This window comes from Deltaproteobacteria bacterium, from assembly GCA_016875395.1.
Taxonomy (GTDB): domain Bacteria; phylum Myxococcota_A; class UBA9160; order UBA9160; family UBA6930; genus VGRF01.
Window position 1 is genome coordinate 54164 of sequence record VGRF01000011.1, and the last position, 54785, is coordinate 108948.

Consider the following 54785-nt stretch of genomic DNA (forward strand, 5'->3'; position numbering starts at 1 on the left):
GGCGCTACGACGTGGCGTTCGCGGGCGAGACGTCGCTCACCTCGCTCTGGATCGCGCGCGGCGACACGCGCTGGATCGTGTTCCGCGCGATGACGGCCGAGTTGTTACGGCGCAGCGCGCTCTCCGATCACCCGCAGCTCGCGAAGCTCGGTCCCGACGTGCTCGCGCCTCGCCTCGACCTCGCCGCAGTCGTCGCACGCGCGCGCGCTGCGCATCGCCCGACGATCGCGGACCTCCTCGTCGATCAGCAGGTGGCGGCCGGCATCGGGAATCGCTGGAAGTGCGAGGCGCTCTTCCACGAGGGCGTGCATCCGCAGACGCAGCCCGAGGCGCTGAGCGACGCGCAGCTGCTCGCGCTCTACCGGCGCGCGCGCGAGCTGATGGCCGACGCCGTCGCGCGCGGCGGGCGCGACGCGCACTTCCCGACGCCGCGCGGCGCGCCGCACGGGCGCAGCTGGGTCTACGGCCGCGACGGGCGCCCGTGTCCCGCGTGCGGCGCGCCGATTCGCGTCGCGCGCATGGGCGACGACGCGCGGGGCGTGTGGTGGTGCGCGCGCTGCCAGCGCGGGTGAGTTACGCCGCCGGCGCGATCAGCGCGTCGAGCGCGGGCCACTCGACCGCGCTCTGCGCCGCGAACGCCTGAATCAACAGCTCGCGATCCTCGGCGCCATCGCCTGCGCGGAACTTCGCGACCGCCTCGGCGAGCCTCTCGCGCGCGGGCTCGGCGGGATTGTCGTTCTTCAAAATCCCGTTCTCGTGCTCGATGCCGAGCGCGTCGAGCCATTCCGTGAGCAGGTCGCGCCGCACTTCGAGGAAGTAGGCCGCGAGCACTTCCTCCGCGATCGGCGAGGCCGCGAAGCGCGCGAGCGCCGAGCGCACGAACTGCGCCTGCTTCTCCTTGCTCTGCTTCATCATGAACTGCGGGCGCGCCTTGAGCGTCACGCACGCCGCGCCGACGGCCTGCGTGTACACACCCGGCAGCTTCGCCTTCACTTGCTGCAGCACGTGGAGCGCACGCTCCTGCGACATGTGGCCGAAGATCTCGTGCGGCTTCATCTCGTCTCCTTCGCGAATGCGACGCGGGTGCAGGACGTGAGCGTGAGCACGAGCGCGCCGGCGAGCGCGGTGTGCAGCGCCGTGATCTCGACGCGCAGCTCGAGCAGCACGTTGGCGACGCCGACTGCGATCTGCACGAACACCAGCACCGCGGCGAGTCGCGCCTTCTTCGAGATCTGCGGAATTGCGCGCGTCGCCCACACCATCGAAAGCACAAACAGCGCGAGCAGGTAGCCGTTCGCGCGGTGGTGGACGTGGAGGCCGACGGGGTCGCTCATGCCCCACACCGGGAACCAGCGCTCGTCGTAACAAGCGGGCCAGCGCCAGCAGGCGAGGCCCGCGTAGCGCGACGAGAGCTGGCTGCCGAGAAACACTTGGAAGAACAGGAAGAGCGCGCTGAGCGCGACGGACCACCTCGCAGCGCGCGCGAGCGGCGCGGGTGCGGGCTCGCCTCGCGCGAACGCGCGCAGCGTGAGACCGAGCCACAGCACCGAGGCGTTCCACACGTTCCCGACGATCAGGTGCGAGGTGACGCTCCACGACGCGAGCAGGTGCCACACGGTGAGCGCGCCGAGCAGGCCCTGGACGGCGAGCAGCGCGAAGCTCACTCCCCAGGTGGCACCGGCGACGCGGCGCAGCGTGGCGTCGCGGAGGATCAGCGCGCCGAGCGTGAGGAACGTCACGCCGAACGCCCAGCCCACGTAACGGTGCGATACCTCCCAAGCGACCTTGAAGTCGAACTGCGGCACCACTTCGCCGAAGCACAGCGGCCAATCCGGGCACGCGAGACCCGCGCCGTGTGCGCGCACGAGCGCGCCGAGCATGATGTTCGCGAGGATGAAGCCGTTGAAGACGAAGCACGCGCGGGCGAGCGCGGCGGCGCGCGTGCGGGCGAGTGCGTCGGCTGCAGACATGGGCGGCGCACGGTAGAGGACGCGCACCTCGCTGCCAGACAGCCGCGCTGCGGTTGCCGCTCGCTCGCGCGTGCGAGAGGCTCGCGCCGGCAGTTCGCTCGGCGGGATCAAGCGCGGTGCGGCGGCCGTCGATACGAGGCGCATGGCGATGGCGCTCCCCTCACCGATCGCGAAGGACGACCCGCGGCAGCTGCGCGTGCTCTTCGAGCGCGCCGTGGTCTGCTCGCGCATTCACGAGGTGCCGTGCACGTTCATCGGCGTCGCGGCGCCGGAAGGCGATTTGCTCGCGCGCGACTTCCTCGACTTCGTCGAGAGCGAGCTGCGCGTGGAGGACCCGATCTTCCGCATGCTGCGCGAGCGCGCGGTGGTGCTGATGACCGACGTCGATGAGCGCATGGCGCGCCGCGTGATCGAGCGCCTTTGCGCAGAGTTCGCGTCGCGCTTCGCGCCGCGCACCGAGCTGCCGCTCACGTTCGGCTTCTGGGAAGTGCGCCCCGGCGCGACGCCGACCTCGAAGGACGTGCTGCCCGCGCTGTTCGGGATGAAGCCCGGCGCCGACTAGCGCGTTACTTCGCGACGATCTCCGAGAGCGCGGCGTCGAGGGTCGGGTAGCGGAACGTGAAGCCCGCGCTCTGCGCCGCGGCGGGAACGATGCGCCGGCTCGCGAGCAGCTCGGTCGAGATGTCGCGTAGGGCGGTGCGCACCGCAAACGCAGGCACGGCAAAGAACGCGGGGCGGTGCAACTGCTTCGCGAGCGCGGCGCTGAACTCTGCATTGCGCACGCTGCCGGGCGCGGTGCAGTTCCAGGCTCCGCTCGCGGCTTCACTCGTCAGCGCGAACTGCATGAGCGCGGCGCAATCTTCGAGGTGGATCCACGGGAACCACTGCCTGCCGTCGCCCAGCTTGCCGCCGAGTCCAGCGCGAAAGATCGGCAGCATCAGACCGAGCGCGCCTCCGCTGCGCGCGAGCACGACGCCGATGCGCAGTGAGCACACGCGCACGCCGAGCGCGCGTGCGCGCGCGGCCTCGGCCTCCCAGTCGCGGCACAGCTCGGAGATGAAGCCGGGGCCGGGCGGATCGCTCTCGCGGATCTCGTCGTCGCCCGAGTCGGCGTAGTAACCCACCGCGGAAGCGCACACGAAGACGCGCGGGCGGCTCGCGTCTGGCAGCGCGGCGAGGGCGTCGACCACGCTGCGCGTCGAGTCGATGCGGCTCGACCAGATGCGCTCGCGCCTCGCCGCAGTCGGGAGCCCGCCGAAGATCGGCTCTCCCGCGAGGTGCACCACCGCGCCCGCACCGTCCAGCCACGCGGTCTCCACCTTCGTCCCGTTCCACGAATAGGCGCGCTCGCTGCCGCGCAGCGCGACGCGCGCGGCGTCGCGCGTGATCCAGCGAAGCGCGCGCCCCTCGGCCCGTAACAACTCGGCGAGACGCGCGCCGATCATCCCCGTGCCGCCGGTGAGGACTACGTCCGTCATTGCGGTGCCCCTCGCGGATGCTCGACCTCGCAGCGCCGGCTTGTCTCGGTCATCGAGGCCACTGTTCGATCTCCGCTCGGCTCTGCCTAAACGCGCGCGCTCAAGAGGCGCTTGCCGACGGCGCGAAGGTCTCGTAAATCCGCAGCGCTTCGTCGCGGCTCGTCGCGAGCGGCGCGATCACGGGCGTCGTCACGCCCGCCTTCACGAAGCCCGCGAGTTGCTCCTTGCACTCCTCGGCGGTGCCGATGATCGCGATGCGATCGACGATCTCGTCCGTAATCGCTGCGGCGACCGCTGCGCGATCCTTCTTCGCGAAGCCCTCGGCGATCGCCTTCGCCTCTTCCTCGAAGCCGCACCACGCGAGGAACGCGTTGTAGACCGGCGCTGAGAGATATCCGCCGAATGCCATGCGCACGAGCCCGCGCGCCTTCGCGCGATCGTTCGTGACGCACACCTGGAAGCGGCACACGACCTCGTCCCGCGTGCCGTCGCGCCCCGCCTTCGCGGCGCCGCGGCGATAGGCGGCGAGGATCTGCGGCATCGCGCTCGCGGGCTGGAAGTTGATGATCAGCCCTTCGCCGACTTCGCCGGCGAGCTCGCACATCTTCTCGCGCAGCGCGGCGAGGTAGATGCGCATCGGCTTCTTCGGCTTCGCACCGAGGCGCAGGCCGTTCGAGCGGAAGTACTTGCCGTTGAAATCGGTCTTGTCCGCGTTCAGTGCTTGCCGGATCACGGCCACCGACTCGCGCACGTGGCCGAGCGGCTCGCGGAAGTCGCAGCCGTTCCAGTCGCGCATGATCGCGTGCGACGACGAGCCGAGGCCGAGGATGAAGCGGTCGTTCGAGAGCTGCGCGAGCGTCGCCGCGCTCATCGCGAGCACCGCGGGCGTGCGGTTGTAGACCGCCACGATCGCCGTGCCGATCTCGATCGTGCTCGTCGAGACGGCCAATGCGCCCGCGAGCGAGAACGAGTCCGGTCCGGCGGTCTCCGCCATCCAAATCGCGGGGTAGCCCCACTCGCGCTCCGCGCGCTGCGCGAGCTCGATCTGCCCGCGCGCGTCGTAGAACGGGGCAGGGATCGTGAGCGCCATCCGGCCCAGGTTCAGCGCCATGTCTCTTCCTTCCCTCGGCACGCAGCCGCGTCAGTTGTTACGGGGCTTCGCTCAGCGCGGCTGCATCCGGATGGCGCCGTCGAGGCGGATCACTTCGCCGTTCAGCATCGGGTTCTCGACGATGTGGCACGCGAGCGCGGCGTACTCCTCGGGGTTGCCGAGGCGCGACGGGAAGGGCACCTGCTTGCCGAGCGAGGCGCGCGCGGGCTCCGGCAGGCCCATCAGCATCGGCGTGAGGAAGAGCCCCGGTGCGATCGTGCACACGCGAATGCCGACGCTCGCGAAGTCGCGCGCGATCGGCAGCGTCATGCCGACGACGCCGCCCTTCGACGCGGAGTAGGCGCACTGCCCGATCTGGCCCTCGAACGCGGCGACCGACGCGGTGTTGATCACCACACCGCGCTCGCCGCCGGCGTTCGGTGCGTTCGTCTGCATCTTCGCCGCGCTGAGGCGGATCACGTTGAACGTGCCGATCAGGTTGACCTCGATCGTCTTGCGGAAGAGATCGAGGTTGAATGGCTTGCCTTCCTTGTCGACGGTCTTGCCCGCTGTGCCGATTCCCGCGCAGTTCACGACGATGTTCACGAGGCCGAACTTCGCGACCGTCGCGTCGACGGCCGCCTGGACCTGCGCTTCGTTCGCGACGTCCGCCTCGCAGAACTGCGCCGCGTCGCCGAGCGACTTCGCCACCTCCGCGCCCTTGCTGCGCCCGAGATCGAGAATCGTGACGCGCCCGCCGCGCGCCACGATCTCGCGCGATGTCGCCTCACCCAGCCCCGAGCCGCCGCCCGTCACGATCGCGGCGCTGCCGTGCAGATCCATCCTGTGCCTCCGAGGAAAACGAAGGGGCGCAACCTAGCTCAGCGCGGACTCGGGCCTGGCCCCGAACCGCGCTCCGTGAACCCCCGGGTTCACGCCGCCGCGCGCAGGATCGCCGCCAGCCGCTCGCACACCGGCCCCGGCGCAGCGACCGCGCCGAGCTTCTCGCCATCGAGCTGCGCGATCGCCTTCGCGCCGCGCACCGAGTTCACCGCGATCACCTCGGCGGCGCGCGCGAGGTCGTCGCGTGTGAGCGCGGCGTCGGCGATCTCGGGCAGCGTCTCGCGCAGCACCGCGAGCGCGAGACCGCGCACACAGCCGAGCGCGGGTGATGGCGTGAGCAGCGCACCGTCTTCGCGTACGACGATCACGTTCGTTCGGGCGCCTTCGACGAGTCGCCCCTTCGAATCGAACATCAGCGCCTCGTCGCAGCCCGCTGCGCTCGCGGCTTCGCGTGCGGCCTCGACGTCGGCGCGCGCGAGCTTCGCGCCGGGTGCGAGCGCGTGCGGGCCGGCGTGCCACGCGGAGACCGCGCGCCACACGTGCGGGTCGGGACCGAGCGCGCGAGTCGTGCCCACCAGCGCGAGCGTGCCGGCTTCGTCGCGGCACGCCTCCAGGCGCACGATGCCGGGCGCGGTGCCGAAGCGATACGCGCCGAGGCGCGCGAGCTCCGCGTGCACGCGCTCCGCGCGCGGCGCGCCGAGCCCGAGCGCCGCGCAGTCGCGCGCGAGCCGCTCCGCCGCGCGCCGCCCGAGCGCCACGCGCGTGCCGGTCCAGCGCGCGGTCGTGTAGCAGCTGCTCGCGTCCATCTCGCGCGCATCGTCGCGCGCGAGGGAGCGTGCCGCGACAGCGCCGGAATCGGCGCGCTCCAAACGACGAACGCGCACCGGGTCACCCTGGTGCGCGTTCGATGGAACGAACCTCGTGCTAGCCGCGCTGATCGATCGGCACCACCGTGCGCTTCGTCGGCCCCTGGTACACCTGCCGCGGCCGCCCGATCTTGTGCTTCTGGTCGTGCATCTCTTGCCACTGTGCGATCCAGCCGGGCAGGCGGCCGATGGCGAAGAGCGCCGTGAAGAGCTTCTCCGGCACGCCGATCGCCGTGTAGATCACGCCCGAGTAGAAGTCGATGTTCGGGTAGAGCTTGCGCGACACGAAGTAGTCGTCCTTGAGCGCAATCTCCTCGAGCTCCATCGCGATCTCGAGCAGCTTGCTCTGCACGCCGAGCCGGTTCAGCACGGCCGAGCACGCCTTCTTGATCACCTTCGCGCGCGGGTCGAAGTTCTTGTAGACGCGATGGCCAAAGCCCATCAGGCGCGAGGTGTCGTCGCGACTCTTGGCGCGCTCGACGAACTGCCTCGCGGTGAGGCCCTCACCCTCGATCTTCTGGAGCATCTCGATCACTTCCTGGTTCGCGCCGCCGTGGCGCGGGCCCCAGAGCGCGCTGATGCCGGCCGAGACCGAGGCGAACAGGTTCGCGTGCGCCGAGCCAACGAGGCGTACGGTCGAGGTCGAGCAGTTCTGCTCGTGGTCGGCGTGCAGGATGAAGAGCAGGTCGAGCGCCTCCTCGACCGTGGGGTCGACGCGGTACGGCTCGCACGGCGTCGCGAACATCAGGTGCAGGAAGTTCCCGACGTACGAGAGCTGGTTGTTGGGGTACATGAACGGCTGCCCGATCGACTGCTTCAGCGCGTAGGCCGCGATCGTGGGCAGCTTCGCGATCAGCCGGTGGATCGAGATGTCCACCTGGCGCGACGAGCGCGGGTCGAGCGAGTCCGTGTAGAAGGACGAGAGCGCCGCGACGCCAGCCGAGCAGGCCGCCATCGGATGCGCGTCTTTCGGCAGCGAGCGATAGAAGAGTCGGAAGTCCTCGTGCAGCATCGTGTGGTAGCGGATCGACCGCGTGAACTCGTCGAGGCGCTTCTTGTTCGGCAGCTCGCCGTCCATCAGCAGCAGCGCCACCTCGAGGAACGTGCACTTCTCGGCGATCTCCTCGATCGGGTAGCCGCGGTAGTGGAGGATGCCCTCCTCGCCGTTGATGAACGTGATCGAGCTCTCGCACGAGCCCGAGTTGCCGTAGCCGGGGTCGAGCGTGATCAGGCCGGTCGAGTCGCGCAGCTTCTGGATGTCGATCGCGCGCTCACCCTCGCTGCCCTCGATGATCGGCAGCGAGATCTTCTTCCCGTCGTAGTGAAGCTCGGCGCTCTTGCTCATTCGCTTCGCCCTCTCGGTGCGCACGCGCAGCTCTGGCAGCTGAGGCGGGCGTGCATTTCGTTCCGTCGCAACCGCTTCTCAAAAATTCGGCGGCACTATAGACGAGCGTTTTCGGCCGGAACTAGTGGATTCCTCACGCAATGTTCTGCGGACGCTCGAAGTTTTTTCGCTCTAGGACCCGACGGCCGGCGCGATCAGCACGATTTGGCGATCCCCGCTGCGGAAGCGCTCCACGATTTCTCCGAGTGGTGGACCCTCGAGCTTGCGCGCGCGCGCAACGACCACGCGGCCGCCGCTCTCGAAGAACTCCGCGACCTCGGCGGGCGTGGCGAGCTCGCGCACCGGCGCGGCGGCGTAGTAGGCGAGGCCGCCCACGAGGTTGTGCTCGTCGTAGAGACCGATCTCGGCGCCGGCGGGCGTGCGCGCAGACGCGGCCAGCGCGACCGGCCGCACGCTGCGCATCGGGTCGATCGCGGGAAAGAGCTGCGCGAACGCGGCGAACAGCGCGGCGTAGGCGAGGCCGATCGGCACGAACACGAAGCGCAGCGCCGACGAGCGCGCGCGCACGAGCGCGATCCACGCGAGCGCGGCCGCGACGATCGCGCCGAACAGCGTGAGCCCGAACGAGCGCAGCAGCGCGAGGTCGATCTCGGCGAGGTCGCTCGGCTTGAGCCAGCGCCCGAGCCAGTCGTTCTTGAAGAGCGCCGGGAGCGGCGCGCCGCTGCCGAGCTGGAGCGCGAGCGCGCCGAGGAGCGCGAACAGCAGCCCGACCAGCAGCGCGACGAACGCGAGGCGCTTCGGTGCTCGCGCGCGGCCCGCGAGCCAGCGCTCGAGGCCACCCGCGCAGAGCAGGGCGATCGCCGGGAAAGCCGGGAGCAAGTAGAGGCCTCGTTTCCCGCTCGCGAGCGAGAAGAACACGAACGTCGCGCCGGCCCACGCCAGCAGGAAGCGCCAGGCGCGCTGCGTCTCGGGCGTCTCGTCCGAGCTGCGCAGCGTGCGCCACGCGGCGATGCCGGCGACGGGGAAGAGCAGCGTCCACGGCAAGAAGTCGAGCGGCAGCTGGTAGAGGAAGTACCACGGCGGGTTGTCGTGCGGCGCGCCGTCGCCGAGCCGGCCGAGCAAGTTCACCCAAACCGCTTCCCACGCGAATCCATCGGGTGCGAGCGCACTCGCTGCCACGATCCACGCGAGGCCGGGCGCGATCGAGAGCAGCAGGCCCCACCACGGAAACACGCGGGCGAGATCGCGCAGCCGCTTCTCCCACGCTAGGAAGGCGACGATGACGAGCACGGGCACGAGGAAGCCGACGGGGCCCTTGGTCAGCACCGCGAGCCCGAGCGCGACGTGCAGCGCGAGCGCGTTCAGCGCGCGGCTGCCCATGCCGCGATCGAGGCGCCAGAAGGCGGCGAGCGCGAGCGTCTCGAGCAGCGCGAGCAGAGGGTCGAGCTGCACGCGGCGCGCGAGTCGCGCGAACTCGTAGGTGGTGAGCAGCAGCGCGGCGCCCGCGAAGCCGACGCGTCCGCCGAGCAGGCGCGAGCCGAGCGCGAGCGTGAGCGCGACGAGCAGCACGCCGGCCGCGGCGGACGGGATGCGCCCCGCGAGCTCGCTCACGCGCCCCTCCCGCACACCTGCGAGCGCGGCGAGCCAGTAATAGAGCGGGGGCTTCTGCGTGTACGGCTCGCCGTTCAGATGCAGCAGCACGAGCCCACGCGGCCCCTGCTCGAGCGCGCGCACCTCTTCGGAAACCTGCAGATAGCGAGGCTCGTCGGGCGCCGAGGCTTCGAGCGCGCCGAGCTTCGTGAAGAGCAGGAGAGCGGCGGCGCCAACGAGCAGCGCGCGCAGCCAAGGCGAGACCGGAGGCGAGGGCGCGTGCATGGACGCAGGGTAAAACGCCGCGCGCCCTCGCGAGGGAGAAACTGCGCTGCGGGGACGTTCCGCAAGAAAGGCAAGCAGCCGGCGCGGCTCCGCAAGCCGCCGCGCGCGTGCCGCGTGGCGAAATCGACGGAATGAGTGGGTTTGGAGTTTCTTTACTTTCTTGCGGAACGTCCCTGGGTCTTCGGGCCCGCGAGCTGCCCCGCCCGCCCTAAAGTGCGATGCCTTGCACCGAGGGTTCGCATGAAGAACGCACGCATCGTCATCACCGGCGCGACGGGGCAGGTCGGCTTGCCGCTGACGCGCGCGCTCGCGCGCGACAACACCGTGTTCGCGCTCGGGCGCTACGCGAAGCCGGCCGACGCCGCGAAGATCGAGGCGCTCGGCGCGAAGCCCGTGCGCGCCGATCTCGCGAGGGGCGAACTCGCCGCGGTGCCCACCGACGCCGACGTCGTGCTCAACCTCGCCGTCGTGCGCAGCAACACGCCCGACTTCGACGGCGATCTCGCGATGAACGCCGAGGGCGCGGGCTTGCTCTTCTCGCACTGCCGCCCGCGCCGCGCCTTCATCCACGGCTCGTCCGCCGCCGTCTACGCGTGGAAGAACGGCGAGCCCGTGAGCGAGGGCGACCCGCTCGGCGATCACCACCGCGTGATGATGCCCACCTACAGCCTCTGCAAGATCGCCGCGGAGTCGGTGGTTCGATACTGCGCGCGCCAGCACGGCATTCCGACGACGATCGCGCGCCTCGGCGTTCCCTACGGCGAGAACGGAGGCTGGCCCTGGTACCACCTGATGATGATGAAGGCGGGCGTGCCGATCCCCGTGCATCCCAGCGGCGCGAATCGCTTCCCGCTGTTTCACGAGGAGGACCAGCTGCGCACTTTCGATGCGCTGGTCGAGATGGCGAGCGTGCCCGCCACGATCGTGAACTGGGCGGGCAGCGAGGACACAAAGGTCGAGGAGTGGTGTGCGGAGCTCGCGTCGCTCACCGGCCTCACGCCGAAGTTCGATCGCACAGAGAAGGCGCTCGCGCCGCTGCCGCTCGACGTGCGCAAGCTCGAGGCGCGCGCCGGCAAGTCGCGCGTCGCATGGCGCGATGGAATCCGGCGCATGGTCGCAGCGCGCAACCCGGAGTTGTTGAAGGCGTGAAGGCTCGGGGCGCAGCGTGAGCCTCGCGCCGTACCTGAGCGTCGTCGTGCCGTTCTTCAATGAGCACGGCAACGCGGAGGCGCTCCACGCCGAGATCGTCGCCGCGCTCGCGAGCGTCGCGGGCGGCTTCGAGTGCGTGTACGTGGACGACGGCAGCCGCGACGGCACTGGCGAGGTGCTCGCGGGGCTCGCGGCGAAAGACGCGCGGGTGCGCGTGATCTCGCTCGCCGCGAACGAGGGGCAGACGGCAGCGCTCGCCGCGGGCTTCGCTGCCTCGCGCGGCGAAGTGATCGCGACGCTCGACGGCGACGGCCAGAACGACCCCGCCGACCTGCCGCGCTTGTTAGGCGCGCTCGACCGCGCCGACTGCGTGAACGGCGTGCGCACGAATCGCCAGGACACGCGCTTGAAGAAGCTCTCGTCGCGCGTCGCCAACGCGTTTCGCAACTGGGCCACGCGCGAGAACGTCACCGACGTCGGCTGCTCGCTGCGCGTGATGCGCGCGAGCTTCGTGAAGCGCGTGAAGCTCTACCGCGGCATGCACCGCTTCCTGCCCACGCTGTTGCGCCTCGAAGGCGCGCGGCTCGCCGAGCTGCCGGTGAGCCACCGGCCGCGGCATTCGGGCGTCTCGAAGTATGGGATCGGGAACCGGCTGTTCGTCGGGATCGCGGACGTGCTGGCGGTGCGCTGGATGGTGAAGCGGGCGCTGCCTCGGGCCCGGAGCCGAAAAACGAGCGACTGAGGCGGCGCTCGCACCAGCACGCCACTCGCTGTGTTCATTTGCCCCGAGATTGGGCGGTGGGCCACAGGCATGCGCGATGCACGAGTGGGCTGCGTGAACCTCGCAGCCCGCGACCTCGCTCGGATCGCCCTCGCTCTTGGGCTGGCGAATGCTTGCGCGCGAGGCGTACAGGCCGAGGACGCGCCCTCTTCGTGGGCAACTCCAGAGCGGCTCACCCTGCGCTGGGCGGTCGAGCGAGCGGCGTCGCACAGCCCAGAGATCTTGGCTGCGTATGCGAGGTGGCTCGCGATGGCCGAGCGCCCCTCGGCCGAGGGCGCGCTGCCCGATCCGATGTTGATGCTCCGTTACCACAACGAAGACGGGCCGATCAGCTTCGGCGAGTCGGACTTCTCGTTCGTCGAGATCGGTGTCGAGCAAGAGGTGCCGCTCGCGGGGAAACGCGGCCTCCGGCGGGCGATCGCTGCGAGCGCCGCGGAGCGCGAGCGCGCGATGCGCGACATGACCGCGCTGATGGTGCTCGAGCGCGTCGCGATGCAGCACGCCGAGCTCGCCGCGCTGGAGGGGACTCGCGCGGCGCTGGAGGAGAGCGCCACCGCGCTCGGCGCGCTGATCGCGCAGAGCGAGGCGCGCTACGCGGTCGGAATGGCCGAGCAGCAGGACGCGCTGCGCGCGCGGCTCGAGCGCGACATGGTGCGCGAGCGCTTGGAGATGGTCGCGCGCGAGCACGCGGCGGCGCGGGCGCAGCTCGCGGCGCTGCTCGGCTTCGCGCGCGCTGACGATCTCGCGTCCAGCGTCGCCCCAGAATCCGAGCGGGCGCTCGCCCCGCTTGCCGAGCTCCGCGCGCGCCGCCGAGCGCTCGCCGGCGCTGCGCGCCGCGCAGCTCGAGTTGCTGCGCAGCGCGGACTCCACGCGCCTCGCGCGCCGCGAGATCGTGCCGGAGTTCGCGCTCACCGCGGCCTACATGAACAAGCAGCAGCTGTTCCCCGAGTGGGAGCTCGGGATGAAGCTCAGCATTCCGCTGTGGGCGCGGCAGAAGCAGCGCCGCATGGCCGCGGAGGCTGCGTTGATGGAGCGGGCCGCCGAGCAGGAGCGCCGCCGCACGGAGCTCGACATCGACGCGCGCCTCGGCGCACTGCACGCATCGGCCGAGGCGTCGCAGCGACTGCTCGCGCTCTATCGCGATGCGCTGATTCCGAGCGCCGCGCGCACGTTCGAGTCCGCGCGCGCTTCCTACGCCGCGGGCCGCATCGAGCTGATGGCGGTGATCAGCGCGTTCACCGCGCTGCGCGACGCGCGCATTCGTGAGGCCGAGGAGCGGGCGCGGTTGCTCGGCGCGCTCGCGGAGATCGGGCCGCTCGTCGGCGAGACGCCGCTCGGCGAAGCGTGGGAGGTGAGGCCATGAGCCAGGGAGCGGCACGCTGGACGCTCGCGCTCGTGCTGGGGTGCGCCGGTTGCGGGGACGAGCGCGCAGCGCACGTCGGGCACGAGCCGCCGCCAGTGGAGGCATCGGCGCCGAAGCGAGGCGACGCCGCGCTGCCGGGGATGGCGCCCGTCAGCATCGCCGAGGATCGCCGGCAGTTGTTAGGGGTGCGCACCGTCGAGCTTTCCGTTCGGCCCCTCCTACGCGAGATCCGCACGGTCGGCGTGGTGGCGGCCGACGAAAGGAGAGTGAGGCGCATCCAGAGCAAGGTCGAAGGCTGGGTCGAGGAGCTCTTCGTCGGATTCACCGGCGAGGCGGTGCGCGTGGGCGCCCCCGTTCTCGCGCTCTACAGCCCGGAGCTGGTCGCGAGTCAGCGCGAATACGTGATCGCGCTGGAGGCGGCCAAGGGCGGGGCCGACGACCGCTCCGGACTCGTCGCCGCCGCGCACGCCCGGCTGCGCGCGTTCGACGTGAGCGATGCACAGATCGCGGCACTCGCGCGCTCGCGCAGCCCGCAGCGCCGCGTGGTGCTGCACTCGCCGATCCGCGGCTTCGTCACGGTGAAGGCCGTCGCGCAGGGCGCCTACGTCATGCCCGAGTCGGAGCTGTTCACGGTGTCGGATCTCTCGCGCGTGTGGGTGTGGGCCGAGCTGAACGAGGACGAGATCCCGCTCGTCGCGCTCGGCCAGCGCGCGCGCATCGAGGTCGCCGCCGCGGAGGCGGATCGCGACGCACAGGTGACGTACGTGCAGCCGACCCTCGATGTCGAGACGCGCACGCTGCGCGTCCGCTTCGATCTCGACAACGCGGATGGCGCGCTGCGCCCCGGCATGTACGCCACGGTCAAGATCGAGCGCCCGCTCGGCGACGTGCTCGCGCTTCCCGAGGAAGCCGTGATCGACACCGGCGAGCGGCGCGTGGTGTTCGTCGAGACCGCGCGCGGCACGTTCACGCCGCGCGAGGTCTCCCTCGGCCGCCACGGTCAGGATCACTACGAGGTGCTCGGCGGGCTCGCGGCCGGCGATCGCGTCGCGGTGAGCGCGCAGTTCCTGCTCGACTCCGAGAGTCGGCTGCGCGGCGCAGGCCACACCGCGCACGGCGCGCACTGACATGCTCGCGCGCTGGATCGAGTTGTGCGCGCGCCGGCGCTGGCTCGTGGTCGCCGCCGTCGTCGCGCTCGCCGCGTGGGGTGTGGTCTCCGCGCGCAACACGCCGCTCGACGCGCTGCCCGATCTTTCCGACACGCAGGTGATCGTCTTCACCGAGTGGATGGGCCGCAGCCCGAACCTCGTCGAGGACCAGATCACGTACCCGATCGTGAGCACGTTCCTCGCCGCGCCGCGCGTCGAGGTCGTGCGCGGCTTCACGATGTTCGGGATGTCGTTCGTGTACGTGATCTTCGAGGAAGGCACGGACCTCTATTGGGCCCGCAGCCGCGTGCTCGAAGCGCTGGTGAAGCTCGCAGGCAAGCTGCCGCCCGGCGTGGCGCCGCAGCTCGGGCCCGACGCGACGGGCGTGGGCTGGGTGTTCGAGTACGCGCTCGTCGACGAGAGCGGCACGCACGACCTCCAGCAGCTGCGCAGCCTGCAGGACTGGCACGTGCGCTACTGGCTGTCGTCGGTGCCGGGCGTCGCCGAAGTCGCCAGCATCGGCGGCTACGAGAAGGAATATCAGGTCGAGATCGACCCGATCCGCCTTCAGGCCCTCGGCCTCTCGATCGCCGAGATCGCGAGTGCAATCCGGATGTCGAACGGCGACGTCGGCGGACGCGTGCTGGAGCTCGCGCAGCACGAATACGCCGTGCGCGGGCGCGGCTATCTGCAGAGTCGCGAGGCGATCGAGCAGATCGTCGTGGCGACCAACGCAGCGGGCACGCCCGTGCAGCTCGGCGACATCGCGCGCGTGCAGATCGGCGGCGCGATCCGGCGCGGCTTCGGCGAGCTCGACGGCGAGGGCGAGGCCGTCGGCGGCATCGTCGTGATGCGCTTCGGCGAGAACGCGCTGCAGGTGATCGAGCGCGTGAAGGCGAAGCTCACCGAGATGGAGCCCGCGCTGCCGCCGGGCGTCCGCATCGTCGCGACCTACGACCGCTCCGAGCTGATCCTCGGCTCGGTGCGCACGCTCGGGACGAACCTCGCGCAGGTGATGGCGATCGTGTGCCTCACGATCGTCGTGTTCTTGTTCCACCTGCGTTCAGCGCTCGTGCCCGCACTGATGCTTCCGATCGCCGTCGCGCTCGCGTTCATCCCGATGTCGGCGATGGGGCTGACGACGAACATCATGTCGCTCGCCGGCATCATCATCGCGATCGGCGACATGGTGGACGCCGCTGTGGTGCTCGTGGAGAACGCGCACCGCCGCCTCGCCGAGGCCGGGCCGAGCGCGGACCGCGTGCGCGTCGTGATCGACTCGGCGAAGGAGCTCGGGCCGCCGATCTTCGGCTCGCTGCTGCTGATCGCGGTCGCGTTCCTGCCCGTGTTCACGCTCGAGGCGCAAGAGGGCCGCCTCTTCAAGCCGCTTGCCTACACGAAGACCCTCGCGATGGCGTTCGCCGCGCTGCTCAGCGTGACGCTCGTGCCCGCGTTGATGGTGTGGCTCGTGCGCGGGCGCATCCGCAGCGAAGCCGAGAACCCCGTCGCGCGCGCACTCGCGGCCGCGTACCGGCCCGTGCTGCGCTGGTGCCTCGTGCATCGCGTCGGTCTGGTCGCGTCGGTGCTCCTCGCGATCGGGCTCAGCGCGGTTCCGTTCGCGCGGCTCGGCTCCGAGTTCATGCCGCCGCTCTACGAGGGCAGCGTGCTGTTCATGCCCGTCAGCGTGCCCGGCATATCGATCGAGGAAGCCAAGCGCGTCGTGCAGGAGCAGGACCGCCGGCTGCGCGCGATCCCGGAGGTGGCGCGCGTGTTCGGCAAGGCTGGGCGCGCCGAGACCGCGACCGATCCCGCGCCACTCTCGATGATCGAGACGGTGATCACGCTGCGCCCGCGCGACGAATGGCGCGAAGGCCTCTCGTACGAGGCATTGATCGCGGAGATGGACCGCGCGGTCGCGACGCCGGGCCTGCAGCCTGCGTGGACGATGCCGATCAAGGCGCGCGTCGACATGCTCACGACGGGCATCCGCACGCCGATCGGCATCAAAGTGTTCGGCGGCGATCTCGAGGAGATCGCGCGCATTGCGGAGTCGCTGGAGCAGATCCTGCGCGACGTGCCGGGGACGCGCAGCGTGTACGCGGAGCGCGAGCTCGGCGGCTACTTCATCGACTTCGTGCCCGATCGAGACGCGATCGCGCGCTACGGGCTGCGCGTGATGGACGTGCTCGAAGTGGTCGAGACGGCGATCGGCGGCCTCGACGTCGACGTCACGATCGAAGGGCGCGAGCGCTACCGCATCAACGTCCGTTACCCGCGCGAGCTGCGCGACACGCCAGAGGATCTCGCGCGCGTGCTCGTGCCAATTCCGCCGCAACGCGGTGTTGGCGCGGCCGACGCCGCAGCGCCGCGTGCGATGTCCGCGGGCATGGGCGCCGGTGCGATGACGAAGGGCGCGGGCCGCACCGCGCAGGTGCGGCTCGGCCAACTCGGCACGATCTCCGCGACGATGGGCGCGCCGATGATCAAGAACGAGGGCGGCCTGCTCACGGGCTGGGTCTACGTCGACACCACGAGCCGCGATCTCGGCGGCTACGTCGAGCGAGCCAAGCGCGCCGTCGCGCTGCAGCTCGCGCTGCCCACGGGCTACTCGCTGCGCTGGACGGGGCAGTACGAGTTTCTCGCGCGCATGCAGGCGCGCATGCGGATTGCCGTGCCGCTCACCGTTGCGCTGATCCTCGCGATCCTGCTGGTGAACTTCGGCGGACTTCCGCAAGCACTGCTCGTGCTCTTCTCGCTCCCGTGCGCGGCGCTCGGCTCGGTGTGGTTGTTATGGGCGCTGGGCTTCAACACCTCGGTAGCCGTCTGGGTCGGACTCATCGGCCTGCTCGGAATCGCCGCCGAGACAGCCTCGATCATGGTGATCTACCTCGACGAGGGCTTCCGGAGCTGGCAGGCGCAGGGCCGGCTGCACAGCACGGCGGACCTGATCGAGATGGCGATCGAGTCCGGCACGCGGCGCGTGCGGCCCCTCGTGATGACCGTGGCGATGAACATCGTCGGGCTCGTGCCCGTGATGCTCGACACCGGCATCGGCTCCGACGTCGCGAAGCGCATCGCCGCACCGCTCTGGGGCGGGCTCGCCTCGCTCACGCTGCTGACCCTCGCAGTGATCCCCGCGCTCTACGTGATGTGGCGCGCGCGCGGGCTTGCTCGGGCCGATGCCGAGCGCTGACTCGTCGCGTTGGCACGCGCGCCCGCTCGCGGACGTCGAGCGCGCGCTGGGCACCGACCGGCGCGCCGGGCTCTCGCGGGACGAAGCTGCGCGGCGGCTCGGGCAGGGCGGCGCGAACGAGTTGCGCGTCGCGCGCGGGCGCTCGGCGGTCGAGATCGCGGCCGACCAGGCGCGCAGCCTCGTCGTGTGGCTGCTCGTCGCGGCTGGGCTCGTGTCGCTCGCGCTGGGAGAGCGCGTCGACGGCGCCGCGATCCTCGCGATCGTCGCCGTGAACGCGCTGATCGGCTTCGCGCAGGAGCTGCGCGCCGAGCGCGCGGTCGCCGCACTGGCGAAGCTGACGGCGCCGCGCGCGCGCGTCGTGCGCGACGGCCGCTCGGAGCTGATCCCCGCGCGTGAAGTCGTCGTCGGCGATCTGCTCGTGCTCGACGCGGGCGACATCGCGGCAGCGGACGCGCGCCTCTGCGAGGCGTCGCGGCTCCAGCTGAACGAAGCGCCGCTCACGGGCGAATCCGAGCCGGTGGCGAAGCACGCGGCCGAGCTCGCGGCGGACACGCCGCTGCCCGATCGCAGGAATCTCGTGTTCCTCGGCACGAGCGTCGCCGCGGGCTCGGGTCGCGCCCTCGTCGTCGCCACCGGCATGACGACGGAAGTCGGCCGCATCGCGCAGCTGCTCGAGAGCGCGCAGACGGAGCCGACGCCGCTACAGCGCCGGCTCGATCGCGTGGGCCGCCAGCTCGTGTGGGCGAGCCTCGCGGTGGTCGCCGTCGTTTCCGCGCTCGGCTGGCTGCGTGGCGCACCGCCGTTCGAGCTCTTCATCGGCGCGGTGAGCCTCGCGGTGGCGGCGGTGCCCGAGGGCCTGCTCGCAGTCGTCACGGTTGCGCTCGCGCTCGGGGTCGAGCGCATGGCGCGCCGCCGCGCGCTCGTGCGTCGGCTCGCATCGGTCGAGACGCTCGGCAGCACGGGCGTGATCTGCACCGACAAGACAGGGACGCTCACGGTCGGCCAGATGACGGTGCGCCGGCTCGCGACTGCCGACGCCACGCTTCGCGTCACTGGCGAGGGCATGCGTGCGGAGGGTGAGATCGCTGGAGCTGGCGCCGACGAGGCGGCGGTTCGCGCGCTGCTGTGGGCAGCGGCCGCCTGCAACGACGCCGAGATCGTGCGCCGCGATGGCACTTATCAGGGAACAGGGGACACCACGGAGATCGCGCTCTTGGTCGCCGCAGCGAAGGGCGGAGTGCAGCGCGCCGAGATCGAGGCGCAGGAGCCGAGGCTGCGCACACTGCCCTTCGACTCCGAGCGCAAGCGCATGTCCATCGTGCGCAAGCGTGCTGGGCGCGAGGTCGCCTACGTGAAGGGTGCCCCCGAAGCGGTACTCGAGTGCTGCACGCACTTCGCGCAAGCGAGCGGCGTGACTGCGTTCGATGCGGCGACTCGCGCGGCACTCGCGCAGAGCGTCGCGGCGCTCGCAGCCGACGCGCTGCGCGTGCTCGCCATTGCCGCGCGGGAGGTGTCCGGCGGCAAGCCCGACGACGAGGTGGAGCGCGGCCTGACGCTGCTCGGCTTCGTGGGGATGCAGGATCCGCCGCGCCCCGAGGCCGCCTCGGCGATCGCGCGCTGTCGCAGTGCGGGCATCCGCGTCGTGATGATCACCGGCGATCACCCTGCGACGGCGCGCGCGATCGCAGCAGAGCTCGGCATCGTGAACGCGAGCGATGAAGTGCTGACCGGCACCGAGCTCGAGCGGCTCTCGCACGACGCGCTGCGCGAGCGCGCGCCGCGCATCTCCGTCTACGCGCGCACCAGCCCGGAGCAGAAGCTGCAGATCGTGCGCGCGTGGAAGGCGCGCGGCGCGATCGTCGCGATGACGGGCGACGGCGTGAACGACGCGCCGGCGCTGCGCGAGGCCTCGATCGGCGTGGCGATGGGCGCCGCCGGGACCGAGGTCGCGAAGCAAGCCGCAGACCTCGTGATCGCCGACGACGATTTCGCCTCGATCGTCGCGGCCGTCGAGGAGGGCCGTGGCATCTTCGACAACGTCTCGAAGACACTCGCCTATCTGCTCGCCGGTAACGTTGGGGAGCTCGGGTTCATGCTCGCGGCCGGCCTGCTCGGCTGGCCGGTGCCGCTGCTGCCCGTGCAGTTGTTGTGGATCAATCTCGTGACGGACGGCTTGCCCGCGCTCGCGCTCGCGAGCGACCCGATCGACCCCGACGTGCTGCAGCGGCCGCCGCGGCCCGCCACCGCGCAGCTCGCGGACGCCGCCGGTTTGCGCACGCTGCTGCTCACCGGCGCGCTCACCGCTGCGGTCGCGCTCGCGGCCTTCGGGTACGAGCTCGCGCGCGGCGCGGAGCTCAGCGTCGCTCGCAACGCCGCGTTCTCGACGCTCGTCTTCGCCGAGCTGCTGCGCGCGTTCGGAGCGCGCAGCGCCACGCGCTCCGTGTTCGAGGTGAGCCTCCGCTCGAACCTGCGACTTCTTGCCGTGGTGGCCGCGAGCTTCGCGCTTCAGCTCGTGATCCATCACGAGCCGCGCGTCGCGAGCGTGTTCGCCACGGCGCCGATCTCGCTCGGGCAATGCGTCGCGCAGATCGCGCTCGCCAGCGTGCCGCTCGCGCTGCTCGAGCTGCGCAAGCTCGCGCTACGGCGCACGCGCCGGAAGGAGGCTTCGTGACTCAGCGGCACGGAGAGATTGGGCAGCCGAGCATCCAGTTCCTCGGCGCGGCGGGCACGGTCACGGGCTCGAAGCACGTCGTGACAGCCAACGGAAGCCGAGTTCTGCTCGACTGCGGGCAGTTTCAAGGCTTGAAGGCGCTGCGGCTGCGCAACTGGGAGCCACTTCCTTTCGAGGCGCGCGAGATCGACGCCGTGGTGCTGAGCCACGCGCACATCGACCACTCCGGCGCGCTGCCCCGACTCGTTCGCGACGGTTTTCGCGGGTCGATCTACTGCACTTCCGGAACCGCAGCCTTGTTACGGGTCATGCTGCTCGATGCGGCGCACATCGAAGAGGAGGACGCTGCTCGCGCGAATCGTCACGGCCACGCGAAGCATCGGCCGGCGTTGCCGCTGTTCACGCGCGAGGACGCCGAAGCCGCGCTGAGCCTGGTGCGTACGGTCCCGTACGGGCGCGATCAAGAAGTGGCGAGCGGCATCGTCACGACGCTGCGCCGCGCCGGGCACATTCTCGGCTCTGCGACCGTCGAGCTCGCGATCGCGGGCGCGCATCCCGTGCGCCTCGTGTATTCGGGCGATCTCGGCCGCTGGGGCCGGCCGATTCTGCGCGACCCGGACCCCGTGCACCGCGCTGACGTGCTGCTCGTGGAATCCACCTACGGCGACCGCGTGCATCCACCCGGTGCGGAAGAGGCGCTGGCGCGCATCGTTCGAGAAACGGCTGCACGGCGAGGTGCGCTCCTGGTTCCGGCCTTCGCGGTGGGGCGAACACAGGAGCTGATCTGGACGCTGCGCAAGCTCGAAGACGCTCGCGCGATTCCAGCACTGCCGGTGTTCCTCGACAGCCCGATGGCGATCGACGTGACGGGCATCTACTGCGAGCACCCCGAGGATCACGACCTCGACATGAAGCTGCTGATGGACGAGAAGCGCTGCCCGCTCTGCTGCACGCAATACCATCTGCTGCGGCGCGTCGAAGAGTCGAAGCGGCTCAACAAGCTGAGCGGTCCGGCGATCATCATCTCCGCGAGCGGGATGGCCACGGGCGGGCGGGTGCTTCACCACTTGCGCGCGCGCCTTCCGGACGAGCGCACGACCGTGCTCCTGCCCGGCTTTCAGGCCGCGGGGACGCGGGGCCGCGCGCTCCAAGAAGGGGCGCGAACGCTGCGCATCCACGGCGAAGACGTTCCCGTGCGCGCTCGCGTCGTCACGCTCGACGGCTTGTCGGCGCACGCGGATCGCTAGGAGCTGCTGCGCTGGCTGAGCGGATTCGCGTCCGCGCCGCGCATGACGTGGATCGTGCATGGAGAGCCGGTCGCGTCGGCTGCGCTTGGTGACGAGATCCGCGCGCGGCTCGGCTGGCGCGCCGAGGTCGCAAGTGACGGTGAGATCGTGGGGCTCGGCGCTACGTGAAGGAGAAAGACGCGATCCTCGTAACTGGCGGCACCGGGACCGTCGGCTCGCGGCTGAGCGAGATGCTCGCACGCCGCTTTCCGGACCGCGTCGTCGTCGCGGCGCGCGACGCACACAGGGCGCGCGCCTTGGCAGCGCGCATCGGTGAGGGCGTGCGCGGCGTCGGCATCGACGTTCACTCGGCCGAGCGGGCGCAGGCCGCCTGCGCGTCCGCCGCCTTGGTCGTGAACTGCGTTCCGCTGAGCGCGCCTTTCCCGCTGCTGCGCAGCGTGGTGGAGCACGGCTGCGCCTACACCGACGTGTCTCCCTCGCTGATTGGCGACACGGTGTTCGCGCTGCACGAGCGCGCGCAGCAAACCGGCGCACGCGTGATTGCGGGAGCTGGTCTTGCGCCGTGCACGAGCAACTTCATCGCGCGGCGATTGTTTCAGGAGCTCGGCGCCCTCGAGCGCGTGGACGTCACGCTCCAGCTTCACTTGGGAGACGAGATCGGCGCAGCGGCGCTGGCGTCGCTGCTCGCCCTCGCTGGGGCGTCGCTTCCCGCGATTCACGGGGGCCAGGCCGAGATGTTTCGTCCGTTCCAACTGCGACGCCGGATCGCGACGAGGAGCGGGAGGCGAACGAGCCTGCGCGCACCGTTCTGCGATCAGCTGTGGATCGCGCGGTCGCTCGGCGTGCCGAGCGCAGCGACCTGGCTCGTGCTGGAGCCGCGCTGGGCAGGTCAAGCGTTCGCGCTGCTCGCCGCGATGGGGGCGCTCCCGCGACTGGCGCGGCGCGGAGCGAGCGGCGCGTCTCTCCGCGCGCTGCGGATCCTGAAGCGCAGCCTACGAGTGCGCGGTGATGACGTCGCGCTCATCGTCGAAGCGACGACCGGCCGCGGTCGGGGCGTGCTCGAGCTGCACACCAACTGCGAGGCGCACGCGACCGCCGCAGCGGCTTCGCTCGTGGCGCGGGCGCTGCTCGGGGAGCAGCCGGTCGCGCCTGGAGTTTGGGTTCCGGATCAGGCGATCTCGACGGATTGGTTCCTCTCCGAGCTGGACCGCCTCGGACTCGCGCCCGAGGCGGCTGTCGCACGCAAGGAAGCGGCGCGGCACCGCTCGATGGCCAAGCATTACGCCGGCGGCAAGCTGATGCAGCGCGACGCGGCGCGCCTCCACTGCGAGCGGCTGGCGAAGCGCGCCGACCAGACTGCCGCCGAGTACGACGGTCTCGCCGCTGCGCACGAGGCGGAAGGCGGACGCTGAGCGTTCGCGCCGGCTCTCAGCCTCCCGCGAGCTTCACCTGATGACCGCGCTGCTGGAGCGCCGCGACGATCTTGTCGCGGTGGTCCCCCTGAATCTCGATCACCCAGTCCTTCACGGTGCCGCCGGTGCCGCACAGGCGCTTCAGCTCGCCCGCGAGCTCCTTCAGCTTGTCCTCGCTCGCGCCGACCCCCGCGATCGTCGTGACGGTCTTGCCGCCGCGGCCTTGGCTCTCGCGGCGCACGCGCACGATGCCGTCGCCGCGCGGTGCGCGCGGGCTCTCGACTTTGGGCGCGATGCGGCCCTTGCCGGTGGAGTAGACGGTGCGGTCGTCGTCGCGGCTCACGAGATGTCTCCCGCGCGGGCTTTCTGGGCGTAGCGTTCGAGCACGCGCTTCATCGTGTCGTCGGGCTGGATGCCGCCGAAGGGCCACGTGCCGAGCATGAACGTGGGCACGCCGGTGACCTGCTCTTCCCGCGCGACTTCGGTCTTCACTTCGAGCTCGCGCCGGCCGCGTGCGAGGTCGTTCGCGGCGAGCGGCAGCGCGATCTCGCGCGCGAGCGCGAGCACGTCGTCGTCGCTCGGCGCGAGCCTGTGCTCCTCGAACATCGCGGTGAAGACGCGCTCGCGCCAGGTCTCGCCGCGGCCCGCGCGCTCGGCCGTGAACGCGGCGGCATTCAGCGCGGCGGAGTCGGGCCAGATGCGCGGCACGTCGAGCGCGACACCGAGCTCTGCGGCGACGCGCCGCGCATTCTCGCGCCGCGCATCGGGCACCTCTTCGCCCGCGACGTACGGCCCGAGCAGGCGGCCGAGGTCGAGCGGCAGCCACGCGAGCGCGATGCCGAGCTCGCCGAGAGTGCCCGCCATGCGCTGCATCGCGCGGTGCGTCACGTAACAGAGGCTCGACGCGAAGTCGTAGTAGAGCGGCACGCGGAGGATGCGTCTGGAGTCGATCACTGACGAGCCCGAGGTTCTGACGAAATCGAGGCCACTGTTCGATCTCCGCTCGGCTTCGGCTCGCTGCGCGCTCAGCTTGCCGATCAATGATCGGGCGCCTCTCGGAACAGCCGTGCGTGCTCGACCATCAGGCAGAGATCTTCCACCACCGCGATGCCCGCGGCTTCGAGCTTCGCGGTCGACCCGTGCGCGATGCCGAGCTGGAGCCACACCGACTTCGGCTTGTGCTTCATCGCGAGGATCTCGTCGACGTGCGCGGGAATGTGCGCGGGCGCGCGGAACACGTTGATCATGTCCACGGGCTCCGCGATCTCGCCGACGCTCGCGACCGCGCGCTCGCCTAACACCTCGGCGAGCTTCGGCGACACGGGCCGGATCGCGAAGCCGTGGCGCTGCATGTAGCGGGGTACGCGGAACGCGTCCTCGTGCTCGCCGGCCTTGATGCCGAGCACCGCGATCGTTCGTGTGCTCACGAGCAGCTCTCTCAGTTCGCGGTCGCCGTGGATCGGCATGGTCTTCCTCGCGCGCGTTTCGTTGCGGGAGATCGAGTGCCGGATAAGGTGCGCCGCCACCCGACGCCGCGAAAGGGGAAACGCGTGCGATTCATCGCTCGAAGTCTGGCCGCAATGGCCGTGACACTTTCGTGTGTCGGCGGACTCGCGGCCGAAAGTGTGCAGCCCGAGTTCGACGATCCCGCCCTTCGCACGCGCATCACGAAGCTCGCGAACGGGCTCGACGTGCTCACGCTCGAAGACCACGCCACGCCGGTCGTCTCGCTGCAGGTGTGGGCGAAGGTGGGATCGGGCGACGAGAGCCGTTTCACCGGAATCGCGCACCTGTTCGAGCACATGATGTTCCTCGGCTCGAAGAATCTCTCGAAGCTCGGCCCCGAGGCCTACACGAAGCTCGTCGAAGAGCGCGGCGGAACGATCAACGCGTACACGTCGCGCGACGTGACCGTGTACTTCGAGAACGTCGCGCCCGAGCATCTGCCGCTCGTGATCGCGCTCGAGGGCGAGCGCTTCGCGAATCTCGAGGTGACCGAGGAAGCGCTGAAGGCGGAGCGTCAGGTGGTGATCGAGGAGCGCCGGCTGCGCAGCGAGAACGACCCCGAGGGCATCGCGTTCGAGAGCGCGATGGCGCTCGCGTATCAGGCGCATCCGTACCGCGTGCCGACCGTGGGCTGGAAGAGCGACCTCGAGAAGGTCACGGCCGCCGACTGCCGGGCGTTCTTCGACACTTATTACGCCGCGAACAACCTCGTGGTCGCGATCGCGGGGAACTTCGACACGGACGAGGCGCTCGCGCTCGTGGAGAAGCACTTCGGCTGGCTGCGCACCGCGCCGTCGATTCCGCGCAATCCGCAGGAGGAGCCCGAGCAGAACGGCGAGCGCCGCGCGATCGAGCACTTCCCCGTGCGCGCGCCGATTCTGCTGAGCGCCTACCAAGGCCCGAGCACGCACAGCCCCGATACGGACGCGCTCGACATCGCGAGCGGCATTCTCGCGGGCGGGCGCACCTCGCGGCTGCATCGCGCGCTCGTGGACGAGGCGCGCCTCGCGCTCGAGCCGAGCGCGTTCTTTTGGGAGCTGCAGCGCGCGGGCGTGTTCATGGCCGGCGCGACGCTCGTGCCCGGCGCCGATGTCGCAGCGGCGGAGAAGATCATTCATGACGAGATCGCGAAGCTCGCCGCGACGCCGCCGAGTGAGAGCGAGCTGCGCCGCGCGCGGCGCGCGCTCGAGGTGCAGTGGATTCGCGGGCAGGGCAGCGCGCACGCGCTCGCGAGCCGCATCGCGCAGGACTACGTCGCGTACGGCCGCATCGAGCCGCTCGCGGAGAAGCTGGCTGCGCTGCGCGCGGTCGCGCCCGCGGACGTGCAGCGCGTCGTGAAGCAGTACCTCGCGCCGCACCGGCGCAACGTGGTGCAGGTCTTCCCGCCCGCGGCGGACGAGGAGGGCCAGCCGTGAGGTGCGCATTCGCCGCGATCGCCATGACGACGGTTCTCGCAGGCTGTGCGAGCGCCACAAAGCCCGACGCGGCGCGCGAGCCGTTCGCGTGGGAGATGCCCGCGGTCGTCGCGGCGGATCGCCCGATCGTCGATGCCGCGAGGCTTCACCGGCGCACGCTCGCGAACGGGTTGCAGGTGATCGTGCTCGAGGATCGCCGGCTGCCCGAGTTCAGCGCAGGCTTCATCGCGCTGCGCGGCGCCGCGATCGAGGCGCCGAGCGAGGCGGGCCTCGCGGTCTTCACCGCGGCGCTGATGGAGCGCGGCGCCGGCGCGCGCGACAAGCTCAACCTCGCCGCAGCGGTCGACGACCTCGGCGCGGATCTCTCCCTCAACGCGGACTGGGACTCGCTGCGCGCGAGCGTCTCCGGGCTCTCTCAGGATTTCGACGCGCTGTTCGCCGTGCTCGCCGACGTGGTGCGCCGGCCGCGCTTCGATCTCGAGGAGGCGAAGCAGCTGGTCGCCGAGCAGCGCGCCGCGATCGCGCAGGCGCAAGACGATCCCGCGCGGCTCGCGACGAAGCACTTCATGCGCGCGCTCTACGGCGCGCACAGGCTCGGGACACCGTCCGCGGGGCTCGACGAGACGGTCGCGCGCTTCGGCCCCGCAGACGCGCGCGCCTTCCACGCGCGAGTTGTTAAGCCGCCGGGAGGAATTCTCTGGGCCGTCGGCGACGTCGATCCCGGTGCGTTGTTCGCGCGCGCCGAGTCCGCCTTCGGCGCGTGGAGCGGAGCGCCGCTTGCGGCGCTGCCGGACGCGGCGCCTGCGCCCGAGAAGCGCCGCGTCGTCATCGTGGATCGCCCGGAGCTCGGGCAGGTGCAGGTGGCGATCGGCCACGAGGGAATCGCGCGCACCGATGAACGCCGCCTCGAGGCGCAGCTCATGAACGCCGCCTTCGGCGCCGGCGGCTTCTCCTCGCGTCTGATGAACCGAATCCGCGCGACCGAGGGCCTCACCTACGGGATCTACGCGCAGTTCGCGCAGTACCGCGTGCCGGGGCCGTTCGTGGTGAGCACGTTCACGCGCGTGTCCGAGGTGGGGAAGCTGCTCGCGAGCACATTCGAGGAGCTGGAGCGCCTGCGCGCGTCCCCGCCCGCAGGGGACGAGCTCGAACGTGCGCGCAGTCAGCGCGTCGGCTCCTTCCCGCTGCAGCTCGAAACCTCCGAGGCCGTGATGCGCGCGCTGCTCGATCTCGAGGTGTACGGCCTCCCGCGCGACACCCTCGACACGTACCGCGCGCGGATGCGCGCGATCACGCCCGAGCAGATCGCTGCGACCGCGAACGCGCTCGTGCACCCCGAGCGCGCCGCAATCGTGCTCGTGGGCCCCGCGGAAGCGCTTGGCGAAGTGGCCGCGCAGTACGGCGAGGTCGAGGTCGTCTCGCCCTGAACCCCGGGGCCCCCAGGGCGACTTGCCGCCCGACCGATCGGTCGCCTAAGGTGCGTACCGCATTCGACCGATTGGTCGTGAGGTCATCCGAGTCCAGCGAGGCCCCCGCAGCGTGCATCTCACCTCACGCGAGAAGATCCTCGACGTCGCCGAGGCGCGCTTCGCGCAGCGTGGCTACGCGGGTGTCGGGCTGCGCGAAGTGGCCGAGGCCGCGGGTCTCGGGAAGTCCTCGCTGTTCCACCACTTCGCCACCAAGGCCGCGCTGTACGGGGCGGTGCTCGACCGCGTGCTCGAGCGCATCGACCTGCGCATACGCCGCGCCCTCGACGCGAGCAGCGATCCGCGCGCCCAGCTTGCCTCGGCCGTCGTCGCGCTGATCGACACGCTCGCCGAGGACCCGCCGGCCGCGCGCTTGTTGTTACGGAGCGTGTTCGAGGACGACGACATCTCCCCGGACTCGCCCGATCTCGCGGCGTCGCAGGCGCGCCTCGACGCGCTGATCGCGCGCATCGCGCAGGCGATCACGGACGGCATCGCCGCCGGCGCGCTGCGGCCGATCTCGGTGCCCGACGCGATCCAGACGCTGATCGGCGCCACGGTCTACCCGTTCGCGAGCGGCGAGTTCGGCGAGAAGCTCGCCGGCGAAATCTTCAGCGCCGAGGCGATCGCTCGCCGCAAGCGCGAAGTGTTGGGTCTGATCGAGCACGGTTGGATGCGCCCGCATTCAAGGAGATGAGTCGTGAACAAGTTCCTCCCCGAGCACCGCAAGCAGCTGGGTCAGTTCGAAGTCGTGGACGTGGCAGACGAGGTCGCCGCGCGCCTGCGCAACAAGGTGAACGACGACGTCGCACTCGCCGTGAACTGGACCTGGGAGTACGGGAGCGAAGTCGCGGAGCTGCGCAACCTCTACGAGAAGGGCAAGACCGCGCAGTGGAACGCCGAGACGGACCTCGACTGGACGATTCCCGTGACGGCGGACGACTGGGTGCTCGCGCCCGAGGGCTCGCTGCTCGCGCAGGCGACGAAGCTGATGGGCAAGGACGAGGCGACGCAGAAACAAGCCGCGTTCGACGAGCTCAACTACCTGCTCTCGCAGCTGCTGCACGGCGAGCAGGCCGCGCTCCAGCTCTGCGGCCAGCTCGTGAACGTGTGCGACAAGATGGATCAGAAGTGGTACGCGGCGTCGCAGGTGATCGACGAGGCGCGCCACGTCGAGGTGCTCTCGAAGTTCCTCACGCGCAAGATGAACGGCATCTACCCCGTCGGCGGCACGCTGAAGTATCTGCTCGACCAGCTGCTCGAGGCGCAGGGCGTGCAGAAGAAGACGCTCGGCATGCAGACGCTCTTCGAAGGCACGGCGGTCGGCATCATGGACCTGATGCGCACGATGAGCCGCAACGCGTTCGTGACGGAGATGATCAAGCGCATCGAGCAGGACGAGGCGCGGCATGCTGCGTTCGGCGTGCTCACGATGCGCCGCGTCGTGAAGGAAGCGAGCGAGGCCGAGAAGCACGAGATGGAGGACTGGGCGTTTGCGCTGCTCGAGACGCTCAACGCGAATCAGCAGCTCGACATGCTGAAGGTGCTCGGCCCGAAGTACGGCATCGACGCGCTGCCGTTCATGCAGATCATCACCTCGATGCCGAACTTCGCGGACCTGAACAGCCCCATCTTCATGCACACCGTCGTGCCGAACCTGCAGCGCCTCGGCCTGATCACCGAGCGCACCGAGGCCGGTTGGCGCAAGGTGGGCATGATGGTCGACTCGCGTGGCGGCGCCGCGACGGGGCTGCTGCCCCTCGTCGCGTGAGCCTCCGACCCGGCGCGCTGCGTCGGCGTCAGAAGATCGAGTAGCCGCCGTCCGCGACGAGCTGCGCGCCGGTGACGAAGATCGACGCGTCGCACGCGAGGAACGCGACGACGGGTGCGATGTCGTTTGCTGCGCCCATGCGTCCGATCGGCATCTTCGCGAGCCAGTACGCGATGGTTTCCTGGAGCGAGAGCGGCGCGCCATCGGCGCCGCGCATCGGCTCGTGCTTCGCGCCGAGGTTCGTCGCGCACGGGCCCGGCAGCACGGCGTTCACTCGGATGCCGCTCGCCGCGAGCTCGAGCGCGACCGCCCGCGAGAGCATCGCGATCGCGCCCTTCGACGCGCTGTAGGCCGCGTAGCGATCGCCCGCGACTTCGCCGTAAACGGACGAGACGTTGATGATCGACGGCTTCACGGCCTTTGCGAGGGCCGTCTCCTTCAGCAGCGGCACGAGCGTGTGCATGCCCAGCCACGGGCCTTCGACGTTCACGCGGTACTGCGCGCGCAGATCCTCGACCGAGGCTTCGAGAAAGCCGCGCGCGAGCATGATGCCGGCGTTGTTCACCAGCACGTCGAGGCGGCCGCAGCGCGTGCGCAGCTCGTCGTGCGCCGCGCGCCAGTCCTCGGCGCTCGTCACGTCGTGGCGCAGCGCGAAGTGCCCCGCGCCCTCGAGCCGCCCCGCGGTGTCCTGCGCGGTGCTCGCGTCGAGATCGCTGCACACGACCCGCGCGCCGAGGCTCGCGAGCGTCTCGCAGCAGGCGCGGCCGATGCCGGAGCCCGCGCCCGTCACGAGCGCGACGCGGCTTTTCAGGTCGAAGAGCGGGTGACTCGGCAAGGGTGATCCTCAGCGCGGCGAGCGCCCGTACACGAGCCCGAATCCCTCGCTCTTGTACGCGAGCAGGGTGAGCAGCGTCTCCGAGGCGGCGTTCACCACGCCGGGGCTCAGGGAGAGGAACCAGTTCTCTTGCGTGCGGTAGGTCGTCGTCGTGTAGAACGGAAACACTGCGGCGCGGCGCTTGTCGCGGGAAGTGTTCGCGCCCGTGCGGTGCCAAACGCGACTCTCGAACGCGATCGCGCTGCCGGCCGGCGCCTCGACCGGGAGCATCCGCACGCTCTCCGCTTCCGCCTCGCTGGGCATCCGATTCCAGCGATGTGAGCCGACCACGACCTCGGTCGCGCCGTTCTCGCGCGTGAAGTCGTCGATGCACCACGCCACGTTCATGCCCTGCGGCGCCGCGGCCCACGGCTCGGGCACGAAGATCTGGTCCGCGTGGAGCACGCCGCGCGCGGCGCCGGGGCCGGTGATGTTGCCCGAGATGTTCGAGAGCAGCGCCGGCCAGCCGAGCGTCGCGCGCACGAGCTCGATCGCGGCGGGATGCTCGGCGAGATCGCTGAACACCGGGTCGCGGTTGAGCAGGTTCCACACCCGCACGTTCTTCTCGTCCACGTCGAGCCCGAAGCCGTGCTGAGCGTGGCCGCGCTTCACGTCGTCGTCGGCCGCGCGGTACATAGCGTCGCGCGCGCGAGAGAGCTGCTCGCGCGTCAGCACGTCGGGGATCACCGCGACGCCGAGCTCCCGCACGTTTCGCAGGGCGTCGGGGATCGCGCGGGTCGGCGCCGGCAGTGGCAGCGAGGCGAGCGGCTCGCGCTGCGAGCGCACGGGCTGCGCGCCTTCCGCGTGCGCGATCTCGCGCGGCGCGAATCCCATTTCGGCGCGCTTGTTCACCGTGCACCGCCGAGCGGGCGCGGGCGCTCGCCGATGATCTCGCCGCCGATGCGCAAGTTGGAATCTGCGCCGAGCTTGAGCCGCGCGAACAGCTCCGGCGAGAGCCGCGCCTGCGTCTCCGCGGAGAGCGTCACGTTGTGATTGACCTGTGGGCGCAGGAAGTCGACGGAGTAGTAGGCGAACAGCAGCGCGCGCTCCGTGTTCTTCGTGACGTTCGCACCCGAGGTGTGCCAGACGCGCCCGTCCATCGCGACGATCGATCCGCACGGCGCCGTGAACGCCTTCATTTGCGCGAGCGGATTGGCAGGGACCTCCGCGCGCCGCGTGAAGCGCTGGCTGCCGGGTAGGTAGAGCGTGCCGCCGTTCTCGGCGTACACGTCGTCGAGGCACCACACGACGTTCATGCTCCACGGCGCGAGCCAAGGCTCGGGCACCACGAGCGATTGGTCCGAGTGCAGCGACATCGAGCCGCTGCCGGGGCGCGCGATGTTCGCGGTGAAGTTCGAGATGGCGAAGTGCTCGCCCAACACGCCGCGCACGAGCGCAGCCGCGAGCGGATGCAGGATCAGCTCGCGGAAGATCTCGTGCATGTCGAGCAGGTTGAACACGCGCACGTTCGCGGCGTTCGGGTCGAGCGCCGGCATGAACGTCGCGACGCCGCGGCGCTCGCTCTCGGCTGCAGCTTCGAGTAGCGCCGCGCGCGCGGCGCGCGCCTCGCTCTGCGAGAGCACGCCCTCGATGACCGCGACTCCACGCTCGCGCACCTCGGCGAGCGCGCGCTCGACTTCGCGCGCTGCGCCGTCGCCGTGTGCTCGCTCCGTTTCGATCGCAGAGCTCAAGCGTCCACCTCTTTGGCGATGTTGCACCGCGGCGCTGCATTCGGCACTGGCCGCTGGCGGCCGGCGCGGCGACTCCGCAACTCTGCGCGACCTCGCGGGTTCACGGGGAAGCCGCGCCTTCGCAGGGAAAGACACGATGCTGGTCTCAGTTCTCGCCACCGCAGTGCGCTGCGTGCTTTTCGCGCTCGCCGCCGCCGTCGCGCTCTCGGCCGCTGCGCGCGCCGAGTACGACCCGCTCGCGCTGGCGAATGGCGCGGCAGGGCCCGCGCTCGAGCTCACGACGCGGGACGGCTCACGCGAGATCCCGCTGCGCGTGTACACGCCCGCGAAGCTCTCCGCGCCCGCGCCGATCGTGCTCTACAGCCACGGGCTCGGCGGCTCGCGCAATAACAACCGCTACCTCGGCGAGCACTGGAGCGCGCGCGGCTACGTCGCGGTGTTCATGCAACACCCGGGTAGCGATGAATCGGTGTGGAAGGACCTGCCGCGCGAAGAGCGCATGGAAGCGATGCGAGAGGCCGCGACGCCGAGCAACGCGATGAAGCGCGCCGCCGACGTCGAGGCCACGCTCGACGCGCTCGCGGAGTGGCCCGCGGCGCCGGGCCACGCGCTCGCCGGAAAGCTCGACGTGACACGGGTCGGCATGTCGGGCCACTCCTTCGGCGCGGTGACGACGCAGCTCGTGAGCGGTCAACGCGCGCCGCTCGTAGGCGCACGCTTCACCGACGCGCGCATCTACGCCGCGCTCGCGATGAGCCCGAGCAAGCCGCGCCGGGGCAGCGCACGCGAAGCGTTCGGCGCCGTGAAGATTCCGTGGCTGTTGATGACCGGGACCCACGACGGCGCGCGGATCGGCGGTCAAACGCCGGCTTCACGTCTGGAGGTGTTCCCCGCGCTGCCGAACGGCAGCAAGTACGAGCTCGTGCTCGACGGCGCCGAGCACGACGCGTTCGGCGACCGTGCGCTGCCGGGCGAAGCGAAGCCGCGCAATCCGAACCACCACCGCGCCGTGCTCGCGCTCAGCACCGCGTTCTGGGACGCCTACCTGCGCGGTGACCAAGCCGCGCGCGCCTGGCTCGATGGCGACGCCGCGCGCAGCGTGCTCGACGCGCGGGATCGCTGGCAGCGAAAGTGAAGCCTCGCCTCAGGGCGCGGCTGGATGGAACTTGCGATCGAGCAGGCGACCCCAGCGGGGATCGAACGGGTGCACGAGCGAGGTCGGGCCGTCCTCGTTCTCGAGGGGGTAGCCCGCGTTCGCCCACGCGAAGATCGACCCTTCGAGATTCGCCGCGTGCGCGAAGCCCGCGCGCTGGAGCTCCTGGACGAACTTCGACGATCGGTAGCCGACCGAGCAGTAGACGACGACGCGCTCGTAGTCGCCGCTCGAGAACCAAGCGCGCACGTCGGAAACGCGCTGCGTCCAGCGCGCGCCGGGCAAGCGGCTCACGTCGTACTCCTCGCGCTCTCGCACGTCGACGATCAGCGTTCTTGGACCGACGCTCGCCCGCAGCTCGCGCGCGCCGATCTGCGGGACGCCTGGGAAGGTCTCCCGGATGCCCGTCAGCAGCTCTCGCCAAGTCGGTTCGCCCTGCGCCGCGCTCGCGATCGAGAGTGCGGCGGCGGCGAGCGCGCGAGCGAGTCGGGTCATAGGTCGATCTTCCGCAGCCGCAGCGCGTTGCCGATCACGCTCACGCTGCTGAGGCTCATCGCGGCGGCCGCGACCATCGGCGAGAGCAGGGCGCCTGTCAGGGGATAGAGCGCGCCGGCCGCGAGGGGAACGCCGAGCGCGTTGTAGGCGAATGCCCAGAACAGGTTTTGGCGGATGTTCGCGCGCGTCGCGTGCGAGAGGCGCCGCGCGCGCACGAGCGCCGCGAGCTCACCGCGCACGAGCGTGACGCCGGCGCTGCGCAGCGCGACGTCGGCGCCCGCGCCCATCGCGATGCCGACGTTCGCGGCGGCGAGCGCAGGCGCGTCGTTCACGCCGTCGCCCGCCATCGCGACGAGCTCGCCGCGCCGCTGGCGCTCGCGCACCACGTCGAGCTTCTGCTGCGGCAACACCTCGGCCACGACTTCGTCGATGCCGAGTTGCTTGGCGACGAACTCCGCGGTGGCGCGCTGATCGCCGGAGACGAGCGCGATGCGCACGCCCTCGCGCTGGAGCGCGGAGATCGCCTGCGCTGCGCCCCGCTTGATGGGGTCGGCGACGCCGATCAGCCCGAGCAGCTGCGCGCCGCGCGCGGCGAACATCACGGTTTGCCCCGTGCGCCGCAGCTCCTCGGCGCGCGCACGCAGCGGCGCGACGTCGACTCCGCGCTCGCGCATGAGCGCGGCGTTGCCGAGCGCGCAGTCGGCGTCGTTCACACTTGCGCGCACGCCGAGCCCCGTGCGCGCCTCGAAGCCTTGCGCGGCGAGCGGCTCGATGCCGCGCGCCGCGGCGCCCGCGAGGATCGCCGCCGCGAGCGGATGCTCGCTGCCGCGCTCGAGCGCGGCGGCGGTCCCTAACAGCTCGAGCTCGCTCGCGCCGTCCGCGGGCAGCACGCTCGCCAGCGCGGGCTTGCCCTCCGTGAGCGTGCCGGTCTTGTCGACGAGCAGCGTGTCCACCTGCGCCAGCAGCTCGAGCGCCTCGGCGTCGCGGAAGAGAACGCCCGCACGCGCGCCCCGGCCCGTCGCGACCATGATCGACACCGGCGTCGCGAGCCCGAGCGCGCACGGGCAGGCGATGATCAGCACGGAGACCGCGGCGACGAGCGCGTGCGCAGAGCGCGGCTCGGGGCCGAACGCGAGCCACGCGAGCGCGGCGAGCGCGGCGCAGGCGACCACCGCCGGCACGAACCACGCGCTCACCGCGTCCGCAACCCGCTGGCTCGGCGCGCGCGTGCGCTGCGCGTCGGCGACGAGCGCGACGATGCGCGCGAGCAGCGTGTCGCGCCCCACCGCGTCGGCGCGCATCACGAAGCTGCCCGCGCCGTTGACGGTGCCGGCTGTTACGGAAGCGCCGCGCGCCTTCGCGACGGGCATCGGCTCGCCCGTGATCATCGACTCGTCGACCGCGCTCTCGCCCGAGAGCACCGTGCCGTCCACGGGAACCGCTTCGCCCGGTCGCACGCGCAGGCGATTTCCGGGAGCGACCCGCTCGAGCGGCACGTCCTCGTCGCCGTCGTCGGTCACGCGCCGCGCGGTCTTCGGCGCGAGCTTGAGGAGGGCGCGGATCGCGTCGCCGGTGCGCTCGCGCGCGCGCAGTTCGAGCACCTGGCCGAGCAGCACGAGCGTCACGATCACCGCGGCGGCCTCGAAGTAGACGGGCACGCGGCCGTGCGTGTCGCGCATCGCGGCAGGGAACGCGCCGGGCGCGAGCAGCGCCGCGAGGCTCGCGAGCAGCGCGGCGCCGGTGCCGAGCGCGATCAGCGTGAACATGTTCGGGCGCCATGGCCGCAGCGAGGCCCAGCCGCGCGCGAAGAACGGCGCGCCGCCCCAGGCGACCACGGGCGTCGCGAGCGCGGCTTGCACCCACGCGGCGGGGAAATCGTGCGCGAGCGGCCAGCCCGGAATCATCTCGCCCATCGCGAGCGCGAATACGGGACCTGTCAGGGCGGCGCTCACCGAGAAGCGCCGCTGCATGTCGCGCAGCTCGGGGTTGTCCGGGGTCTCGGCGGTGATCTCGCGCGGCTCGAGCGCCATGCCGCAGATCGGGCACGCACCGGGGCCGATCTGGCGCACCTCGGGGTCCATCGGGCAGATGTACTCGCGCGTGTCGCTCGGATCGGGCGTCGTGGCCGCACGAGGTGTTAGGTACACCGCGGGCTCCGCCTGAAAGCGCGCGAGGCAGCGCGGATTGCAGAAGTGGTAGAGCGTGCCGGCGTGCGTCCACTGATGCGGGCCGTCGCGCGCGACGCGCATCCCGCACACCGGGTCGAGCGCGCGGTCGTCAGGCGCAGCCGGCGCGGCGCTCGCCCCGCTCATCGCTTCCTCTTCGCCGGTGCGCCGTAATGCTTCGCCGCGCGCGCCAGCTCGCTCGCCACGTGCGCGCGCAGCGCAGCGGGCTCGAGCACCTCCGCGTCCGCGCCGAACGAGAGCACCCAGCTCGCGATCTCCTCGCCGGGGCCTACCTCCATGCGCAGCTCGATCTCGCCGCCCGGGAGAGCCTCGATCTGCTGCGAGGGGTGCCAGTCGTGCTCGCGCACGTAGAGCGCGCGGCGCGCGCCGAAGCGGATGCGCACGCGCTCGGGCGGCTCGATCACGACACCGAACGCCGAAGCCGCGCGCGCCTCGAAGTCGAAGTCGTCGGGCACGCTGAAACGCTGTTCGGTGAGCTCGGGCGCGCGGACGCGATCCACCGCGAACGTGCGCAGCTCGCCCGACTTGTGGTCGTGCCCGATCGCGTACAGCCCGCCGCTCCGATACCACACGCGATACGGATCGAACTCGCGCGCCTGCGTCTTCCCCGTGCGCGCCGTCGTGTACTTCATGCGCACCGTGCGCCGCGCGAGCACGGCCTCGTTGAGCGCGCGGATCACGTCCGCGAGATCGGCGTAGTTCTTGTGCGGGCCGGGCAGCACGCGGAACGACTCGCGCAGCTTCGCGAGAAAGCCCGCCAGCTCGGGGCCGAGGCTCGCGCGGATCTTCGCGAGCGCGCTCGCGATCGAGTCGTGGAACACGGTGCCCTCGAGGCTCCGTAACAAGTCCTCGCTGAAGCCGAGCGCGAGCAGCTCGTCGGGCGTGAAGGGCGTGTCGCCGAGCTTGAAGCCGTCGATCACGCGCCAGTAGACGTGCGTGTCGCGGCGCTCACTCGTGACGGGGAAGCCCGCGAACATCAGCGCGTCGAGATCGCGGTAGACGGTGCGCCGGTTCACGCCGAGCTCGTCCGCGAGCGAGTCGGGCACGACGCCGTAGCGCGCCTTCGCGAGCAGCTGAATCAGCTTCCACTGTCGCGAGAGTTGGTCGCCGCGCATGCTTCGTCGCTCCGGATCGGCGGCGAACCTAGGCCGATCGCGCGTTCATGGCATTGCCTCGATCGCGAGGAAGGCTTCAGCGCTCGCGTCGAACTGTTCAATCGCTCGGACCCGAGACCGCAACGCCTCGTCTACCTCGTCGACCGAGCAGTTCCCCAGCCGAACCCAGATCACCTTCGGAGGGGGTCCACGCCACACGCTGAGTTGGTGGAAGTCAGAGTCCTTGCTGACGATCGCGAAGCCGTTCTCACGGGCGAAATCCCAAACATCTCGATCGCGCGCAGTGCCGAGCCCGATGTCGAAGACGTGAGCTGAACCTGGAAACTGCGCCGCGAGCCGTCGCACCAGTGAGGGAGCGAGGTTCTGATCGAACAGCAGCTTCAAGCGGCTGCGAACTTCCGCTCGCGATCCGCGGCGTACTCCAGACACGCGAGGATGTCTTCGTGCTCGAGGTACGGGAACTCCGCCAGCAGCTGCGCCTCGGTCATGCCGCTCGCGAGGTACTCGAGCACGTCACCCACGGTGATGCGCATGCCGCGGATGCACGGTTTTCCGCTGCGCTTGCCGGGCTCGATCGTGATGCGATCGCGATGACTCATACGGGGCACCCTAACGCTGCACGTTCCGGCCGGTCAAACGAAACGGGCGCCTCCGTTTCCGGAAGCGCCCGTCGTTGGGCTTCGTCTCGAAGGCGCGTTACGCCGCGCGCTCCACGTACGCGCCGGTGCGCGTGTCGACGCGGATCTTCTCGCCTTCCTTGATGAAGAGCGGCACGAGCACGGTCGCGCCCGTCTCGATCTTCGCCTTCTTCGTGGCGCCGCTGGCGGTGTCGCCTTTGATGCCGGGCTCCGTCTCGACCACCTTCGCGATCACGAACGACGGGATCTCGATGTTGATCGGCTGGCCCTTGTAGAGAATCACCGAGACCTCGGCGTTCTCTTGCAGGTAGTTCTTCGCGTCGCCGACCTGCTCGAGCGGGATCGTGATCTGCTCGAAGCTCTGGTTGTCCATGCACACGAGCCCGTCCGCTTCCGCGTACAGGTACTGCATGTTGCGGTCCTCGACGTCGGCCTCCACCACGCGCTCGCCCGCGCGGTAGGTGCGGTCGACCGTCTTGCCCGTGCGCAGGTTCTTGATCTTGGTGCGCACGAACGCGCCGCCCTTGCCGGGCTTCACGTGCTGGAAGTACGTCATCACCCAGGGGTCGCCCTCGATCTCGAGCTTCATCCCGTTGTGAAAGTCGGACGTATCGGGCATCGCATTCTCCTCAATCACCGAGTCTTGCGGGCGTCACGTTTCGTCAAGGGTGCGCGAACTCGCGGCGCCTCGGCGGTCCCGTCGCCTCGCTGCGCGCGACGCTTTGCGTCGCTTACCTAGGCCTTCGCCGCCTTCACCGCCGCAGTCAGCTTCGGCACGATCTCGAACAGATCGCCTACTGCGCCGAGCTGCGCGACCTCGAAGATCGGCGCGTCGGGGTCCTTGTTGATCGCGATGATGTAGTTCGCGCCCTTCATGCCCACGAGGTGCTGGATCGCGCCGCTGATGCCGCACGCGACGTACAGCTTCGGCGTCACGATCTGGCCCGACGAGCCGACCTGGTACTCGTGGGGCAGCCAGCCCGCGTCGACCACCGGGCGCGAAGCGCCCATCTGGCCGCCGAGCGCGTCGGCGAGCGGCTTGATCACTTCGCCGAACTTCTCCGGCGCGCCGACGCCGCGGCCGCCCGACACGATGATGTCGGCCTTCGTGAGGTCGTGGCCCTTCGCGGCCGCCACCTTCGTCTCGACGAACTTCGCCTTCAGGCCCGCGAGGTCGACCGAGAGTTTCTCGACCTTGCCGTCGGCGGAGCCTTCGAACGGCTTGTTCGCGCCGGGCTGCACCGTCACGACGGTCTTGCCGCCGCTCGCGACTATGCGCGCGTCGAGCTTGCCGTTGAACACGCGGCGGATGAACGCGCCGTCCGCGAAGTTGAACGCGTCGGACACGAACGCCGCGTCGAGGCCCGCGGCTACGCGGCCCGCGACGTCCCAGCCCGAGGGCGTGTTCGAGATCAGCACCGTGGTCGCGCCCGAAGCGGCGACCGCGGCCTTGATCACGCGCGTGTACGCGTCCGCGCTGTAGCTCGCGAGCGCGGCGTCGTCGGCGACGTGCACCGTGCCGGCGCCTTTCTTCGCGAACTCGTCGGCCGCGGCGGAGACGCCGCTGCCGATCACGAGGCCCCTCACGTCGCCGCCGATCTTCTTGGCGAACGCGATCAGCTCGTAGCTCGCCTCGCGAACGGCGCCCTTCTGGATTTCACCAACAACGAGAATCGTCATCTCAGTTCTCCACGCGTTCGACGCTGCTCGTCAGAGCAGGCCGAGCTCCTTGATCTTGGTGACGAGCCCCGCGACGACCTCGTCCGCGCTGCCCTTCAGGATCTGCGCGCCCGAGCCCTTCGGCGGCGCGTAAATCTTCTGGATCTTCACCTTCGCCGCGGCGGCGCCGACCTTGCCCGCGAGGCCGAGGTCGGCCGCGGTCTTCACGTCGATCGGCTTCTTCTTCGCGGCCATGATGCCCTTCAGCGACGCGTAGCGGACCTGGTTGAGGCCCGTCTGCACCGCGAGCACGCACGGGCCTTCGAGGTCGACCACTTCGAGCGCGCCGCCTTCGAGCTCGCGCTCGACGCGGAAGCCGCTCGCGGTCTTCTCCGTCTTCACGCAGCCCGTCGCGCTGGGGATGCCGAGCAGCTCGCCGAGCATCGGGCCCACGGCCGACGCGTTCGAGTCGTCGCTCATCAGGCCCATGAAGACCGCGTCGCAGCCGACGCTCTTCGCGACCGCGGCGAGCGTGCGCGCGATGCCGAGCGCGTCGCTGCCGTCGACCGCGGTGTCCTTCACGTGCACCGCGCGATCCGCGCCCATGCCGAGGGCGGTGCGCAGCGCCTGCGTCACGCGCTCGGGCCCGATCGACGCCACGACCACCTCGGTCGAGGCGTCCTTGTCCTTCAGCCGCAGCGCCTCTTCGAGCGCGAAGCTGTCGTAGCTGTTGATCTCGAACTTGATGCCGTCTTCCTTGATCCACTGGCCGTCGCCCGAGATGTCGAGGCGCGCGTCGGCGTGCGGCACCTGCTTCAAGCAAACGAGAATCTTCATCGTGCTCTCCATCGAGGTTCGTCCGGACCCCGAGGAACTGGGCGCGCGGCGATCGCGCGAGAAGCACCGATGGGGGGCCGAAAAGCGGCGCGCACGGTAACGGACGAGGTTTTCGCGTTCAACGCGACGCGTCAGAAAAAGCGGGCGGATTCGGGGGGTTACGCGTGAGGCCGAGCGCCGCGCTCGCGCGTTACGTGCGCCTCCTGCGCGCCGCTTGCCCGCGCGCGTTTCGCGTGGGCGCCGTCAGCGTGCGTGGTACGCGACCGGGCACGGCGCCTCGGCGCGCGCGACGCCGCCGATCTGGCGGCGGCGCGGCCGCGCGCTCGCGAAGCGCGGCTGCAGCTCGAAGCGTTCCACCAGCGCGCGCACCGCGACGCGAATCGCGCTGATCGAGAAGCGCTGCGCGGGACAGCTGTGCCGGCCGTGGCCGAAGGTGGAGACGAGCTCGCGCGCGGGCAGCGCCGCGAGCACGTCGTCGGCGAGCTTGCGCCCGGCATAGTGATCCGGGTCGAAGCGATCGAGGCCCGGCGCGGCAGTCGGGTTGGTCACGGACAGCATGGTCGTCAGGAACACGCCCGGTGCGAGCGTGAGCTTGCCTTGCTCGGTCTCTAGCTCGAACGGGCGCAGCACGCGGCGCAGCGTGATCGAGCGCTGCGCGAAGCGGATCGATTCGTAGGCGCAGCGCTCGAGCAGCGCGTCGTCGCCCGCGCGCACTCGCTCGAGCAGCGCCGGATGCAGCAGCAAGTTCACGAGCGTCCACGCGAGCGCGGCGGGCAGGTTCGACTGCGCGCCCATCTGGATCAGCATCACGTCGCGCGCCACCTGCACGTTGCGCTCGGGCAACGCCACGTCCGCGAAGCTCGCCTCGATCCGTGCGAGGAAGTCGTCGTGCGCGGCGCCGCTCGCGCGCCGCGCGTCGAGGATCTCGCCGAGCATCGCTTCGATCTCGCGCATCGCGGCCCACTCGCGTCGCTTGCCGGTGGCGGTGCTCCAGAACGTCGAGATCGGCTTCACGAACGAGTCGCCCGTGTCGAGTCGGTCGAAGGCGCGAATCATGCGATCGAGGTACTTCGGTGACGCCGCTTCGAGCCCGGCCCACGACGCGAGGCCGAGCCTGTACCCGAGTCGCTTCGCTTCGCGGAACGCCTCGAGCTCGCCGCTCGTCCCCAATGCCTCGAGCTCGAGCGCGACCGCGCGGTGCAGGTTGTCGAGGTACGTCTCGACGTCGGGGTTCTTGAACAGATCGTGCGGGCGATTGCGCCGGCCGATCGCCAGCTCGAGCGGAATCTTGTGCTTGAACACGAGCTCGAACGTGGCGAGCCCGAAGCTCGCGTGATCCTCGGGCGCGGCGTAGAGCGCGGCGACGCCCTTCGGCGAGAACACGCAGCACAGGCGATAGCCGAGCGCGTCGACCACGAACGTGTCGCCGAGCTTCGCGCGCTGCGCCGCGAAGAACTCGGTGGGCGCGCGCAGCAAGCCGATCCCCGCGCCGAGCCACGGCAGCGCGCCCGCTGCGCGCGGCGGCATCGGCGAGATGTCGGGCAGCGCGCTCACGGCGTGCGCGCGGCGGCGCGTGCGTCGAGCTCGCTGCGAATGCGCGCGTGTGTGGCCTGCGTGAGATCGAAGCGGAGGAACGCGAGCGTTCCGATGCCGTAGCCGACGATGGGCGCGCCTCCCATCAGCAGGATCATCGCGCGCTTCACCGTTTCGGATTGATCTGCGTTCTCGACGTAGCCCGCGGCATCGAGCGCGATCCCGGTGATTCCGATCATCACGCCCGTCGCGAGCTTCGAGACGAAGCTCCATGCCGCGAAGTAAGCGCCTTCTTTGCGCTCACCCGTCGCGTGCTCGTCCACGTCGATCAGGTCCGCCTTGAGCGACTGGCCGAGGGTCGCGCCGCACGCATTCGCGGTGCCTGCCACGACCGAGGAGATCGACATGAGCAGCCAGTCGCCCTCGCCGAGCCAGAACAGCATGCCGAAGCCGAGGCCGCCCTGAACCATCGCCCACAGCCAAAGCCGGCGTTTCTCGAACCTGCGCGCGAGCCGCACCCACAGCGGCACCGCGAGCAGGGTCGACGTGGTGTAGACGATCAGCATGGCTGGAACGAGCTCGGGAGTTTTCATCACGTAACGAATCACGAACGGCACGAGCGCTCCGATCGCGCCGACCCCTAATGACTCGATGAAGAACACGAACAGCAAGAGGCGCGCGAGCCGGTTCCCCCACACGTCGCGCATCGACTTCCAGAGGCTCAGGCCGCCGCGTCCGGTGTAGTCGCTGCGCTCGGGCGGGAGCGCGAGCACGCCCCAGACGATCGATGCCGCGGTCGCGAGGCCGACGCCGACGCCGAGCCAAACCGCCGCGCCGCGGGGATCGGCCGATTGCGTGAGCACGTACGTGCCGAGGCCGAACGAACCGAACAGTCCGAGCGTTCGCACGACTTGGCGCACGCCGAAGATGCGGTTGCGCTCGGCCTGCGAATGCGAGAGCTCCGCGCCGAGCGCCATGTTCGGCACGTCGAACATGGTCTGCGCCGTGTAGAAGCCCACGATCGAGAAGGCGATCCAGGCGTGGAGCGCGAAGGGCGAGAGCCCCTGCGGTGGCGCCCACGCCATCGCGCCGAACGCGAAGAGCGGGAGCGCGGACGCGAGCATCCAGGAGCGCCGCCGGCCGAGCCGCGAGCGCGTGCGATCACTCCAGTTTCCCGCGAGCGGATCGGAGACCGCGTCCCAAACCTTGCCGACGAGGAAGATCGTGCCGACCACGCCGATCGAAGCGCCGAGCACGTCGGCCGCAAAGTTCAGGTACATCACGAGCACGAGCGTCGAGAGGAACGACACCCCGAGCCCCGGCGCGGCGTACGCCCAGAGATGCGCGCGAGTCATCCCCGGCTCAAGCGCCCATGAACATCAGGAAGTCGTCGAGGCTCGCGACGCGCAGGTACGGATTGCGCCGCTTCTGCTCGCCCATGTCGCCGTAGGGCGCGGCGGAGTAGTGGTGGCCCGGGTAGAGGATCGTGTCGTCGGGCAGCTTCTTCAGCTTGTTATGGAGCGAGTCGAACATCTGCGCGGGGTCGCTGCCGGGCAGGTCGACGCGGCCGCAGCTGCCGAGGAAGAGCGTGTCGCCGCTGACGAGCTTGCCCGGGTGCGCCGCCTCCTCGACGAAGAAGCACTGCGAGCCCGGCGTGTGGCCGGGGGTGTGCAGCAGGCGCACCGTGATCGCGCCGAGGGTGAGCGCATCGCCGCCCGCGTGGCGCACGAGATCGCTCTCGGAGAGCGCGGTCACCTTGCGCACGCCATCGGCCTCGTGCGCGTTCACGTGCACCGGCACGGGCGCGCGCGCCATCAGCCGCGCGAGCCCCTCGATCTCCATGCCGAAGATGCGCCCGCCGACGTGGTCCTGGTGGTAGTGCGTGACGAGCGCGCCGGTGACGCGCATGCCGTCCGCCTCGGCGCGATCGACCAGCGCGTCCACCGCCCACGCGGGGTCGACGATCAGGCACTCGCGCGTGGACTTGCTGCCGATCAGGTACGCGAAGTTCTGCATGTCGCCCACGGCGAGCTGCTGGAAGTAGAGATCGGACATCGGGCCTCCGAATTCGCGCAGCTTGGTGCGGAACGCGTGCGCGGCGCAAGGCGCGCGGGTCCGAACAGCTCGTGGGCCACCCCGCGCGCAGCGAGATGCCGTACGGCGGAGGTTGCGAGCTGTCTGCCGCTCCTTTCGATGCCACCTCCGGCGACCCGAAGCCACTCCATTGGGCAAGGAGCTTGCGGATGCGGCTTTCAGGAATCGGACTTGCGGCTCTCTTCTCTGTCCACGCGTTTGCCGGCAACGCGGGCGCGACGCCGCTCGCCTCGCTGCCCGGGATCGCGTCGATCACGGTTTGGGAGGACACGAAGCAACTCGCGACGGATCCCCTCGATCAGCGCGTGTTCGCGATCTCCGACGCTGCCCTTGCAACGCGTCTCGCGGTCCTCGACGCCGCGAACAACGACTTCGCGTCGAGCGTCGGCGAGTTCTACGACGTGTTCCTCTCCGACTCGGACGGGACGCCGGACGCGATGGGCGAGTACCTCACGATCGAGGTCATCTACGACACGCCTGGCTCCAACGGCGGAAACATCAATCGCATCGACCTCAACTTCTCGAGCGGCCCCACGCAGTTCGCCGACTCCGTTGCGAGCTTCGTGACCGCCGGTCCCGGCGTCGCGGGCTCGGTCGGTAACGCGGTGGATGCCGACATCGACACGACGACGCTCCTCGGCAGCACGTTCGGCACCTCAGGGCGCTTGCGCTTGACCGTCGGCTTCTCTGCGACCGCCGTGCCCGAGCCTGCAGTCACCTCCCTGCTGGCATTGGGCCTCGGTCTCGCGGTTGCCAAGCTCGGTAGACGTCGCTCCGCTCGCCTCTGAGGGCGGCCGCGACGACGTCCGTCGCTCAGTCCGGCAGCTCGATGTGCAGCGTGTCGCCCTCGAGCCACGCGCGGTGCACGCGCACGCGCGCGCCGTCGTCTTTGCCTTCGCCGCTGCGCACGTCGTAGGCGTAGCCGTGCACCGGGCAGATCACGCACTCGCGCTCGATCTCGCCCTCGCCGAGGCTCGCGCCCGCGTGGGGACAGATGCCGTCGATCGCGAAGTACCCCGACTCGGTGCGCCCGATCGCGAGCAATCGCCCCGCGATCGTGAACGCGCGTACCTCGCCGACGCGCAGCTTCGAGGCGGGGGAGAGCGTGTGGACGCTCATTCACGCACCGGTCGACGGGCAGCGCGGCGGGCCAAAAGGGGTCAGACCCCGCGTGGTCGGTTGCGCTGAATCCGCGGCCACTCGCGCGCTCGCGGCTACGGCGTCCCGAGCGTCTTGCGCACCCAGGTCTCGAGCACGCTCAGCACTTCGCGATTCACCTCGTCCTGCGTGCGCGGCCCCTTCTTCGGAACGGCGAGGTGGTGGTCGGCTTCCTCCACCACGTGCAGCTGCACGGGCGCGCCCACGCGCGTCAGCGTCTTGCGCAGGGCGGGCAGCTCGCACATGCGGTCCTTCGAGCCCTGCACGAACAGCATCGGCGTGATCACGCGGTAGAGCCGGTCGGCGCGCACGTCCTTCGGGTCGCCCTGCTTGTGCAAGGGGTAGCCGAGGAAGAAGAGGCCTTGGATGCGGATGCGCGTGGTGGCTGCGTGTGCAGCAGCGATTGCGCCCGCGTTCTTGCCGCCCGCGAAGATGTAGGCGGGCGCGGCGCTGGGGTCCTGCGAGAGCACCTGCAGCGCGGCCTGGTAGGTGCGCAGCAGCACGAGGGGATCGTCGGGCTTCTTCTTCTCCGCGACCATGTACGGCATCGGAAAGCGCAGCGTGAGGTACTTCCGCTCGGTCAGCGCCTTCTGCAGCGTGTCGAGGAGCGGATCCTCGGCGTCCGAGGCCTGCGCGAAGACCACCGAGACGCGCGCGCCGGTGGGCCACCACTCGGGCACCCCAAGGCGTCCCGTCACGGAGTCGAGACCGTGGACCGGCTCGATCAGCGGGATCTTGATCGGTTCGTACTGGGGTGCGGAGTCGGCCACGCCCATCCTCTAGTGATGAGGAGAACAGCCCCCGGGGGCGAGCGGCGGGCGAACCTTAACTACTTCGATTTGCGAGCAACAGGCCGCGCGAGGCGTTTCGGGGCGAGGATTTCGCGGCGACTCTCATTTCCCCCGGATCGAGCGCCCCTTCACCCCGCGTCGTGGCCACCCGATCATCGAGGCCCTCATGCGCAAGCTGCTCATCACCGGCATTGCGGGCCCGCTCGGGCGGCGTCTCGCGCGCCGGCTCGCGGAGAGCTGGGCGGTGTGCGGCGTCGACGCGCGCCCGTGGCCGGGTCGCCCGCGCGAGATCGCGATGCACGTCGCCGATCTGCGCAAGCGTGAGTTCGAGGAGGTGGTCCGGGGCGAGCGCCCGCACGCCATCGTGCACCTCGGCGTACGGCGCTAGCTCCGCGGCGACGCCCGCAACCGCCACGATCAGAACGTGCGCGGCACGAAGCGCTTGCTCGATCACTGCGCAGCCTTCGGCGTGAAGCAGCTGGTGATGGTGTCGACCGGCGCCGTCTACGGCGCGGCTCCGGAGAACGCGCTGTACATGAACGAGGACGAGCCGCTCAGCGCGAGCCGCACCTACCCCGAGATTCGCGACCGCGTCGAGGTCGACGCCGTCGTCAGCGGCTTCGTGTGGCGCATGCCCGAGATCCGCACCGCGGTGCTGAGGCCCGTGCACGTGTTGGGGCCGCACTCGACGGGCATGATGGCCGACTACCTGCGCCGCGATCGCCCGCCCACCGTGCTCGGCTACGACCCGCTGATTCAGGTGATGCACGAAGACGACTGGTGCGAGTCGATCGCGCTCACGCTCGCGAAGGAGATCGCGGGCGTGTTCAACGTGACGGGGCCGGGCGTCGTGCCGCTGCGCACCGCGATCGCGGAGACGGCCGGCGTGCCGATGTCGGTGCCGGAGTTTGCGCTGCGCCCGTGGATCCGCGCCGCGTTCGCGGCGGGCCTCGTGCCTTGGCCCGAAGGCGCGATCGACATGCTGAAGTATCCCGTGACGATCTCGGGCGAGCGCTTCGTGCACGCGACGGCGTGGAAGCCGCTGTTCTCGCTGCCCGAGATCTTCGCCGCGCACCGCGAGCGCCGGAGCGAGCCGTGAGCGAGGCGAGCGCATACGACCGCGTGCTCGACATGTTGCGGACGGCGCTGCCCGAGTCCGTGCGCGAGCTCGAAGCGCGCATCGAGGAGCGCCTCGCGCGCGTGCCGGCGCGCCTCAACGAGTACGGCGTCGACCGCTTCGGCATGGAGCCCGCGTTCGCGAAGCGCAACCTGCTGCCCGCGGCCCTGCTCTACCAGCACTACTTCCGCGTCGAGACGCGCGGCGCGGAGCGCGTGCCGGGAGGCCGCGTGCTGCTGATCGCGAATCACGCCGGCCAGCTCCCGTTCGACGCCGCGATGCTCGGCGTCGCGATGCTGCTCGAAGCCGAGCCGCCGCGGCTCGCGCGCGGGCTCGGCGAGTACTGGATTCCGCAGCTGCCGTTCGTGAGCGAGCTCGCGACGCGCGGCGGAAATCTCGTCGGCACACCCGAGAATTTCCGCGCGCTGATCGACGCCGAAGAGTGCGTGATGGTGTTCCCGGAAGGCGTACGCGGCATGAACAAGCCGTTCCGCGAGCGCTATCGGCTGCAGCGCTTCGGCACCGGCTTCGTGCGGCTCGCGCTCGAGACGCGCACGCCGATCGTGCCCGTGGGCATCGTGGGCAGCGAGGAGCAGCAGCCTGGCCTCTACGACGTGAAGCCGCTCGCGAAGTTGTTGGGGATGCCCGCGTTCCCGATCACGCCCACGTTCCCGTGGCTCGGCCCGCTCGGCATCTTGCCGCTGCCGGTGAAGTATCGGATCGAGATCGGCGAGCCGATCCACTTCGAGGGCGACCCGAACGAAGGCGACGCCGCGATCGAAGCGCGCGTGTCCACCGTGAAGATCGCGATCGACAACCTGCTCGAAGCCGGCCGCCGCGAGCGCAAGGGCGTGTTCTTCTGAGCTCAGCCGAGCAAGTGCGATCGAGCGAGCGAAGCGAGGCGACGACGGCGGGGCGAGAGTGGCCGTGAGCTCGCGCTGGCCTAAAGCTGGCCAATCACTGCGACGATGCGGACTTCATGTGGATCGCGCCCCTGGTCTTTGCGCTGCTCGCGGCGCCCGCGTTTCGCGTCTGGCGCGCAAGCGCGGGGCGGCGCGATGCGCCCGAGCGGTCGGTCGCCGCTTTCTTCGCGCTCTCCGGGCTGGGATTCGCGCTGCGCTTCCAGGCGCTGAACGACGGCCGACTCGACACCACGCTCGAGATCGCGCTGAACAGCGCGGGCCACGTGGCGCTCTCGCTCGCCTCGATCGCGCTCCTCTCCTTCACGCAGCGCATCTTCCGCCCGACGGCGCGCGCGGCAATGTGGGGCGGCAGCGCGTTGTCGCTGGCCGCGCTCGCCCTGCTCCCGCTCGACGGCGGCGCCACGCGTGAAGACGCAGATTCGCTGCTGGCGCTGAACGCCCTGCGCGCGCTCGTCTTCTCCTGGAGCTTCCTCGAAGCCTTCCTCTACTGGCGGCAGATGAGGCGGCGCGCGGCGCTCGGGCTCGGGGATCACGTCGTCGCGAATCGCTTCCTGCTGTGGTCGATCTGGAGCGCGGGTCTCGCGCTCTGCTTCGTGTTCGTGCTCGGCATGCGCATCGCTGGCCGCGCGATCGGCGCCGACTCCGCGCTGCTCCCGACGTACATGCCGATGATCCGTGTCGTCCTCGGCGCGGTCGTGCTCGCGTCGTTCGTCGCGATCTGCCTCTGCTTCTTCCCGCCCGCGCGCTACCGCGCATGGATTGCGCGCCCGGCCTGAGGAGCAGCAGGCGCCCGCGCGCGAGATAGATTGCGCACGTGAGCGACGGCGACCGCATCGAAATCGACCTCAGCGCCCGCGAACAGCGCGTCTACGATCGCTGGCGCGCGGCGCTCGCGAAGCCGCTGCCCGGCGCGAGCCCGGACCTGCGCGACGCGCTGCTCGCGCTGCCCGATCTGGTCGTGCTCGTGCTGCGCTTGTTACGGGACTCGCGCGTGAGGCCGGGCGACAAGGCGATCGCGCTGCTCGGCATCGCGTACGTGATGTCGCCCGTCGACCTGATGCCCGAGTTCCTGTTCGGCCCCGTCGGCCTGCTCGACGACATCTTCGTCCTCGCGCTCACCGTCTCGCGCCTCGTGAACCGCGTGCATCCCGACGTCGTGCGCGCGCACTGGTCCGGCAAGGGCGACGTGCTCGACGCGATTCACCGCACGAGCGCGTGGGCCGAGCGCCAAGTCGGCGGGCGCGTGCGCAGCGCGATCGAGCGCTGGAGTCGATGAAGCCGATCGTCATCGTCACCGGCAACCCCGGCGCCGGGAAGTCGACGCTCGCCCGGCGGCTCGCGCTCGCAGCGGAGCGCGGCCTGCATCTCGACTCCGACCTCTTCTACGGCTTCCCCGCGCGGCCCATCGATCCGACGACGCCGGACTCGCGAGAACAGAACGAGACGATCCTGCGTGCTCTCGCACGCTGCGCGCGCACGTTCTCGGAGGGCGCCTACGACGTGTTCTTCGACGGCGTCGTCGGCCCGTGGGTCCTGCCGCTCGTGCGCGCCGAGCTGCGCGGTCTCGAGCTGCACTACGTCGTCTTGCGCGCGAACGAGGCGGATGCGCTCGCGCGCGTGCGCAGCCGCGATGGCGAGGGGCAGGATGCGCGCGTGAGTCAGATGTACCGCGCGTTCGCGGAAGTCGGCGAGCACGCGGCGCGCGTGGTCGCGACCTCGGGGCGCCGTCGGCGCGACGTGTTCGCGGAAGTGTCGGACGGGCTGCGCGCCGGCCGCTTCCTGTTAGGGGCGGAGTAGAACGCTCACGCCCCCGCCGCGTCCGCCTCGAGCTCCTGCACGAGCAGCTCCAGCGCCGCTTCGGCGAACGCCGCCATGTTGCGTACGCGGTCGCCGTCGCCGGTGAGCACGCGGCGAGTGGCCTCGCGTGTGCCCGCGATCGCCACCCAGGCGTGTCCCGCAGGATCGCCGTAGCGATTGGCGGTGGGCCCCGCGGCGCCGCCTTCGCCGATGCCCCAGTTCGCGCCCAGCTTCACGACCGCGCTGCGCGCGAGATGCAGCGCCCACGGCTCGCTCGCGCCGCGCAGGTTGTCGGGCGGCTTCACCGCGCCCGCGATGAAGCCGCGGCTGGCTGCGAGTGTGTAGATCACGCCGCCGCCGAGGAAGTAGTTGCTCGCGCCCGGCACCGACAGCAGCGCCGCGCAGACGAGCCCGCCCGCCGCGCCTTCGCACACCGCGACCGTCTCGCGCTGCGCCTGCAGCAGCTGCGCTGCGCGCGCGGCGAGGGAGAGCAGCTTCGGGGTGAGGGGTCCGGCTTCGCTCATGGAGGCTCCGAGTTGTTACGGGCTGCCCGCCGCGCGCTCGGCGGCGATGCTCGCCATCGCGCGCCGCTGGGCTTCGGGGATGCGGCGCACCCGCCCCGTCGTGTCGACCATGGCGTGCTCGGTCGCGCCGCGCGCTATCGCGATGAGCTCCGCTCCGCTTCGCGTCGCTGCGCGCTTCGCTTGCCGGCTCGCCTCGTCGACGAGCGACAGCGCGTACTCCATGCGCAGCGACGCGCCGCGCGCCCACGCGAGCCACACCGCGATCTCGACCTCGTCGTCGAAGCGCAGGCCGCGCAGGTAGTCGAGCTCGACGCGCGTGGTGGCGAAGTGCAGTCCCTCGGCGACGTACTCGCGATAGGGACGGTGGTGCTCGTCCATCCAGCGGATGCGCGCGAGCTCGAGGAAGCGCACGCAGTTCGCGTGGTGCACGAGGCCCATCGCGTCGGTCTCGTAGAACGGCACGCGATGGCGGTGGCGCGTGACGGGCACGCCGGGCGGCGGGAGCGGCTCGGGCATCGCGCGGACCTAGAACTTGTCCTTGGCCGCGCGGCGCTGGCCGAGCTCCTCGACGGTCGCCGCGCGCATGAACGGGTTCGTGGCGTGCTCGTCCGCGATCGTGGTCGGCACGACCATCTCCGCGGGCGTCGCGTCGTGCCAATCCTTGGCGGCGTTCGCGCGAATCTTCGCCACGCGAAGGGCGGCGGCCTTCACGGCGGAGTTGTCAGGTTCCGCGTGCGCGGCGAAGCGGAGATTGCCCGCGGTGTACTCGTGGCCGCAGAACACGCGCGTGTCGCCCGGCAGCGCGCCAAGCTTCTGCATCGCGCGGAACATCATCTCGGGCGTGCCTTCGAACAGGCGCCCGCAGCCCGCTGCGAACAGCGTGTCGCCGCAGAAGACGGCGCGCGCCTCGTCGAACACGTACGCGATGTGCCCGCGCGTGTGCGCGGGGATGAACAGGATGCGCGCGGTCGCGCGGCCCACTGTGATCGTGTCGCCCTCGTCGAGGCCGTTCGTGAAGCCCGCGAGGCGGTCCGCGTCGCTGCGATGCCCGAACACGGGAGCTCCGTACTTCTTGGCGAGCTCGGGGTTGGCGGCGGCGTGATCGGGGTGATGGTGCGTCGAGAGAATCTTCGTGACGCGCGCGCCGATCGCATCGACTCGCTTCACGACGGGCGCGACTTCCGGCGCATCGACGACCGCGGCCTCGCCGCTCTGCTCGCACACTAGCAGGTAGGTGTAGTTGTCGCTGAGCGTCGGGATGCGTTCGATGCGGAGGGTCATAGGCGCGCGAAGCTAGGTCGGCGTGCCGCGCGCTTCCATGCTCACAGCAGACTCAGCTGCGGATCCGGCTCCACGTCCGCTGCGAGCGCCGCGATCTCCGCCGCGCGCTCGGGGTTCACCGCGGGGCAGCGGTCCTTGAACTCGCACCAGTTGCAGAGCCCGCTCGGCTTCGGCGCGAACTCCTTCTCGCCGCGAATCTTGTCGATCGCGCGCGTCGTGTCGCTCCGCAGACGTTCGCGCTGTTCCGGCGTGCGCTGCGAGGTGCGCTGCTCGTCGCGCAGCACGTAGTGCCACACGAGCCGCATCTCGCCGTCTTCGCCGAGCTGCTCGCGGATGCCGAGCTCGTAGAGCCCGAGCTGGCGGTCGCGGTCGAGGTCGTCCTGCTTCGGGATGCGGCGGCCGGTCTTGAAATCGTGGATCTCGAGCACGCCGTCCTTCGCGCGCGCGATGCGGTCGATGATGCCGCGCACCGCGTAGCGGCCGTCCTCGTCGAGCCTGAACTGAATCGGGCGCTCGAGGCCGACGGTCTGGTCGCGGTCGAACGGGTAGTGGCGGCGGTAGTAGTTCTCGAGCCCGCGCGCGCCGGCGTCGCGGTAGAAGTCGACCGGCGTGCCCTCGCGCGCGATGCGCACGCGCGCGGCGTCGAACTGCTCCTCGAAGTTCGCGTGGTAGCGGGCCACGACCTTGCCGAGCGAGGGCAGCATGCCCTGGCCGACGAACTGATAGAGGCGCTCGAGGATCTCGTGGACGCGCTTGCCGACGAACGCCTCGATGCCCTCGCTCTCGATCTGGATCTTTTCGATGTAGCGGAAGGAATACTGCTTGGGGCAGTTCTCGAAGCAGTTGAGGCTCGACGGCGAAAAGACCGATTGCACGTGAGCTCGCGGAGGGGCCGGATTGTTAGGGAGTCAGAGTGTCGGGGGTTCTGGCGACTCTAGCAGCGCACGTGCGCGCGCCACGATCTCGCGCTCCGCGTCGAAGCTCATGCGCGCCTCGGCTTCGGCGAGCGCGCACCACAACACGCGCGCCATCTCGCCGTCGGCCGCGTGCGCTTCGCCCGCGGCATGGGCCATCAGGTAGTAGTGCACGCGCTTCGCGACCTGGCGCCCGGCCCGGCGCTCGTAGAACACGTACGAGACGTCGCCGAGGGGCGCGATGATGCGGGCGCTGAGCCCGACTTCCTCGCGCACCTCGCGCAGCGCCGCCTCTTCCCGCGTCTCGCCGGGGTCGATCTTGCCCTTCGGCAGGCGAATCGTGCGGCGCCCGGAGTTGCGGTCGACTTGCTCGGCGATGAGCGCCTCGTAACCGCTGGCGCCGCGCCGCACGACGAGCCCGCCGGCGCTGACTTCTTCGCTGCGCTCCGCCACCCCGTCCCCCGTGCCGGCATCCTGCCCGAATCTCACAGAAACTTTGGGGCTAAGCTGCAAAACCTTGCGCCCGGCCGGAGCACCGATGAAAGCCAAGCGACTCGACGATGTCTACGAGGCCACGATCGCGGCGCTCTCCGCGCCGGCGGTGGACGCGCTCGCGAAGGCCGATGCGGAGGGCTACCCGGCCTACGACGAGGTCGTGGCGTGGACCGAGCGCGTGAAGGGCGTCGTGCTCCACCAGCGCGACCGCGGTGCGCTGCGTTCGGAGCTGCCCGCGATCGCCGAGCGGCTGCTGCGCTTCCTCGCGAAGGTGCCGCTGCCGGAAGGCGTGGTCGCGGAGGCGGTCGCAGCCGAGTTCGTCGCTCGCCTCCCCCAGGTGCGCGAGCGCCTGGCGGAAGACCTGGAGGCCGCGTTCGAGGGCGACCCGGCCGCGAAGAGCTTCGCGGAGATCCTGGTGGCGTATCCCTCGATCCAGGCGATCGCCGTGTACCGCCTCGCGCACGAGCTCGTGAAGCTCGGCGCACCGCAGCTGCCGCGCATCATGGCCGAGTACGCGCACGATCGAACCGGGATCGACATTCATCCCGGCGCGAACATCGGACGGCGCATTTTCATCGACCACGGCACCGGCGTCGTGATCGGCGAGAGCGCCGACATCGGCGACAACGTGCGCATCTATCAGGGCGTGACGCTCGGCGCGTTCTCGCCGCGCCGCGGTCAGACGATCCGCGGCACGAAGCGCCACCCGACGCTCGAGGACGACGTCACGATCTACGCGGGCGCCACGATCCTCGGCGGCGAGACCGTGATCGGGCGCGGCACGGTGATCAGCGGCAACGCGGTTGTGACGGAGTCGGTGCCGCCGGGCTCGCGGGTCGTGCCCGAAACGCAGCGGCTCGAAGTGCGGCAGCGTGGCGAGACGAAAGAGCCCAAACAGCTGAATTGGGAGATTTGAGGAGATGTCGCGAGCGGGTTGCGGTGCTCACACGCGCTGGGTTGCACAGCGGATGCAGCCGACGCCGCTGCGCGCCGCGGCTGATCCGCTTGGCGCGATTCGGCTTGGGGTGCGCTCGCTCGCGGTCCTCTCGTTCGTGCTGGTTGCGTTTTTCATGAGTGCGCCCGCGATTGCGCAGTCCGAAGAAGGCTGGGGCTACGCGCTCTCGAACGAGCTGATGAGCCCGTGGTGCCCCGGCTTCTCCTTGCCCGATTGCAGCAGCGGCTACGCGCAAGACCTGCGTATGTGGATCCTCGAGCAGGAGCGGCTCGGGCGCCCCGAAGCCGACGTGAAGGCGGAGATCCTCGCGAGGTACGGCGAGAAGATGTTGCAGGCGCCCGAGGCGAAGGGTCGCGGCGTCCTCGCCTACGTGATCCCGGGCGTCGTGATTGCGCTCGGCCTCGCGCTGATCGTGACGTTCTTGCGACGCCAAGGAACGCCGGCGCAAGTGCCGGCCGCCGCGGATGCGAGCGCGCTCTCGCGCGTCGACGCGGAGCTCGCCGAGTACGAGCGCAAGAATCCGAGCGCATGAAGATCTACACGCGGCGCGGGGACTCGGGCGAGACGGATCTGTTCGCGGGCGGGCGCGTCGGCAAGGACGACGTGCGCGTCGAGGCGTACGGCGCCGTCGACGAGCTGCTCGCGGTGCTCGGGACTGCGGCGGCGGACTCGCAGCAGGCGGATCTGCGCGCATTCGTCGCCGAGATCCAGAGCACGCTGTTCTCGCTCGGCTCTTACCTCGCGACACCGGATGCAGAGCGCCGCGCGAAGAGCGGCATCGCCGAGCCCGCGCAGGCCTGGGTCGACGCGCTCGAAGCCGCGATCGATCGCAGCGAAGCGGAGCTCGCGCCGCTGAAGCGCTTCATCCTGCCCGGCGGCACGCGCGGCGCCGCGAGCTTTCACCACGCGCGCGTCGTCTGCCGCCGCGCCGAGCGCAGGTGCGTCACGCTGCACCGCGCGCAGCCGCTCAGCGAAGTGGCGCTGCGCTACCTGAACCGCCTCAGCGACTTGTTATTCGTGCTCGCGCGGGTGGAGAACAAGCGCGCGGGCGTGCCGGACGTGGAGTGGGCGGGGCTGGGGTGAGCGGCGAAGGCCGTGTTCGCAGTCGCTCACCCACAATCGCGCGTGGCGATGAGGTCGTGAGCGCGCTCGAGGTCAGGCAGAGGTGTCGGCCGAGGCATTCGGGTCGCTCTGAGCGGGATCGCGCGGATCAACGGCGCCCAGCACCTCCCGCGGTCCCTCGAACAGCTCGCGGATCCGCGTCCCGAGCATGAAGAAGAACAGCAGCTCCGCGAGCAACAACAACAGCACGAGCTTGCCTGCGCGCCTCCACAACTTCTTCACGCCGCGCCTCCCCGCAGCGCGCGCTCGATTGCAGCGCCGAGCTCTTCCGCGAGCGCGAAGCCCGACACCTCGGGCGCGGCGGCGAGCTTCTCCGCGAGCGCGCTCGCGCCGCCGAGCGCGGCGAGGCCGTAGCTGCCGTAGCGGCGCGCGAGCATGCCGCGCAGCCAGGCGTCGCGGCCGCGGCGGCGGTTCGCGGTGAGTGCGCTGCCCGCGAGATGCGCGCGGTGCTTCGCGATCGCGGCTTCGAGCGCGTCGATGCCCGTGCCGTCGCGTGCACTCAGCAGCACCACCGGCGGGATCCAGGCGACGTCGCTCTTCTCGCCGAGTGCGAGCGCACTCTCGAGCTCGCGCGCGGTGCGCTCGGCGAGCGCGCCGAGGTCGGCTTTGCCGACCGCGAAGATGTCCGGGAGCTCGAGCACTCCGGCCTTGAGGAACTGCACGGTGTCGCCCGCCGCGGGCTGCGCCACGAACACGAGCGTGTCGACGAGATCGGCGACGTCGCCCTCGCTCTGGCCCACGCCCACGGTCTCGACGATCACCACGTCGAACACCGCGGCCATGATCGTGACCGCGGCGCGCGCGGCGTCGCTGAGTCCGCCTAATGACTCGCGCGCCGCGAGCG

Annotated in this window: 58 protein-coding genes and 2 pseudogenes (2 of these 60 running past the window's edge); 26 read left to right on the top strand and 34 right to left on the bottom strand. The window is 70.6% G+C overall.

Translation table 11 applies throughout. The features are described from left to right. Positions 1 to 572 carry the 3' portion of a hypothetical protein gene (locus FJ091_10645; GenBank protein ID MBM4383814.1) on the top strand. It extends 241 nt beyond the left edge of the window, so 572 of the gene's 813 nt are visible here — the last part of the coding sequence; its start codon lies off the left edge, out of view; it ends in the stop codon at positions 570 to 572. Position 573: 1 nt separating this feature from the next. Here the strand turns inward: FJ091_10645 and FJ091_10650 are convergent, their stop codons facing one another. Next, positions 574 to 1056, bottom strand: a complete 483-nt coding sequence (locus FJ091_10650; protein MBM4383815.1) for a hypothetical protein — start codon at positions 1054 to 1056, stop codon at positions 574 to 576. Then, complete coding sequence (locus FJ091_10655; GenBank protein ID MBM4383816.1) at positions 1053 to 1970, bottom strand: heme A synthase; 918 nt, start codon at positions 1968 to 1970, stop codon at positions 1053 to 1055. The genes FJ091_10650 and FJ091_10655 overlap by 4 nt, the downstream gene beginning before the upstream one ends. Positions 1971 to 2118: 148 nt before the next feature. Here FJ091_10655 and FJ091_10660 point away from each other — a divergent pair, with 148 nt between their 5' ends. After that, positions 2119 to 2532, top strand: coding sequence for a hypothetical protein (locus FJ091_10660; GenBank protein ID MBM4383817.1), 414 nt, complete (start codon positions 2119 to 2121; stop codon positions 2530 to 2532). Between the two features lie 4 nt (positions 2533 to 2536). On the opposite strand, the gene FJ091_10665 is transcribed toward FJ091_10660, so the two are convergent. The 6 genes from FJ091_10665 to FJ091_10690 form a co-directional block, all read right to left on the bottom strand. Then, entirely contained in the window at positions 2537 to 3448 is a 912-nt protein-coding gene (locus FJ091_10665) for a TIGR01777 family oxidoreductase (GenBank protein MBM4383818.1), read from the bottom strand. A 100-nt stretch (positions 3449 to 3548) separates the two neighbouring features. Next, positions 3549 to 4559 (bottom strand): LLM class F420-dependent oxidoreductase, encoded by a 1011-nt coding sequence (locus FJ091_10670; protein MBM4383819.1) that lies wholly within the window; start codon positions 4557 to 4559, stop codon positions 3549 to 3551. 51 nt (positions 4560 to 4610) lie between these two features. Next, positions 4611 to 5381, bottom strand: a complete 771-nt coding sequence (locus FJ091_10675) for a 3-hydroxyacyl-CoA dehydrogenase (GenBank protein MBM4383820.1) — start codon at positions 5379 to 5381, stop codon at positions 4611 to 4613. Between the two features lie 89 nt (positions 5382 to 5470). Next, positions 5471 to 6187, bottom strand: coding sequence for an aminotransferase class IV (locus tag FJ091_10680; GenBank protein MBM4383821.1), 717 nt, complete (start codon positions 6185 to 6187; stop codon positions 5471 to 5473). A gap of 118 nt (positions 6188 to 6305) precedes the next feature. Next, positions 6306 to 7592, bottom strand: a complete 1287-nt coding sequence (locus FJ091_10685) for a citrate synthase (GenBank protein MBM4383822.1) — start codon at positions 7590 to 7592, stop codon at positions 6306 to 6308. Between the two features lie 171 nt (positions 7593 to 7763). After that, a complete protein-coding gene (locus FJ091_10690) occupies positions 7764 to 9467 on the bottom strand; it encodes a phospholipid carrier-dependent glycosyltransferase (protein MBM4383823.1) in 1704 nt (567 codons plus the stop codon). 240 nt (positions 9468 to 9707) lie between these two features. Between FJ091_10690 and FJ091_10695 the strand changes: the two genes are divergently transcribed. From FJ091_10695 to FJ091_10735, 9 genes and pseudogenes are all read left to right on the top strand, one after another. Further along, positions 9708 to 10616 carry an NAD(P)-dependent oxidoreductase gene (locus tag FJ091_10695; GenBank protein MBM4383824.1) on the top strand — a complete coding sequence of 303 codons (909 nt, stop codon included), beginning with the start codon at positions 9708 to 9710 and terminating at the stop codon, positions 10614 to 10616. 16 nt (positions 10617 to 10632) lie between these two features. After that, the gene (locus FJ091_10700; GenBank protein MBM4383825.1) at positions 10633 to 11358 is read left to right on the top strand and encodes a glycosyltransferase family 2 protein; all 726 of its coding nucleotides are present in this window, start codon (positions 10633 to 10635) and stop codon (positions 11356 to 11358) included. A gap of 69 nt (positions 11359 to 11427) precedes the next feature. After that, a pseudogene (locus tag FJ091_10705) lies at positions 11428 to 12120 on the top strand (TolC family protein). Positions 12121 to 12184: 64 nt separating this feature from the next. Beyond that, positions 12185 to 12760 carry a TolC family protein gene (locus tag FJ091_10710; GenBank protein ID MBM4383826.1) on the top strand — a complete coding sequence of 192 codons (576 nt, stop codon included), beginning with the start codon at positions 12185 to 12187 and terminating at the stop codon, positions 12758 to 12760. Next, positions 12757 to 13887, top strand: coding sequence for an efflux RND transporter periplasmic adaptor subunit (locus FJ091_10715; protein MBM4383827.1), 1131 nt, complete (start codon positions 12757 to 12759; stop codon positions 13885 to 13887). The genes FJ091_10710 and FJ091_10715 overlap by 4 nt, the downstream gene beginning before the upstream one ends. A gap of 1 nt (position 13888) precedes the next feature. Then, positions 13889 to 17101, top strand: a complete 3213-nt coding sequence (locus FJ091_10720) for an efflux RND transporter permease subunit (GenBank protein MBM4383828.1) — start codon at positions 13889 to 13891, stop codon at positions 17099 to 17101. Then, on the top strand, positions 17088 to 19772 hold the full coding sequence (locus tag FJ091_10725; GenBank protein MBM4383829.1) for a cation-translocating P-type ATPase: 2685 nt from the start codon (positions 17088 to 17090) through the stop codon (positions 19770 to 19772). Before FJ091_10720 ends, FJ091_10725 begins: the two co-directional genes overlap by 14 nt. Further along, positions 19676 to 21187, top strand: a pseudogene (locus FJ091_10730) (MBL fold metallo-hydrolase). The gene FJ091_10725 and the pseudogene FJ091_10730 overlap by 97 nt, the downstream one beginning before the upstream one ends. Then, the gene (locus FJ091_10735) at positions 21184 to 22431 is read left to right on the top strand and encodes a saccharopine dehydrogenase NADP-binding domain-containing protein (GenBank protein MBM4383830.1); all 1248 of its coding nucleotides are present in this window, start codon (positions 21184 to 21186) and stop codon (positions 22429 to 22431) included. Before FJ091_10730 ends, FJ091_10735 begins: the two are co-directional and overlap by 4 nt. A gap of 16 nt (positions 22432 to 22447) precedes the next feature. Here FJ091_10735 and yciH read toward each other — a convergent pair whose 3' ends face one another. The 3 genes from yciH to FJ091_10750 all read right to left on the bottom strand — a co-directional run bounded on the left by yciH (position 22448) and on the right by FJ091_10750 (position 23897). Further along, positions 22448 to 22774: a stress response translation initiation inhibitor YciH gene (gene yciH / locus FJ091_10740; protein ID MBM4383831.1), complete on the bottom strand. Its 327-nt coding sequence runs from the start codon at positions 22772 to 22774 to the stop codon at positions 22448 to 22450. After that, on the bottom strand, positions 22771 to 23385 hold the full coding sequence (locus tag FJ091_10745) for a DsbA family protein (protein ID MBM4383832.1): 615 nt from the start codon (positions 23383 to 23385) through the stop codon (positions 22771 to 22773). Before FJ091_10745 ends, yciH begins: the two co-directional genes overlap by 4 nt. Positions 23386 to 23468: 83 nt before the next feature. Further along, positions 23469 to 23897: a CoA-binding protein gene (locus FJ091_10750; protein MBM4383833.1), complete on the bottom strand. Its 429-nt coding sequence runs from the start codon at positions 23895 to 23897 to the stop codon at positions 23469 to 23471. Between the two features lie 114 nt (positions 23898 to 24011). Here FJ091_10750 and FJ091_10755 point away from each other — a divergent pair, with 114 nt between their 5' ends. The 4 genes from FJ091_10755 (at position 24012) to FJ091_10770 (ending at position 28589) form a co-directional block, all read left to right on the top strand. Continuing rightward, positions 24012 to 25352 (top strand): insulinase family protein, encoded by a 1341-nt coding sequence (locus FJ091_10755; GenBank protein MBM4383834.1) that lies wholly within the window; start codon positions 24012 to 24014, stop codon positions 25350 to 25352. Then, the gene (locus FJ091_10760; GenBank protein ID MBM4383835.1) at positions 25349 to 26779 is read left to right on the top strand and encodes an insulinase family protein; all 1431 of its coding nucleotides are present in this window, start codon (positions 25349 to 25351) and stop codon (positions 26777 to 26779) included. Before FJ091_10755 ends, FJ091_10760 begins: the two co-directional genes overlap by 4 nt. A gap of 112 nt (positions 26780 to 26891) precedes the next feature. Further along, positions 26892 to 27515 carry a TetR/AcrR family transcriptional regulator gene (locus FJ091_10765; protein ID MBM4383836.1) on the top strand — a complete coding sequence of 208 codons (624 nt, stop codon included), beginning with the start codon at positions 26892 to 26894 and terminating at the stop codon, positions 27513 to 27515. A 3-nt stretch (positions 27516 to 27518) separates the two neighbouring features. Further along, complete coding sequence (locus FJ091_10770; protein MBM4383837.1) at positions 27519 to 28589, top strand: diiron oxygenase; 1071 nt, start codon at positions 27519 to 27521, stop codon at positions 28587 to 28589. 28 nt (positions 28590 to 28617) lie between these two features. Here FJ091_10770 and FJ091_10775 read toward each other — a convergent pair whose 3' ends face one another. Genes FJ091_10775 through FJ091_10785 form a run of 3 tightly spaced genes read right to left on the bottom strand, consistent with a single transcriptional unit; the run spans position 28618 to position 31154 of the window. Next, positions 28618 to 29424, bottom strand: coding sequence for an SDR family oxidoreductase (locus tag FJ091_10775; GenBank protein ID MBM4383838.1), 807 nt, complete (start codon positions 29422 to 29424; stop codon positions 28618 to 28620). Positions 29425 to 29433: 9 nt separating this feature from the next. Further along, positions 29434 to 30297, bottom strand: a complete 864-nt coding sequence (locus FJ091_10780) for a phytanoyl-CoA dioxygenase family protein (GenBank protein MBM4383839.1) — start codon at positions 30295 to 30297, stop codon at positions 29434 to 29436. Between the two features lie 14 nt (positions 30298 to 30311). Next, positions 30312 to 31154, bottom strand: a complete 843-nt coding sequence (locus FJ091_10785; GenBank protein ID MBM4383840.1) for a phytanoyl-CoA dioxygenase family protein — start codon at positions 31152 to 31154, stop codon at positions 30312 to 30314. 136 nt (positions 31155 to 31290) lie between these two features. Between FJ091_10785 and FJ091_10790 the strand changes: the two genes are divergently transcribed. Beyond that, positions 31291 to 32289, top strand: coding sequence for a dienelactone hydrolase (locus FJ091_10790; GenBank protein ID MBM4383841.1), 999 nt, complete (start codon positions 31291 to 31293; stop codon positions 32287 to 32289). A 9-nt stretch (positions 32290 to 32298) separates the two neighbouring features. Here FJ091_10790 and FJ091_10795 read toward each other — a convergent pair whose 3' ends face one another. From FJ091_10795 to FJ091_10845, 11 genes are all read right to left on the bottom strand, one after another. Then, positions 32299 to 32802: a rhodanese-like domain-containing protein gene (locus tag FJ091_10795; protein MBM4383842.1), complete on the bottom strand. Its 504-nt coding sequence runs from the start codon at positions 32800 to 32802 to the stop codon at positions 32299 to 32301. Further along, positions 32799 to 35114 carry a heavy metal translocating P-type ATPase gene (locus FJ091_10800; protein MBM4383843.1) on the bottom strand — a complete coding sequence of 772 codons (2316 nt, stop codon included), beginning with the start codon at positions 35112 to 35114 and terminating at the stop codon, positions 32799 to 32801. Before FJ091_10800 ends, FJ091_10795 begins: the two co-directional genes overlap by 4 nt. Further along, positions 35111 to 36103, bottom strand: a complete 993-nt coding sequence (locus FJ091_10805; protein MBM4383844.1) for a transcriptional regulator — start codon at positions 36101 to 36103, stop codon at positions 35111 to 35113. The genes FJ091_10800 and FJ091_10805 overlap by 4 nt, the downstream gene beginning before the upstream one ends. A gap of 45 nt (positions 36104 to 36148) precedes the next feature. Continuing rightward, a complete protein-coding gene (locus tag FJ091_10810) occupies positions 36149 to 36487 on the bottom strand; it encodes a DUF5615 family PIN-like protein (GenBank protein MBM4383845.1) in 339 nt (112 codons plus the stop codon). Continuing rightward, positions 36484 to 36702, bottom strand: a complete 219-nt coding sequence (locus FJ091_10815; GenBank protein ID MBM4383846.1) for a DUF433 domain-containing protein — start codon at positions 36700 to 36702, stop codon at positions 36484 to 36486. Before FJ091_10815 ends, FJ091_10810 begins: the two co-directional genes overlap by 4 nt. Before the next feature lie 97 nt (positions 36703 to 36799). Further along, a complete protein-coding gene (efp, locus tag FJ091_10820) occupies positions 36800 to 37360 on the bottom strand; it encodes an elongation factor P (GenBank protein MBM4383847.1) in 561 nt (186 codons plus the stop codon). 116 nt (positions 37361 to 37476) lie between these two features. Continuing rightward, the gene (locus FJ091_10825; protein ID MBM4383848.1) at positions 37477 to 38421 is read right to left on the bottom strand and encodes an electron transfer flavoprotein subunit alpha/FixB family protein; all 945 of its coding nucleotides are present in this window, start codon (positions 38419 to 38421) and stop codon (positions 37477 to 37479) included. 30 nt (positions 38422 to 38451) lie between these two features. Then, entirely contained in the window at positions 38452 to 39237 is a 786-nt protein-coding gene (locus FJ091_10830) for an electron transfer flavoprotein subunit beta/FixA family protein (GenBank protein MBM4383849.1), read from the bottom strand. A gap of 243 nt (positions 39238 to 39480) precedes the next feature. Then, on the bottom strand, positions 39481 to 40791 hold the full coding sequence (locus tag FJ091_10835) for a cytochrome (protein ID MBM4383850.1): 1311 nt from the start codon (positions 40789 to 40791) through the stop codon (positions 39481 to 39483). Beyond that, the gene (locus FJ091_10840) at positions 40788 to 42125 is read right to left on the bottom strand and encodes an MFS transporter (GenBank protein ID MBM4383851.1); all 1338 of its coding nucleotides are present in this window, start codon (positions 42123 to 42125) and stop codon (positions 40788 to 40790) included. Before FJ091_10840 ends, FJ091_10835 begins: the two co-directional genes overlap by 4 nt. 7 nt (positions 42126 to 42132) lie before the next feature. Then, a complete protein-coding gene (locus FJ091_10845; GenBank protein MBM4383852.1) occupies positions 42133 to 42825 on the bottom strand; it encodes an MBL fold metallo-hydrolase in 693 nt (230 codons plus the stop codon). Positions 42826 to 43013: 188 nt separating this feature from the next. Between FJ091_10845 and FJ091_10850 the strand changes: the two genes are divergently transcribed. Then, entirely contained in the window at positions 43014 to 43652 is a 639-nt protein-coding gene (locus tag FJ091_10850) for a hypothetical protein (protein MBM4383853.1), read from the top strand. A gap of 25 nt (positions 43653 to 43677) precedes the next feature. Here the strand turns inward: FJ091_10850 and FJ091_10855 are convergent, their stop codons facing one another. Both FJ091_10855 and FJ091_10860 read right to left on the bottom strand, forming a co-directional pair. Next, entirely contained in the window at positions 43678 to 43983 is a 306-nt protein-coding gene (locus tag FJ091_10855; protein MBM4383854.1) for a Rieske (2Fe-2S) protein, read from the bottom strand. Positions 43984 to 44078: 95 nt separating this feature from the next. Further along, entirely contained in the window at positions 44079 to 44792 is a 714-nt protein-coding gene (locus FJ091_10860; protein MBM4383855.1) for a hypothetical protein, read from the bottom strand. 187 nt (positions 44793 to 44979) lie between these two features. Between FJ091_10860 and FJ091_10865 the strand changes: the two genes are divergently transcribed. The 6 genes from FJ091_10865 to FJ091_10890 all read left to right on the top strand — a co-directional run bounded on the left by FJ091_10865 (position 44980) and on the right by FJ091_10890 (position 48650). Next, positions 44980 to 45201: an NAD-dependent epimerase/dehydratase family protein gene (locus FJ091_10865; GenBank protein ID MBM4383856.1), complete on the top strand. Its 222-nt coding sequence runs from the start codon at positions 44980 to 44982 to the stop codon at positions 45199 to 45201. Positions 45202 to 45237: 36 nt separating this feature from the next. Then, positions 45238 to 45912: an NAD-dependent epimerase/dehydratase family protein gene (locus FJ091_10870; protein ID MBM4383857.1), complete on the top strand. Its 675-nt coding sequence runs from the start codon at positions 45238 to 45240 to the stop codon at positions 45910 to 45912. 32 nt (positions 45913 to 45944) lie between these two features. After that, positions 45945 to 46793 (top strand): acyltransferase family protein, encoded by an 849-nt coding sequence (locus tag FJ091_10875; protein ID MBM4383858.1) that lies wholly within the window; start codon positions 45945 to 45947, stop codon positions 46791 to 46793. 116 nt (positions 46794 to 46909) lie between these two features. After that, positions 46910 to 47629 (top strand): hypothetical protein, encoded by a 720-nt coding sequence (locus FJ091_10880; protein ID MBM4383859.1) that lies wholly within the window; start codon positions 46910 to 46912, stop codon positions 47627 to 47629. A gap of 38 nt (positions 47630 to 47667) precedes the next feature. After that, a complete protein-coding gene (locus tag FJ091_10885; GenBank protein MBM4383860.1) occupies positions 47668 to 48129 on the top strand; it encodes a DUF1232 domain-containing protein in 462 nt (153 codons plus the stop codon). Next, complete coding sequence (locus FJ091_10890) at positions 48126 to 48650, top strand: AAA family ATPase (protein ID MBM4383861.1); 525 nt, start codon at positions 48126 to 48128, stop codon at positions 48648 to 48650. The genes FJ091_10885 and FJ091_10890 overlap by 4 nt, the downstream gene beginning before the upstream one ends. A 5-nt stretch (positions 48651 to 48655) precedes the next feature. Here the strand turns inward: FJ091_10890 and FJ091_10895 are convergent, their stop codons facing one another. From FJ091_10895 to FJ091_10915, 5 genes are read right to left on the bottom strand one after another with little or no spacing between them, the layout of a single operon-like run. Next, the gene (locus FJ091_10895; GenBank protein MBM4383862.1) at positions 48656 to 49174 is read right to left on the bottom strand and encodes a CinA family protein; all 519 of its coding nucleotides are present in this window, start codon (positions 49172 to 49174) and stop codon (positions 48656 to 48658) included. Between the two features lie 15 nt (positions 49175 to 49189). Next, a complete protein-coding gene (locus FJ091_10900) occupies positions 49190 to 49690 on the bottom strand; it encodes an acyl-CoA thioesterase (protein ID MBM4383863.1) in 501 nt (166 codons plus the stop codon). A gap of 9 nt (positions 49691 to 49699) precedes the next feature. Then, positions 49700 to 50455, bottom strand: coding sequence for a hydroxyacylglutathione hydrolase (gene gloB / locus FJ091_10905; GenBank protein ID MBM4383864.1), 756 nt, complete (start codon positions 50453 to 50455; stop codon positions 49700 to 49702). Positions 50456 to 50496: 41 nt separating this feature from the next. After that, positions 50497 to 51330 carry a PD-(D/E)XK nuclease family protein gene (locus FJ091_10910; protein MBM4383865.1) on the bottom strand — a complete coding sequence of 278 codons (834 nt, stop codon included), beginning with the start codon at positions 51328 to 51330 and terminating at the stop codon, positions 50497 to 50499. Between the two features lie 33 nt (positions 51331 to 51363). Further along, positions 51364 to 51822, bottom strand: coding sequence for an NUDIX domain-containing protein (locus FJ091_10915; GenBank protein MBM4383866.1), 459 nt, complete (start codon positions 51820 to 51822; stop codon positions 51364 to 51366). 202 nt (positions 51823 to 52024) lie between these two features. On the opposite strand from FJ091_10915, the gene FJ091_10920 reads away from it, so the two are divergent. From FJ091_10920 to FJ091_10930, 3 genes are read left to right on the top strand one after another with little or no spacing between them, the layout of a single operon-like run. Next, on the top strand, positions 52025 to 52780 hold the full coding sequence (locus FJ091_10920; protein MBM4383867.1) for a serine acetyltransferase: 756 nt from the start codon (positions 52025 to 52027) through the stop codon (positions 52778 to 52780). Positions 52781 to 52784: 4 nt separating this feature from the next. Continuing rightward, positions 52785 to 53351: a cytochrome c-type biogenesis protein CcmH gene (locus tag FJ091_10925; protein MBM4383868.1), complete on the top strand. Its 567-nt coding sequence runs from the start codon at positions 52785 to 52787 to the stop codon at positions 53349 to 53351. After that, a complete protein-coding gene (locus FJ091_10930) occupies positions 53348 to 53902 on the top strand; it encodes a cob(I)yrinic acid a,c-diamide adenosyltransferase (protein MBM4383869.1) in 555 nt (184 codons plus the stop codon). Before FJ091_10925 ends, FJ091_10930 begins: the two co-directional genes overlap by 4 nt. 72 nt (positions 53903 to 53974) lie before the next feature. Here the strand turns inward: FJ091_10930 and FJ091_10935 are convergent, their stop codons facing one another. Continuing rightward, on the bottom strand, positions 53975 to 54163 hold the full coding sequence (locus FJ091_10935) for a hypothetical protein (protein ID MBM4383870.1): 189 nt from the start codon (positions 54161 to 54163) through the stop codon (positions 53975 to 53977). Further along, positions 54160 to 54785 carry the 3' portion of a methylmalonyl Co-A mutase-associated GTPase MeaB gene (gene meaB / locus FJ091_10940; GenBank protein MBM4383871.1) on the bottom strand. 340 nt of this gene lie beyond the right edge of the window, so the window shows 626 of its 966 coding nt (coding positions 341-966); its start codon lies off the right edge, out of view — the gene reads right to left on this strand; the stop codon is at positions 54160 to 54162. Before meaB ends, FJ091_10935 begins: the two co-directional genes overlap by 4 nt.

What these genes read in the sequence shown, in the direction of transcription:
- FJ091_10650 (MBM4383815.1), bottom strand. Translation starts at nt 1,056, where the DNA reads ATGAAGCCGCACGAGATCTTCGGCCACATGTCGCAGGAGCGTGCGCTC.
- FJ091_10655 (MBM4383816.1), bottom strand. Translation starts at nt 1,970, where the DNA reads ATGTCTGCAGCCGACGCACTCGCCCGCACGCGCGCCGCCGCGCTCGCC.
- FJ091_10660 (MBM4383817.1), top strand. Translation starts at nt 2,119, where the DNA reads ATGGCGCTCCCCTCACCGATCGCGAAGGACGACCCGCGGCAGCTGCGC.
- FJ091_10665 (MBM4383818.1), bottom strand. Translation starts at nt 3,448, where the DNA reads ATGACGGACGTAGTCCTCACCGGCGGCACGGGGATGATCGGCGCGCGT.
- FJ091_10670 (MBM4383819.1), bottom strand. Translation starts at nt 4,559, where the DNA reads ATGGCGCTGAACCTGGGCCGGATGGCGCTCACGATCCCTGCCCCGTTC.
- FJ091_10675 (MBM4383820.1), bottom strand. Translation starts at nt 5,381, where the DNA reads ATGGATCTGCACGGCAGCGCCGCGATCGTGACGGGCGGCGGCTCGGGG.
- FJ091_10680 (MBM4383821.1), bottom strand. Translation starts at nt 6,187, where the DNA reads ATGGACGCGAGCAGCTGCTACACGACCGCGCGCTGGACCGGCACGCGC.
- FJ091_10685 (MBM4383822.1), bottom strand. Translation starts at nt 7,592, where the DNA reads ATGAGCAAGAGCGCCGAGCTTCACTACGACGGGAAGAAGATCTCGCTG.
- FJ091_10690 (MBM4383823.1), bottom strand. Translation starts at nt 9,467, where the DNA reads ATGCACGCGCCCTCGCCTCCGGTCTCGCCTTGGCTGCGCGCGCTGCTC.
- FJ091_10695 (MBM4383824.1), top strand. Translation starts at nt 9,708, where the DNA reads ATGAAGAACGCACGCATCGTCATCACCGGCGCGACGGGGCAGGTCGGC.
- FJ091_10715 (MBM4383827.1), top strand. Translation starts at nt 12,757, where the DNA reads ATGAGCCAGGGAGCGGCACGCTGGACGCTCGCGCTCGTGCTGGGGTGC.
- FJ091_10720 (MBM4383828.1), top strand. Translation starts at nt 13,889, where the DNA reads ATGCTCGCGCGCTGGATCGAGTTGTGCGCGCGCCGGCGCTGGCTCGTG.
- FJ091_10725 (MBM4383829.1), top strand. Translation starts at nt 17,088, where the DNA reads ATGCCGAGCGCTGACTCGTCGCGTTGGCACGCGCGCCCGCTCGCGGAC.
- FJ091_10750 (MBM4383833.1), bottom strand. Translation starts at nt 23,897, where the DNA reads ATGCCGATCCACGGCGACCGCGAACTGAGAGAGCTGCTCGTGAGCACA.
- FJ091_10755 (MBM4383834.1), top strand. Translation starts at nt 24,012, where the DNA reads ATGGCCGTGACACTTTCGTGTGTCGGCGGACTCGCGGCCGAAAGTGTG.
- FJ091_10780 (MBM4383839.1), bottom strand. Translation starts at nt 30,297, where the DNA reads ATGGGATTCGCGCCGCGCGAGATCGCGCACGCGGAAGGCGCGCAGCCC.
- FJ091_10790 (MBM4383841.1), top strand. Translation starts at nt 31,291, where the DNA reads ATGCTGGTCTCAGTTCTCGCCACCGCAGTGCGCTGCGTGCTTTTCGCG.
- FJ091_10795 (MBM4383842.1), bottom strand. Translation starts at nt 32,802, where the DNA reads ATGACCCGACTCGCTCGCGCGCTCGCCGCCGCCGCACTCTCGATCGCG.
- FJ091_10800 (MBM4383843.1), bottom strand. Translation starts at nt 35,114, where the DNA reads ATGAGCGGGGCGAGCGCCGCGCCGGCTGCGCCTGACGACCGCGCGCTC.
- FJ091_10805 (MBM4383844.1), bottom strand. Translation starts at nt 36,103, where the DNA reads ATGCGCGGCGACCAACTCTCGCGACAGTGGAAGCTGATTCAGCTGCTC.
- FJ091_10815 (MBM4383846.1), bottom strand. Translation starts at nt 36,702, where the DNA reads ATGAGTCATCGCGATCGCATCACGATCGAGCCCGGCAAGCGCAGCGGA.
- efp (MBM4383847.1), bottom strand. Translation starts at nt 37,360, where the DNA reads ATGCCCGATACGTCCGACTTTCACAACGGGATGAAGCTCGAGATCGAG.
- FJ091_10825 (MBM4383848.1), bottom strand. Translation starts at nt 38,421, where the DNA reads ATGACGATTCTCGTTGTTGGTGAAATCCAGAAGGGCGCCGTTCGCGAG.
- FJ091_10830 (MBM4383849.1), bottom strand. Translation starts at nt 39,237, where the DNA reads ATGAAGATTCTCGTTTGCTTGAAGCAGGTGCCGCACGCCGACGCGCGC.
- FJ091_10840 (MBM4383851.1), bottom strand. Translation starts at nt 42,125, where the DNA reads ATGACTCGCGCGCATCTCTGGGCGTACGCCGCGCCGGGGCTCGGGGTG.
- FJ091_10845 (MBM4383852.1), bottom strand. Translation starts at nt 42,825, where the DNA reads ATGTCCGATCTCTACTTCCAGCAGCTCGCCGTGGGCGACATGCAGAAC.
- FJ091_10850 (MBM4383853.1), top strand. Translation starts at nt 43,014, where the DNA reads ATGCGGCTTTCAGGAATCGGACTTGCGGCTCTCTTCTCTGTCCACGCG.
- FJ091_10855 (MBM4383854.1), bottom strand. Translation starts at nt 43,983, where the DNA reads ATGAGCGTCCACACGCTCTCCCCCGCCTCGAAGCTGCGCGTCGGCGAG.
- FJ091_10865 (MBM4383856.1), top strand. Translation starts at nt 44,980, where the DNA reads ATGCGCAAGCTGCTCATCACCGGCATTGCGGGCCCGCTCGGGCGGCGT.
- FJ091_10875 (MBM4383858.1), top strand. Translation starts at nt 45,945, where the DNA reads ATGTTGCGGACGGCGCTGCCCGAGTCCGTGCGCGAGCTCGAAGCGCGC.
- FJ091_10880 (MBM4383859.1), top strand. Translation starts at nt 46,910, where the DNA reads ATGTGGATCGCGCCCCTGGTCTTTGCGCTGCTCGCGGCGCCCGCGTTT.
- FJ091_10890 (MBM4383861.1), top strand. Translation starts at nt 48,126, where the DNA reads ATGAAGCCGATCGTCATCGTCACCGGCAACCCCGGCGCCGGGAAGTCG.
- FJ091_10895 (MBM4383862.1), bottom strand. Translation starts at nt 49,174, where the DNA reads ATGAGCGAAGCCGGACCCCTCACCCCGAAGCTGCTCTCCCTCGCCGCG.
- FJ091_10900 (MBM4383863.1), bottom strand. Translation starts at nt 49,690, where the DNA reads ATGCCCGAGCCGCTCCCGCCGCCCGGCGTGCCCGTCACGCGCCACCGC.
- gloB (MBM4383864.1), bottom strand. Translation starts at nt 50,455, where the DNA reads ATGACCCTCCGCATCGAACGCATCCCGACGCTCAGCGACAACTACACC.
- FJ091_10925 (MBM4383868.1), top strand. Translation starts at nt 52,785, where the DNA reads ATGTCGCGAGCGGGTTGCGGTGCTCACACGCGCTGGGTTGCACAGCGG.
- FJ091_10930 (MBM4383869.1), top strand. Translation starts at nt 53,348, where the DNA reads ATGAAGATCTACACGCGGCGCGGGGACTCGGGCGAGACGGATCTGTTC.